General features: G+C 67.7%; 47 protein-coding genes. 23 read left to right on the top strand and 24 right to left on the bottom strand.

Going from position 1 to position 52,906, the window contains the following annotated elements; translation table 11 throughout:
• Positions 1 to 942 (bottom strand): hypothetical protein (locus tag WD271_10935; protein MEX1008345.1); only part of this gene is annotated, 942 nt, incomplete at its 3' end.
• Positions 943 to 960: 18 nt separating this feature from the next.
• Positions 961 to 2,568 (bottom strand): hypothetical protein, encoded by a 1,608-nt coding sequence (locus WD271_10930; GenBank protein MEX1008344.1) that lies wholly within the window; start codon positions 2,566 to 2,568, stop codon positions 961 to 963.
• Positions 2,569 to 2,664: 96 nt separating this feature from the next.
• Between WD271_10930 and WD271_10925 the strand changes: the two genes are divergently transcribed.
• Both WD271_10925 and WD271_10920 read left to right on the top strand, forming a co-directional pair.
• Positions 2,665 to 3,837, top strand: a complete 1,173-nt coding sequence (locus WD271_10925; protein ID MEX1008343.1) for an acyl-CoA dehydrogenase family protein — start codon at positions 2,665 to 2,667, stop codon at positions 3,835 to 3,837.
• Positions 3,838 to 3,842: 5 nt separating this feature from the next.
• Positions 3,843 to 5,150 (top strand): alpha/beta hydrolase domain-containing protein, encoded by a 1,308-nt coding sequence (locus WD271_10920; GenBank protein ID MEX1008342.1) that lies wholly within the window; start codon positions 3,843 to 3,845, stop codon positions 5,148 to 5,150.
• Here the strand turns inward: WD271_10920 and WD271_10915 are convergent.
• From WD271_10915 to WD271_10900, 4 genes are read right to left on the bottom strand one after another with little or no spacing between them, the layout of a single operon-like run.
• Entirely contained in the window at positions 5,143 to 5,922 is a 780-nt protein-coding gene (locus tag WD271_10915; protein MEX1008341.1) for an SDR family oxidoreductase, read from the bottom strand. The genes WD271_10920 and WD271_10915 overlap by 8 nt on opposite strands.
• A gap of 18 nt (positions 5,923 to 5,940) precedes the next feature.
• The gene (locus WD271_10910) at positions 5,941 to 7,179 is read right to left on the bottom strand and encodes a PLP-dependent aminotransferase family protein (protein ID MEX1008340.1); all 1,239 of its coding nucleotides are present in this window, start codon (positions 7,177 to 7,179) and stop codon (positions 5,941 to 5,943) included.
• Positions 7,172 to 8,416, bottom strand: a complete 1,245-nt coding sequence (locus WD271_10905) for a nuclear transport factor 2 family protein (protein MEX1008339.1) — start codon at positions 8,414 to 8,416, stop codon at positions 7,172 to 7,174. Before WD271_10905 ends, WD271_10910 begins: the two co-directional genes overlap by 8 nt.
• Positions 8,417 to 8,423: 7 nt before the next feature.
• Positions 8,424 to 8,819: a RidA family protein gene (locus tag WD271_10900; protein MEX1008338.1), complete on the bottom strand. Its 396-nt coding sequence runs from the start codon at positions 8,817 to 8,819 to the stop codon at positions 8,424 to 8,426.
• Between the two features lie 302 nt (positions 8,820 to 9,121).
• On the opposite strand from WD271_10900, the gene WD271_10895 reads away from it, so the two are divergent.
• From WD271_10895 to WD271_10885, 3 genes are read left to right on the top strand one after another with little or no spacing between them, the layout of a single operon-like run.
• On the top strand, positions 9,122 to 9,544 hold the full coding sequence (locus tag WD271_10895; protein ID MEX1008337.1) for a hypothetical protein: 423 nt from the start codon (positions 9,122 to 9,124) through the stop codon (positions 9,542 to 9,544).
• Entirely contained in the window at positions 9,541 to 13,497 is a 3,957-nt protein-coding gene (locus WD271_10890; protein ID MEX1008336.1) for an ATP-binding cassette domain-containing protein, read from the top strand. Before WD271_10895 ends, WD271_10890 begins: the two co-directional genes overlap by 4 nt.
• Positions 13,494 to 17,273, top strand: coding sequence for an ABC transporter ATP-binding protein (locus tag WD271_10885; protein ID MEX1008335.1), 3,780 nt, complete (start codon positions 13,494 to 13,496; stop codon positions 17,271 to 17,273). The genes WD271_10890 and WD271_10885 overlap by 4 nt, the downstream gene beginning before the upstream one ends.
• A gap of 18 nt (positions 17,274 to 17,291) precedes the next feature.
• Here the strand turns inward: WD271_10885 and WD271_10880 are convergent, their stop codons facing one another.
• Positions 17,292 to 18,407, bottom strand: coding sequence for a nitronate monooxygenase family protein (locus WD271_10880; protein MEX1008334.1), 1,116 nt, complete (start codon positions 18,405 to 18,407; stop codon positions 17,292 to 17,294).
• 91 nt (positions 18,408 to 18,498) lie between these two features.
• Between WD271_10880 and WD271_10875 the strand changes: the two genes are divergently transcribed.
• On the top strand, positions 18,499 to 19,299 hold the full coding sequence (locus tag WD271_10875) for a crotonase/enoyl-CoA hydratase family protein (protein MEX1008333.1): 801 nt from the start codon (positions 18,499 to 18,501) through the stop codon (positions 19,297 to 19,299).
• A 12-nt stretch (positions 19,300 to 19,311) separates the two neighbouring features.
• Positions 19,312 to 20,157, top strand: coding sequence for an SDR family NAD(P)-dependent oxidoreductase (locus WD271_10870; protein MEX1008332.1), 846 nt, complete (start codon positions 19,312 to 19,314; stop codon positions 20,155 to 20,157).
• A gap of 14 nt (positions 20,158 to 20,171) precedes the next feature.
• On the opposite strand, the gene WD271_10865 is transcribed toward WD271_10870, so the two are convergent.
• Entirely contained in the window at positions 20,172 to 21,395 is a 1,224-nt protein-coding gene (locus WD271_10865) for a serine hydrolase domain-containing protein (GenBank protein ID MEX1008331.1), read from the bottom strand.
• Entirely contained in the window at positions 21,392 to 22,684 is a 1,293-nt protein-coding gene (locus WD271_10860) for an amidohydrolase family protein (protein ID MEX1008330.1), read from the bottom strand. The genes WD271_10865 and WD271_10860 overlap by 4 nt, the downstream gene beginning before the upstream one ends.
• A gap of 73 nt (positions 22,685 to 22,757) precedes the next feature.
• On the opposite strand from WD271_10860, the gene WD271_10855 reads away from it, so the two are divergent.
• Positions 22,758 to 23,489 carry a TetR family transcriptional regulator gene (locus tag WD271_10855; GenBank protein ID MEX1008329.1) on the top strand — a complete coding sequence of 244 codons (732 nt, stop codon included), beginning with the start codon at positions 22,758 to 22,760 and terminating at the stop codon, positions 23,487 to 23,489.
• A 13-nt stretch (positions 23,490 to 23,502) separates the two neighbouring features.
• On the opposite strand, the gene WD271_10850 is transcribed toward WD271_10855, so the two are convergent.
• From WD271_10850 to WD271_10840, 3 genes are read right to left on the bottom strand one after another with little or no spacing between them, the layout of a single operon-like run.
• Positions 23,503 to 24,678: an acyl-CoA dehydrogenase family protein gene (locus WD271_10850; GenBank protein MEX1008328.1), complete on the bottom strand. Its 1,176-nt coding sequence runs from the start codon at positions 24,676 to 24,678 to the stop codon at positions 23,503 to 23,505.
• Complete coding sequence (locus WD271_10845; GenBank protein MEX1008327.1) at positions 24,671 to 25,129, bottom strand: VOC family protein; 459 nt, start codon at positions 25,127 to 25,129, stop codon at positions 24,671 to 24,673. The genes WD271_10850 and WD271_10845 overlap by 8 nt, the downstream gene beginning before the upstream one ends.
• A 4-nt stretch (positions 25,130 to 25,133) precedes the next feature.
• A complete protein-coding gene (locus WD271_10840; GenBank protein ID MEX1008326.1) occupies positions 25,134 to 25,655 on the bottom strand; it encodes a VOC family protein in 522 nt (173 codons plus the stop codon).
• Positions 25,656 to 25,706: 51 nt separating this feature from the next.
• Here WD271_10840 and WD271_10835 point away from each other — a divergent pair, with 51 nt between their 5' ends.
• The 4 genes from WD271_10835 to WD271_10820 are packed head-to-tail and all read left to right on the top strand — an operon-like array spanning position 25,707 to position 28,567.
• Positions 25,707 to 26,516, top strand: coding sequence for a hypothetical protein (locus WD271_10835; protein ID MEX1008325.1), 810 nt, complete (start codon positions 25,707 to 25,709; stop codon positions 26,514 to 26,516).
• Between the two features lie 36 nt (positions 26,517 to 26,552).
• Complete coding sequence (locus tag WD271_10830) at positions 26,553 to 27,011, top strand: hypothetical protein (protein ID MEX1008324.1); 459 nt, start codon at positions 26,553 to 26,555, stop codon at positions 27,009 to 27,011.
• Positions 27,008 to 27,556 carry a hypothetical protein gene (locus tag WD271_10825; GenBank protein ID MEX1008323.1) on the top strand — a complete coding sequence of 183 codons (549 nt, stop codon included), beginning with the start codon at positions 27,008 to 27,010 and terminating at the stop codon, positions 27,554 to 27,556. Before WD271_10830 ends, WD271_10825 begins: the two co-directional genes overlap by 4 nt.
• A 39-nt stretch (positions 27,557 to 27,595) precedes the next feature.
• Entirely contained in the window at positions 27,596 to 28,567 is a 972-nt protein-coding gene (locus tag WD271_10820; GenBank protein ID MEX1008322.1) for a glycosyltransferase, read from the top strand.
• 11 nt (positions 28,568 to 28,578) lie between these two features.
• Here WD271_10820 and WD271_10815 read toward each other — a convergent pair whose 3' ends face one another.
• Positions 28,579 to 29,826 carry an amidohydrolase family protein gene (locus tag WD271_10815; GenBank protein MEX1008321.1) on the bottom strand — a complete coding sequence of 416 codons (1,248 nt, stop codon included), beginning with the start codon at positions 29,824 to 29,826 and terminating at the stop codon, positions 28,579 to 28,581.
• Between the two features lie 103 nt (positions 29,827 to 29,929).
• Between WD271_10815 and WD271_10810 the strand changes: the two genes are divergently transcribed.
• The 4 genes from WD271_10810 to WD271_10795 are packed head-to-tail and all read left to right on the top strand — an operon-like array spanning position 29,930 to position 34,090.
• Entirely contained in the window at positions 29,930 to 31,246 is a 1,317-nt protein-coding gene (locus WD271_10810; GenBank protein MEX1008320.1) for an amidohydrolase family protein, read from the top strand.
• Between the two features lie 9 nt (positions 31,247 to 31,255).
• Positions 31,256 to 32,116 carry an SDR family oxidoreductase gene (locus WD271_10805; GenBank protein MEX1008319.1) on the top strand — a complete coding sequence of 287 codons (861 nt, stop codon included), beginning with the start codon at positions 31,256 to 31,258 and terminating at the stop codon, positions 32,114 to 32,116.
• Positions 32,117 to 32,130: 14 nt separating this feature from the next.
• A complete protein-coding gene (locus WD271_10800) occupies positions 32,131 to 33,447 on the top strand; it encodes an amidohydrolase family protein (protein MEX1008318.1) in 1,317 nt (438 codons plus the stop codon).
• Between the two features lies 1 nt (position 33,448).
• Entirely contained in the window at positions 33,449 to 34,090 is a 642-nt protein-coding gene (locus WD271_10795) for a TetR family transcriptional regulator (protein ID MEX1008317.1), read from the top strand.
• On the opposite strand, the gene WD271_10790 is transcribed toward WD271_10795, so the two are convergent.
• Genes WD271_10790 through WD271_10775 form a run of 4 tightly spaced genes read right to left on the bottom strand, consistent with a single transcriptional unit; the run spans position 34,075 to position 37,353 of the window.
• Complete coding sequence (locus tag WD271_10790) at positions 34,075 to 34,833, bottom strand: SDR family oxidoreductase (protein MEX1008316.1); 759 nt, start codon at positions 34,831 to 34,833, stop codon at positions 34,075 to 34,077. The two genes, WD271_10795 and WD271_10790, sit on opposite strands and share 16 nt — an antisense overlap.
• 5 nt (positions 34,834 to 34,838) lie before the next feature.
• Positions 34,839 to 35,636: an SDR family oxidoreductase gene (locus tag WD271_10785; protein MEX1008315.1), complete on the bottom strand. Its 798-nt coding sequence runs from the start codon at positions 35,634 to 35,636 to the stop codon at positions 34,839 to 34,841.
• Positions 35,633 to 36,859 carry an acyl-CoA dehydrogenase family protein gene (locus WD271_10780; GenBank protein ID MEX1008314.1) on the bottom strand — a complete coding sequence of 409 codons (1,227 nt, stop codon included), beginning with the start codon at positions 36,857 to 36,859 and terminating at the stop codon, positions 35,633 to 35,635. Before WD271_10780 ends, WD271_10785 begins: the two co-directional genes overlap by 4 nt.
• Positions 36,860 to 36,873: 14 nt before the next feature.
• Entirely contained in the window at positions 36,874 to 37,353 is a 480-nt protein-coding gene (locus tag WD271_10775) for a nitroreductase/quinone reductase family protein (GenBank protein ID MEX1008313.1), read from the bottom strand.
• A 68-nt stretch (positions 37,354 to 37,421) separates the two neighbouring features.
• On the opposite strand from WD271_10775, the gene WD271_10770 reads away from it, so the two are divergent.
• Positions 37,422 to 38,630, top strand: coding sequence for an amidohydrolase family protein (locus WD271_10770; protein MEX1008312.1), 1,209 nt, complete (start codon positions 37,422 to 37,424; stop codon positions 38,628 to 38,630).
• Position 38,631: 1 nt separating this feature from the next.
• Here the strand turns inward: WD271_10770 and WD271_10765 are convergent, their stop codons facing one another.
• Positions 38,632 to 39,084, bottom strand: a complete 453-nt coding sequence (locus WD271_10765; GenBank protein ID MEX1008311.1) for a pyridoxamine 5'-phosphate oxidase family protein — start codon at positions 39,082 to 39,084, stop codon at positions 38,632 to 38,634.
• Positions 39,081 to 39,719, bottom strand: a complete 639-nt coding sequence (locus tag WD271_10760) for a polysaccharide deacetylase family protein (protein ID MEX1008310.1) — start codon at positions 39,717 to 39,719, stop codon at positions 39,081 to 39,083. The genes WD271_10765 and WD271_10760 overlap by 4 nt, the downstream gene beginning before the upstream one ends.
• A gap of 36 nt (positions 39,720 to 39,755) precedes the next feature.
• On the opposite strand from WD271_10760, the gene WD271_10755 reads away from it, so the two are divergent.
• Together WD271_10755 and WD271_10750 are read left to right on the top strand one after the other, a co-directional pair.
• The gene (locus tag WD271_10755) at positions 39,756 to 40,889 is read left to right on the top strand and encodes a CoA transferase (GenBank protein MEX1008309.1); all 1,134 of its coding nucleotides are present in this window, start codon (positions 39,756 to 39,758) and stop codon (positions 40,887 to 40,889) included.
• A 160-nt stretch (positions 40,890 to 41,049) separates the two neighbouring features.
• Positions 41,050 to 42,324: a Calx-beta domain-containing protein gene (locus WD271_10750; protein ID MEX1008308.1), complete on the top strand. Its 1,275-nt coding sequence runs from the start codon at positions 41,050 to 41,052 to the stop codon at positions 42,322 to 42,324.
• 31 nt (positions 42,325 to 42,355) lie between these two features.
• On the opposite strand, the gene WD271_10745 is transcribed toward WD271_10750, so the two are convergent.
• On the bottom strand, positions 42,356 to 43,594 hold the full coding sequence (locus WD271_10745; protein MEX1008307.1) for a CoA transferase: 1,239 nt from the start codon (positions 43,592 to 43,594) through the stop codon (positions 42,356 to 42,358).
• Between the two features lie 76 nt (positions 43,595 to 43,670).
• Positions 43,671 to 45,143 carry an aldehyde dehydrogenase family protein gene (locus WD271_10740; protein ID MEX1008306.1) on the bottom strand — a complete coding sequence of 491 codons (1,473 nt, stop codon included), beginning with the start codon at positions 45,141 to 45,143 and terminating at the stop codon, positions 43,671 to 43,673.
• Between the two features lie 111 nt (positions 45,144 to 45,254).
• On the opposite strand from WD271_10740, the gene WD271_10735 reads away from it, so the two are divergent.
• From WD271_10735 to WD271_10720, 4 genes are all read left to right on the top strand, one after another.
• A complete protein-coding gene (locus tag WD271_10735; protein MEX1008305.1) occupies positions 45,255 to 46,976 on the top strand; it encodes an amidohydrolase family protein in 1,722 nt (573 codons plus the stop codon).
• Positions 46,977 to 47,030: 54 nt separating this feature from the next.
• Positions 47,031 to 48,680, top strand: coding sequence for an AMP-binding protein (locus WD271_10730; protein ID MEX1008304.1), 1,650 nt, complete (start codon positions 47,031 to 47,033; stop codon positions 48,678 to 48,680).
• A complete protein-coding gene (locus WD271_10725; GenBank protein MEX1008303.1) occupies positions 48,677 to 49,519 on the top strand; it encodes an enoyl-CoA hydratase-related protein in 843 nt (280 codons plus the stop codon). Before WD271_10730 ends, WD271_10725 begins: the two co-directional genes overlap by 4 nt.
• A gap of 113 nt (positions 49,520 to 49,632) precedes the next feature.
• Positions 49,633 to 50,217, top strand: a complete 585-nt coding sequence (locus WD271_10720; protein MEX1008302.1) for a class I SAM-dependent methyltransferase — start codon at positions 49,633 to 49,635, stop codon at positions 50,215 to 50,217.
• A gap of 154 nt (positions 50,218 to 50,371) precedes the next feature.
• Here the strand turns inward: WD271_10720 and WD271_10715 are convergent, their stop codons facing one another.
• From WD271_10715 to WD271_10705, 3 genes are all read right to left on the bottom strand, one after another.
• Entirely contained in the window at positions 50,372 to 51,727 is a 1,356-nt protein-coding gene (locus WD271_10715) for a neutral zinc metallopeptidase (protein ID MEX1008301.1), read from the bottom strand.
• A gap of 10 nt (positions 51,728 to 51,737) precedes the next feature.
• Positions 51,738 to 52,469, bottom strand: coding sequence for a nuclear transport factor 2 family protein (locus WD271_10710; protein ID MEX1008300.1), 732 nt, complete (start codon positions 52,467 to 52,469; stop codon positions 51,738 to 51,740).
• Positions 52,469 to 52,906, bottom strand: a 438-nt coding sequence (locus tag WD271_10705; GenBank protein ID MEX1008299.1) for an LLM class flavin-dependent oxidoreductase, incomplete at its 5' end; no start/stop codon positions are given. The genes WD271_10705 and WD271_10710, both read right to left, overlap by 1 nt.

Genomic DNA, 52,906 nt, shown 5'->3' with positions numbered 1-52,906 from the left:
TCGCGACTCCACGCGCGGAGCCGGGAGTCGCAGGCGGGCGACGGCGGACGGCGATCCCTCGGTGGGCACTGCACCCACGACGCGCTCCCACGCACCTTGAGCGGCAGGGCGCCATGCGGGGAGGCCTGCACTCGCGGTAAAGCGCGCGGCGAACCCGACGACGACGGCGAGCACGACCACGATCACCGACTGCACCACCAGCGGTGTGGTGATCACCCGGTAGGACGCCACCACCGCGTCGGCGAGCCGCCCGTCGGAGATTCGTGAGCGGATCACGGCCCGTGCGACGAGCAGCGCCAGGACCAGCACCGCGCCCGACGCCGCGACGATCCACGCGCCCCGCGCGAGCGCGCGCCACCGTTCGACCGCGATGGCAACGCCGGCCGCGAGGAGCAACACGGACGCGACGGTCACGAGCAGCACGGCGTGCTTCACCTCGTCGATCGTGTCCCATACCGTCGTGAGCTCCGACCGGTGGAGCAGCACGACTTCGAGTTGCTTGCGGCTCGGAAGCTCGTCGGCGAGGTTGGGCGCGACCTGCGCGAGCGGACCCTTGATCTGGTCGTACGCCGCCGTGAGGTTCAGGATGATGGTCTCGGTCCCACGGTCCACGAGCACACGGTGCGCGTTCGAGAGCGCCTCGTCGAACACCGCGCGGAACGCGTCGCTCTCCACCACCTGGCCGACGATGCTCGCGAGGAACGGCTGCGCGATCTGGAGATCGGTGCCGGCCTGATCCGAGAGCTGCCGCACGAGCACGCTCGCCAGTTCCGCTTGCACCTCGTCCTGGTCGAGCAGCTTGTTCGCGGTTCCGGTGAACCTCGACGTGTCGAGGAAGCTCCGCTCGAGCCACCAGCCCGTGCTCGCGACGACGAGCCCGATACCCCCGAGCACGAGCAGGGTCGTCGCGACGATCTCTCGCAACCTGCGCCGATCGCCCACGCCACGCTCCTTCGGGCCCTAACTCGCCGCGGCCGGCGTCTGATTGCCACCCGTGGTCGGGCAGCCGTCGCAGGTGTACGGACCGACGCGGTCCTGCTCGGGGATGGCGTCGAACTGCAGGATCGACCCCTCCTCCTGGAAGAACGGCTGCAGCTTCTTCGGGTACTGGCCGGTCAGATACCGCTTGCCCCCGTTGAGGTACTCGTACTTACCGGTCCCCAAGAGCCCGATCTGGTTCGACCCGCCCATCGCCTTCGGGTTCCACCAACCGAGCGCGGTGCCGCGTACCGGGATTGGCGCCGGAGGAATGCCGGTTTCGAGGTTCGTGATCATGTTCTGGAATGCCCCACCGCTCGCCGGGAAGTCGACGAGCGCAGCGCGGAAGGTCTTCGCCGTGAGGTTGGGCCCCGCCAGCTGGACTCCGTTGTAGAGCCGGTACACGAGCGAGAACACGCCCGGCGAGTGCGTCCCCTGCGTCTTGCCCCAGTACCACTGGAACTCGCTGGTCAGTGCGTCGCTGGCCCCGCCCGCCACGAAGGGCGTGAACCACACCTCACCGAACGCGTGCGCCCACTGCGTCTGGTCGAACGTCCGCGCGAAGAAGTCGAGGTCTTCGTAGGGAACGCCCGACACGAGCCACTCGGGGAACCAGTCTTGGGAGGTGGCTTCCTTCGTGAAGGTGCCGGTCGCGCTGGCGGTGATCCCCGCCGAGGCAAGGTCCACGATGCTGGTGACACCCGCCTGCTTCAGCTTTGCGATCAGGGTCCTGCCTTGCTCCTGGAACGCCGACGCTTGCGCGGTGACGTCGGTGGGCGTGGTGTACGACACCATCGCGTTGGGCGCGATCTTCCCGCCGTACTTGGCGAACTCCTTGGTGAAGACACTGATGTCCATGCCGGTCGAGCCGGAGGGGTAGATCACCCCGAACACACGCTTCTTGGTCTTGACCGCGTCCCCGCCGAACTGCGCCTTGCCGCCGATGAGCTCCTTGCCGACCCACTCGGCCATGTTCACCTCGTACGGCTTCAGCATCTCGGTCGGCGTGACCGGCGGCGGGTTTCCCGGTACTCCCGCCCGGGCGACCGCTTGCTGGAAGACCAAACCGCCGCCGCCGCTCGCGAACACCGCGGTGTCCATCACCGCGAACGGCTGCTTCGCGACCACGGCCACCGCGTCGGCGCGTTGCGCGGTCTCGTCGGTGCCGGTCGCCTCGACGAACTCGTACTCCACCGTGCGGCCCCACGTGTGGTACGAGTGCGCGAGCACCGCGTTCTCGTCGAGCACTGCGTCCTTCGACAGCCCGTTCGCGCCCGTCGCCTGATTCTTGATACCGCCATTGACGGACGACTTGTCTTTGTCCTCCGGTGGGACCAGCACGACGACCTTGATGGAGTCGGCGCTCACGCCCTGCGCGGTAGCACCACCATTGTCCGCGCCGTCCTTCCACGCACGAACACAGGGTGCTGCGCCGTAGAACTGGAACTGGAGACGCCCGGTATTCGGGTCACAGTCCGGTTGCGCCAGCGCCTCCTTCGTGCCGACCCCGGATCCTCCGGCAGCCTTCGCTGCAACCGCGCTCCCGCCGGCTGTGAACACCACCGACGTCGCAAGCGCCGCGACAGACACCCCCAGCAACCACCGACGTACTGCCATCGAATCCCCCCAACGTCACTCGCTCTCCAGACGAGTCTCGCGCAGAGCGATCTCGTACGCTCCTGGCTCATGAGCGATTGGGACGACGAGCTGCTCGATGAGGACCAGCGGCTGATGGCAGAGGCGATCCGCGACCTCTGCTCGGGTTTCGACGACGACTACTGGGCCCGCTGCGACCACGAGCACGAGTTTCCGTGGGACTTCTACGCGCGGATGGCCGAGGGGGGCTGGGTCGGCATCGCGCTCCCCGAGGAGTACGGCGGCGGCGGGCGCGGCATCACCGACGCGGCGGTGATCCTGCACGAGGTGGCCGCGAGCGGCGCGGCCATGAACGGCTGCTCGGCGCTCCACCTCACGATCTTCGGCCTCAATCCCGTTGTCAAGTTCGGCAACGACAAGCTGAAGGCGACGTTCCTCCCGCGTGCGGCCGCCGGTGAGCTCCACGTCGCGTTCGGCGTGACCGAGCCCGACGCGGGAACCGACACTGGCCGGATCGCGACGCGCGCCGAGCCCGACGGCAAGGGTGGATGGCGCATCCACGGACGCAAGATCTGGACGTCGAAAGCACTCGAATCCGAAGTCGTGCTGTTGCTCGCGCGGACCGGCGGCACGGACAGCGGGCTGCGCGGTCTCAGCCTGTTCCTCGCCGACCTCGATCCCGACTACGTCGACATCCGCGCGATCCCCAAGGTCGGCCGCAACGCGGTCGCGTCGTGCGAGGTCGCCTACGACGGGCTGCCGGTGGAGGACTGGCGGCTCGTCGGCACCGAGAACGAAGGGTTCCGGCACATCCTCCACGGCCTCAACCCCGAGCGCGTGCTCCTCGCGTCCGAAGCATGCGGCATCGGCGAGGTCGCGCTCGACCGCGCGACGACGTACGCGAAGCAACGCATCGTGTTCGACCGCCCGATCGGCGCGAACCAGGCGATCAGCCATCCACTCGCGCAGGCGCGCATCCAGCTGAAAGCTGCGTGGATGATGGCGCTGCACGCAGGCCGTCGCTACGACGCCGGGCTCGAATGCGGCGAGGCGGCGAACAGCGCGAAGTACCTCGCGGCGGAGGCGTCGTTCTTCGCGGCCGACCGCGCGATGCAGACGCTCGGTGGCATGGGCTACGCGAACGAGTACCACGTGGAGCGCTACTGGCGCGAGGCGCGCCTGCAACGCATCGCACCGGTCACTCAGGAGATGACGCTCAACTACATCGCGCAGACCATCATGGGCCTCCCGAGGAGCTACTGATCGCGATGACGCAACTCAGCTCGTCGAATGAGGTTTCCGACGGCGCAAAGGGCCGGCCATTCGCGTCGGCAACCTTCGATCTTGCCGAACACGGCTACGTCGAGGAGGAGTGGTTCCTCCGGGGTGATGCGTCGACCTACGGACCCGCGCGGGACAGTTCGCTCGGCGGAGACGGCCACTGGTCGGTGGTTGCCACAGGAAGCGAGGAGTTCTGCACGCGCCTGCTCGTACGGCGACCGACCGATCCCGCGCGCTCCGACGGCACGGTCGTGCTCGAGTGGTTCAACGTGAGCGGTGGGATCGACCTCGATCCCGTGTGGGCGCAGAGCCACGTGGAGATCATGCGCGACGGGAACACCTGGGTGGGCGTGTCGGCACAGCGCGCCGGCGTGAACGGTCCGCCGCTGATGGCGGGCTTCTCGCAACCGTTGGAGCTCTGGGATCCCGGCCGCTACCGCGAGCTCCACATCCCGAACGACGACCTCTCGTACGGGATCTTCACGGCGGCAGCGCGCATGGCTCGCGACGGCGCGCTCACCGCGCAGGCTCCGGTCGACGTCGTGGTCGCGGCCGGAGCGTCACAGTCTGCGAACCGACTCGTCACCTATGTCAACGCAGTACACCCACTCGTTGGCGCGATCGACGGCTTCCTCGTGCACGGCCGCGTCGGTACCTCGTCCCCTCCGCTCGCCGCTGACGTCGTAATGCCCGATCCGCTGACGTTCCGCACCGACTCCTCCGCGCCGGTCGTCGTGCTCGAGTCGGAGTTCGACACCCTCCGGTCCTGGCTCGCGCGCCAACCCGATTCGGAGCGCTTCCGGCTCTGGGAGGTCGCGGGCTCTACGCACCAGGACGAGTACGTCGAGCGCACGCTGAAGGCCCAGTTCGCGCGCGATCTCGGCCACGAGATGCCCGGATGCGACTGCGCGGTCAACGACATGCCGTTCCATTACGTCGAGAACGCCGCACTCGCGCACCTACGCGGCTGGGCACGCGGCGGCGGCGCAGCGCCGCAGCTTCCCCGCATCTCGATGAACGCAGACGGCGAGATCGATCGCGACGAGCACGGCAACGCACTCGGCGGCATCCGGCTCCCCCACATCGTCGTGCCCACCGCGCAGTACGGACCGGTCGGCACACCGCAGTCATGCGCGCTGCGCGGTTTTGTGAAGCCGTTCCCGCCCGAGAAGTTTGCCGCGCTCTACCCGACACGCGACGACTACCTCGCATGCTTCGACGCTGCGGCCGACGAAGCGGTCGCCGGGGGCTTCCTGCTCGAACCCGACGCGCGCGAGGCGCGCGAGCTCAATTGAGCATTCGGCCGCCGTTCACGCTCCACACCTGACCGTTCACCCAGGCGCCGTCGTCGGAGAGCAGGTAGGCGGCGATCGCGGCGATGTCGTCGGGGCGGCCGGCACGCGGCGACCGGGGCTCACCGCGGTGCGTCGCTTGCATCGCCTCGGCGATCTCGTCGTTCCGGGCGATGATTCCTGGTGAGATCGAGTTACACCGGATGCCGTCACGGCCCCAGCGTGTCGCGATGTGGCGTGTCACCGCCGTGAGCGCCGACTTCGTGGCTGCATACGCCACCCGCACGCGTTCTCCTGCGTAGATCGCGTCCGACACCGTGTTCGTGATCCCTCCCCCACCGCGTTCGAGCAGGTGCGGGATCACCGCGCGTGCCATCAGCAGAAAGCCGGTGAGGTTCACGTCGAGGGTGCGCTGCCACACGTCGAGCGGGATGGTCAGCAGGTCGGTCTCCCCGTCGACACCGAGCACCTCGGGTGAGATGTCGGCCGCGTTGACGTGCAAACCGTCGACGCCGCCGTAGTGCTCCAGCGCGCATGACATGAGCGCGCGGACCGACTTGTCCTCGGCGATGTCGAACTCGAGCGGCACCGCCCGTCCGCCGCGCGCGTGGATGGACGCGACGGTGGCGTTCGCCGCGTCACCGCTGAGGTCGCCCACCACCACGAACGCACCTTCGTCGGCGAGACGGATCGCGGTGGCCGCGCCGTTGCCCGGACCCGCGTCGGCGGTCCCTCCACCGGCGACGACGATGATCTTGCTGTCGAGCCCTCGCATGGCGGCGCGTCCGCCGACTCAGCGCGCGCTGTCGGCGATGGCCTTGCCGAGCGCAGTGATCCCCCGCTCGAGCTCGTCCTTCGGCACCATGATGAACGCGAGGCGGAACCACTGCTTGTGCGCGTCGGCGTCGGTCTCGCCGAAGAACCGCTCACCCGGTCGGCACATCACACCCTCCGCGAACGCCTTCTGCATCACCTGCTCACCGTCGACGTCGGACGACAGCTCGATCCAGATGAAGAAGCCGCCCTCGGGAACGTCGAAATTCACCCACGGCCCGCACTCATCGCGCAGTGCTCGCACGGCGATGTCGCGCTTCTCCCGGTAGAGCTCGTTCACCATTGCAACGTGCGGGTCGAGCTTGCCTTCGTCCATGAACCGAACCACGACACGGGCGAGCCACTGGCTCACGCCGAGATCGCCCTTCACCGCGCCGATCGCGCGCATCACCTCGGGATCGCCGGTGACCCAGCCCAACCGCAGCGCGGGAGCGAGGATCTTGCTGAAGCTGTCGATCTTGACGACGAGTCCCGACTCGTCGAGCGCGAAGAGCGTGGGGATCGTCTCGCCTTCGTACCGCAGCTCGCCGTACACGTTGTCCTCGAGCACGATGAACCCGTATCGGTTGGCGAGCTCGAGCAGCTTCCGCCGACGCGGCAACGACAGGCTCCACCCGGTCGGCGTATTGAACGTCGCGATGGTGTAGATCATCTTGAGGCGCTTGCCCTCACCCTCGAGTCGAGCGAGCTCCTGGGAGAGCACGTCGACCTGCATGCCCTCGGCGTCCATGGGGATCGCCAACGCCTCGGCGCCGGACTGGCGCGCCGCACCGAGCGCAGCTCCCCACGTGGGCGCTTCGACCGCGAGGAGGTCGCCCTCGTCGAGGAAGGCGCGGCACGCGAGCGTGATCGCCTGCACCCCGCCGAGTGTGAGCATCACCGAACGACGGTCGACCTCGCGACCTTCGATCCGGAGCGTGCGCTCCGCAATTCGGTCGCGCAGGATCTCGTAGCCCCAGCCGATGCCGTTGCTCCCGGGCGAGCCGTACTGCAGCGCGTCCGCGGCATCGTCGTGGAGCACGTCGGCCGTGAGCCGTTCGAGGTCGTCGAGGGGGAACGTCGCCGGGTCGGGCAACCCCGCTTCGAAAGCCCACCTGATCTTGAGGTCGGCAGGAAACTCGAAGTCACCACCTCGTCTCGAAACCCGCTTCACGCTCTCCGACACGAGCCCTTCGATGCGTTCGCTCACGTCAACCATCACGACTCCTCCTGCTCCCTGCGCGCGTCGCAGCCTCGTCGGCGGTGATCAACAGCTCCTCCGCCACGCGGTTGCTCAGTTCCTGTCGTTCCTCCAGCACCCAGCGGCGGTCGACGCGCCGGAAGCGGTCGAGCCAACGCCGGGCGCCCTTGCTCCACGGCGACGGGCGCCCGTCGTCCTGCTGCTCTGTGACATACATGTAGGTCTCCGCCGTGGCCTCGTCGCCCTCGATCGCGACCAGCTCGTTGTTGAGGAAGTGTCGCGTCCGCCCGTTCTCACGGTCCATTGCGAGCGCCGAAGAGACGATCACGTCGTGAATCGCGCCGCGGTCGAGGAGCTGCTGTACGCGCGGGTCGTCGGTAGTAGGCGCGACCGGCGGTTCTGGTCGAGTGCTCCGGGCCGACGAGCCGCGCTCCGCGATTCGCCACCGCCCGTGCTCGCGCAGCAGGCGGTCGACGTACTGGCCAGCCGCCACCCAGTCCGCCGAGGGATCATCCTCGTTCGGACGGTGAGTGATCAGCGAGTACGTCTGCATCCACGCGTCGTCGCCATCGACGTCGACGAGCTGCGTGCCGAGGAAGTGCGTCGTCGACGGGAAGTGCTCGACACCGGAGATGAACTCGATCAGCTCGTCGGCATCCGTAAACTCGCGCGAGCCGTACGACGCTCGGAACGACGACGCAAAGCAGTTCCGGATGCGGTCGTAATCGCGCAGATCGACGCCGAGCGCGTACTGCATCATCAGATCGTGGATCTCGGCACGATCGAGGAGCCACTGCGTCGCGGGAACGTCGGTCGTCGCCTTCGTCACACCCGTCGGCGCCCAGACCGGATCGCCCCCGCGGCGCGTAATGACCCACCGCCCGTCGCGACGGGTGAGATCCTCGACGTAGCGTCCGCGGCTGACGTTGAGCTCGTGCGTCACACCGTTGGCATCGTCGCTGTGGTGGGTGAGCATCGCGTAGGTGTCGACGTGCGCGGTGTCGCCGTCGACCTCGATGTACTGGTTTCCGAACATGTGCATCGTCGTGTGGAAGATCGCGACACCGGAGATGTAGGTGAGCATCGAGTCGCGGTCGGTGAACCCTCCACCCCATCCGACGACCTCGAGGTCGGGCGCGAAGCACGAGCCCACGAGTTTCATGTCGCGGCGATCGACGCCTGCCGCGTAACGCATCACGATGTCGTGGATCTCGTCGCGGTCGGCGAGAAGCTGCACGGCGTCGTGCGCGCTCATCAGGTGTTCAAGTTCGTGCGACGCACTTGATCTCGATCATGAGATCGGGTGAACCGAGCGCCTGCACACCGATCACAGTGCTCGCAACGTCGAACGTTCCGCCGTACGCTTCGCCGCGCACCTCCTTCGCGCATGTCACTGCTGCCGTCATGTCGGTGACGAACAACGTTTCCTCCACCACGTCGCTCAACCCGGCGCCGAACATGGCGAGAACGCGGCCGATCGCGGCGTACGCCTCCCGCATCTGGGCTGCCATGTCGTTCCCGCCGATCGCGGTGAAGTCATCGCCCATCGCGGTCTGGCCGGAGACATAGATGGTGTCGCCGACCTTCACCGCCTGGCTGAAGCCGTAGGCCTCTTCCATCATGTTCCCGAACGACCGGGCGTCCTTCGTTGCTCCCACGGGTGCCTCCTCCGGTCCGATGAGTTTTCTAGTCGAATCGGAGATTCGATGCACGAGTGCGAAAACGCGCTCGGCTTTACATGCCCCCCGACGCGCGAGAAACTGGCGGTCGGACTGCCGATTCGGTCGGCGGCCCGCGCATGGCTGCGTACTGACCATGGTCGCACCCTGCGTCGAAACGCCTTGGTCTCTGGAGGACGCTCGTGAGGCGACGAGGGGGGACGCGTCGAGTCGCGATCATTGCCGCTCTGACGGTCGCGCTTGCGGCGGTCGCAGCCGCATGCGGGAACCCCAAACAGTCCGTGCAGCACTGTATCGGCGCGCCCGACGAAGCGATCAGCGCCATCCAGGGGAAGATCGAGCCCGACGCCAAGGCGAAGCTCCGCAACGGGAAGATGGTGCACTTGAAGGGCGCCGACTACACGTTCGTGAGCGCGGAATTGCACCTCGACGACGACGCCCCGCACGACAAAGGCGAGATTGGCACCTGGGCTACGACGGACATCAAGAGCAGCGACGGTTTCCTTTCCGTCGACGTCCACGCCCGCGAAGACTCGACCTGGCCGCACGCGCCGTTCAAGGTCACCGAAGACGGCGCGATCGAGTCACGAGCGTGTACCAGCCTGAACACGGGTAAGACGCGGGCGCAGCTCGAGTGTGAGCAGCAACAGAGCTCGGGCGAGAACGTCGTGCTCCCCGAGGGCAAGGACTGCAGCGATCTATGAGCGTGACCACCGGAGTACGCAACGTCGGCGAGAATCGCACGCTCCGGTTCATCGCCATCACGGTCGCGGTCGCCGCGTTCGGTTACTTCGTCCCACAATTGGTATGGGGCTGGGACATGCCCGCGGGCGAGCTCGTCTACGGCTTCATCATCGGGTCGCTCACCGCGCTCATGGCCTTCGGCCTCGCCCTGATCTACCGGGCCAACAAGGTCATCAACTTCGCGCAGGCCGACCTCGGCGCGGTTCCCGCGAGCCTCGCGGTGGCCCTGATCACGCTGCCGACGATCGGATGGTCGTTCTGGGTGGCAGTACCGCTCTCGTTGATCGTCGCGGTCGTGCTCGGCGTGCTCATCGAGTTCGTGATCATCCGGCGCTTCAGCAAGGCGCCACGGCTGATCCTGATGGTCGTCACGATCGGGCTCGCGCAATTGCTCGCCGGCCTCGGCGTTGCGCTCCCGTACTTGCTCCAGCTGATCACTGGCGGCACCGACCTTGCCCAGCAGCAGTACACCCCGCCATTCGACTTCAGCTTCGAGATCAACCCCGTCATCTTCCATGCCAACGAGCTCATCGCGGTGATCACCACGATCCTCGCGGTGTTGGGTCTGTTCGCGTTCCTGCGCTTCACGAGCATGGGAATCGCGCTGCGAGCAAGTTCGGAGAGCTCCGACCGCGCGTCGCTCCTCGGCGTGAACGTCGGCTTCACGCACAACATCGCGTGGGTCATCGCCACGCTCCTCGCGACGATCTCGTTGATCCTCAGAGCCGGGATCATCGGTCTGCCACTCGGATCCGCGTTCGGACCAACGATCTTGCTGCGAGCGCTCACGGCTGCGGTGATCGGCCGCATGGAGAACTTCGTCACGATCTTCCTCGCCTCGTGCGGACTCGGCGCGGTCGAAGCGATCGTGGTGTGGAACAAGGGTTCGGGCGAGCTCGTCGATCCCATCATGTTCGTGATCGTGATCGGGGCGCTGCTGCTCCAGCGGCGTCACCGCGAGTCGCGCGTCGAGGACCAGGCGATCTCGAGCTGGCAGAACGCGGCGAACATCCGGCCGATCCCGCGCGAGCTGCTACGGCTTCCCGAGGTCAAGTGGACGCTGCGTGGGCTGCGCGTGCTCTTCGTCGGCTTCCTCGTCTACTTACCCTTCCTGCTCAGCGAGAAAGACACCAACCTCGCGGCCGCGGTGATGATCTACGCGATCGTCGCGATCTCCCTGGTGCTCCTCACCGGGTGGGCCGGCGAGATCAGCCTCGGCCAAGTCGCGTTCGTCGCCATCGGTTCGGCGGCGGCCGGCGCGGCCAACGTGCACTGGCATCTCGATCCGTTCGTCAGCTTCTTGCTCGCGGGCGCGGTCGGAGCGGTCGCGTCCATCATCATCGGCTTGCCGGCACTCCGCATCAAAGGATTGATGCTCGCCGTCACCACTCTGGCGTTTGCGGTGGCGACGTCGTCGTTCCTGTTGAACCGCGAGCAGAGCCTCCTGGGCATCAAGTTCGACTTCTTGCCCGACGACCTCTTCGATCGCGTCACGCGCTTCCCGCAATGGACGCCGTTCGGTCATATCGGGATCGGCGCCGACGGCGCGCATCCCGAACGCGACTTCTACTTCGTGTGCGTCTTCGCGCTTCTGCTCGTTATCGTGGCCGTGCGCGGGTTGCAACGATCGCGGACCGTCCGCGACCTCATCGCGACGCGCGAGAACGAACGAAATGCGCAGGCGTTCGGGCTGAGCCCCACGCGTGCGAAGCTGCTCGCGTTCGCACTGTCCGGCTTCATCGCGTCCTTCGCCGGTGGAGTCCTCGTGCTCCACCAGCAGGCGCTCGGCAAGGACATCTTCGCTCCCATCGAGAGCATCCGCGTGCTCACGATGGTGGTGGTCGGCGGGCTGGGGTCGGTGCCGGGCGCGATCCTCGGAGCCGTTTTCATCAAGAGCACGGAGTGGTTCAACGTCATCGTGCCCCAGCGCTTCCGGTTCCTCTTCACATTCGCCGGGAGCGGCATCGGCCTCATCCTCGTGCTCTGGCTTCTGCCCGGCGGCCTCGGGTCGGTGCTCTACCGGGTGCGCGACATGTGGCTCCGCGCGGTGGCGCGTCGACGCAACCTTGTCGTCCCGTCGCTGATCGCCGATAGCGGTGACGACCCGACACTGCTCACGGGCAAGGAGAAACCCGCGGTCGCCGTGGCGATGAACGGCGAGGGGCCGTCGCGCCACGGTCCGAACTTCTTGAAGCGCTTCCCCGCGAGGCCGATGCCCGACGTCGACTACTTCAGCTACCCCGACCTTCGTCTGAGCGGCGGCAGGCCGAACCTACTCAGCCTGCGGTCGGTCGACGTCTCGTACGGCCAGGTCCAGGTGCTCTTCGGCGTCAGCTTCGAGCTGCGCCGTGGTGAAACCATCGCACTCCTCGGCACGAACGGCGCCGGAAAGTCCACAGTGCTGCGAGCGATCTCGGGCCTCGTCGCACCCAAGCGCGGCAGCATCAGCCATGAAGGCACCGACATCAGCGGGATGGGCCCGCACCACATCGCGCTCAAGGGCGTCATCCAGGTTCCTGGCGGCAAGGGTGTGTTCCCTTCGCTCTCGGTGGCCGAGAACCTGAAGGTCGCACTCTGGATGCATCGCCGCGACCGCGCGTACGCGAAGACCGCGACCGGGGAAGCGCTCAACCTCTTCCCCGCGCTGCGGAGCAGGCTGAACGACCCCGCGGCTCAACTCTCGGGCGGGCAGCAGCAGATGCTCGCGCTCGCGATGGCGTTCCTCGCCAAGCCCGACGTGCTCATGATCGACGAGCTGTCGCTCGGTCTCGCGCCACTCGTCGTCGAGCAACTCCTCGCCGTCGTCCAGCAGTTCAAAGAGCAGGGCGTCACGGTGATCCTCGTCGAGCAGTCGGTGAATGTCGCATTGCAAACCGCCGACAAGGCGTTCTTCATGGAGAAGGGGGCGATCCGTTTCCACGGGCTCACCGCGGAGCTGTTGGAGCGCCCAGACCTGCTGCGTTCGATCTTCCTCGAGGGCGCCGCGTCAGCCGAGGGGACTGCCGGGGAGGGCGCGCGACCGATGCCACTTGCCAAGATCGCCGATCGCGCGCCCGACAAGGAGGTGAGTGCCAACCGCGGCGAGCGCCCCGTGATTCTCGAGACCCGCGGCATCACCCGACGTTTCGCGGGGATCACCGCGGTCGACGAAATGTCGATCCAACTCCACCACGGCGAGATCCTCGGCATCGTCGGACCGAACGGCGCCGGCAAGACCACGCTGTTCGACCTCATCTCGGGATTCCTCGTGCCGGATTCGGGCCAGGTCATCCTCGAGGGTCACGACATCACCCGGCGGCGGCCGCAGCGGCGCGCCCAGCTCGGCCTCGCCCGGTCGTTCCAGGACGCCCGCCTGTTCGGAGGGCTCACCGTGCATCACGCCATCTGTGTCGCGCTCGACCGCCCCCTCCGCTACTGGGACCCCGTCCCCTCGATGCTCTACTTCCCGAACGTCGTGCTCGCCGAGCGAAAGCTCGGGCGGCGGGCCGACGACCTCATCGCGATGATGGGTCTCGACGACTATCGTGACAAGTTCGTGTCGGATCTCTCGACCGGGAGCCGCCGAATTGTCGACCTGGCCTGCCAGATCGGGATCGAGCCCAAGGTGATTCTCTTCGACGAGCCGTCGTCGGGCATCGCCCAACGCGAGACCGAGGCGCTCGGTCCGCTGCTTCTCCGCATCCGCGACATCACCGGCGCGAGCATCCTGCTCATCGAGCACGACATGCCCCTGGTCAGCTCCGTCTCCGACCGCATCATCGCCTGCGACCTCGGTCGCGTCGTCGTCGACGGCAGCTGGGAGCTGGTGCGGAACCACCCACACGTCGTCGCCTCGTATCTCGGGTCGACACGCGAAGTCATCGAACGTTCCGGGCCGACTACGACCGGGGTCGTCGGGGGGGCACGTCCGTGACGCAGACCGAAGACATCCACACGCCGGAGTTCCAGGCTGCCGACCGCGGTCCGCAAGAGGACCTCGGCTGGTTCCGCAGGTTCCTCGGCAAGTACACGAACTCCTTCAGCGTCGCGCGCTCCTCGCTCTTCTGGGCGCTGCTTCGCCGCCAGAAGCGGGTCCTGAAGTGGTTCTTCTTCGTCATGGTCGTCTACACCATCGGCTTGCTCCAGGTCGCGAACCTCACACGCGGCATGGTCGACAACGGCATCGTCAACCAGGTCGCGCCGCTCTGGGACTACGTCCGCTACATCACGTTCTGGGCGCTCTGGGCACTGGCCTTCTCCTTCACCCAGCAGCAGCTCGCCGACCGGCTCGCGTACCAGATCGAGTTCGACATGCGTGTGTGGCTCTACACGCACATCCAATCGGCCGAGCTCCGCCGCCTCGACGCGGTCGCGACCGGCCAGCTCGTCACTCGCTCGCTCACCGACATCCAGCTCGTCGACGTTCTCCTCCGCGTCTTCCCCACCCTCCTCGGCTACACGCCGATCCTGCTCTCCGTCGCGATCATCGTCTGCATCATCAGCCCGCTCATGGGCATCGTGTCGCTCCTCGCGCTCCCGATCAACGTCTGGCTGGTCAACAAGTTCCGCGGGAGACTGCGGGCACTGAGCTGGGCGGAGCTCAACGAGCGCGCCGAGGTCACCAGCGCGATCGACGAGCCGGTGCGCGGCATCCGCGTCGTCAAGGCGTTCCGCCGCGAGGAGCAAGAGCGCGCACGCGTCGCCGACGTCACCGAGCGCGCGTTCCGCTTCTCGATGACCCGCACCCGGCTGCTCGCCGGCTACGACATCTACCTCAAGATGATGCCCTTGCTCGTACAAGCGGGCTTGCTGGCCATCGGCGCGTACCTGATGAGCACCGGTCATCTGACCATCGGCACATTCCTGCTCGCGTTCCAGATCGGCTCGGGGTTGAACCAGTTCTCCAGCGCCTTCGGTGAGATCGCGAGCGCCTGGCAATACCTCCGCAGCGCGCAGGATCGCCTCGCCGAGATGCTCGCACTCAGCGCGCGACCGGTCACCGACGGCCGCATGATCCCGCTCCCCTCCACCGGACTCGAGCTCCACGGCGTCGAGGTCACCTACGGGAACCGGCGCTTCCTGCACGGCCTCGATCTCCAGGTTCGTCCCGGTGAGCTGGTCGTGGTGAGCGGTCCTCCCGGTTGCGGCAAGACGACGCTCGCCGGGATCGCCTCCGGGCTCGTCGAACCCGACGAGGGTCACGCATCGCTCGACGGCATCGCGCTCGCCGATCTCGATCCCGGTCAGCTCCGCCAGACGATCAGGGTCGTGTCCGAAGAGCCGCTCCTCCTCGCGGCGACGCTGCGCGACAACCTGCTCCTCGGGGCATGGGGCGAGATCGACGACGAGGCGATGATCGACGCGATGCGCACCGCGGGGGCAGGGGAGGTGATCGACGAGCTCGGCGGCCTCGACGGCATCGTCGGCGATCGCGGCCTCACGGTGTCCGGAGGCCAGCGCCAGCGCGTCTCGCTCGCCCGCGCGCTCGTCGCCCATCCGCGGGTGCTCATCCTCGACGACGCGCTCTCGGCGGTGAACCCGTCGCTCGAGATCGAGATCATGCGGCGGGTGCGCCAGTACCTGCCCCAGACCGCCATCCTCTACATCACCCGGCGAACCGGCCTCGCCGAGATGGCCGATCGATCGCTCCACCTCGATCCGGCAGACACGGTGGAGCCGTTCGCGGACGTTGCCCGCAGCGAGCTGCTCGACGGAACTGCCGAAACTCTCGTGACCGCCGAAACCGCCGAGGCGGTCGTCGGTGGTGACCCGATCGAGGCGCTCGACACCATCGAACAGGTCGGCATGGAAGCCGAAGTCGCCGAGGGCGCGATACAGGTCCAGGCCGGAGCTACGGCCGGTCTCGCCGCCATCGACCCGATCCTCGCCAAGCTCGTCGACCAGCTCCAAGTCACCAAAGAGAGCCTGACCATTCCCGACGGCGTGACCGACGACGACACACGGCCACGCTTCCGGAAGATCGCGATGTTGTTCAAAGGCACCATGTACGTCGCGGTGTTCCTGGTGTTACTCCTGGCACTCGGCGAATTGGCGCCGAGCCTCCTCTTCGGCCGGGTCACCGACATCATCCAAGACAGCAACGGCGCGGACACGGGCGCGGCGTACTTCTGGGCCGGGATGCTCGTGTTCATCGCGGTGGGCGTGGGCTTCCTGTCGAAGTACTTCCGGATCTTCGCGCAGCGGTTCAACCAGAGCGTGATCATCGTGCTGCGCCGTCGCGTCTTCTACCGCCTGAGCAAGCTCGGGGTGAACTACTACGACCGTGAGCTCCCGGGCGACGTGGCCACGCGAGTGGTGGCCGACCTCGACAAGATCCTCGGTTTCGTCCAGGAGTCCGCCTTCCGGTTCGCGAGCTTCACCGCGATCTTCATCGTCGCCATGGGTGCGATCGTGATCCTGGCTCCGGGTGTGATCCCGGTGGTGCTGGCGCTCGCGGTCATCATCCTGGTCCTCACGCTCATCCAGCTCCCGTTCGCGAACCGGGCACTGAAGTGGTCGCGCGAGGAGCTCGGCGTCGTCACCCGCAAGTTCCAGGAAGACTTCGGCGCGCGCCACGAGATCCGCCACCTCGGGGCCCACGCCATCCAGACGCAGAAGTTCGTGGAGGCGAGCTGGGAGCGTCGACGTGCCCGCTGGTGGAGCATCACGCTGCAGAACTCCCACACCGCGGTGGTGCAGTTCATGGGAACGATGACCACCGCGCTCGTCCTCTACAAAGCGGGCACGCTGGTGCTGGACCAGACCCTGAGTATCGGCACGGCCGTCACCGTGCAACTCCTTGCCACGTCCGCAACCCGACCGCTGCAGGCACTCGGGCCGCTCTACAACCAGTTCCTCGACGTGCGCGTGTCGTGGCGTCGCCTGTGCGAGCCCTTCGACGAGCCCATCCTGCCCGAAGAGAGCGTCGCCGCACGCGACTGCCCACCGCTCGACGGTCCCGTCACGTTCGACGGCGTCTGCTTCACCTACCCCGAGACGACACGGCCGGTGCTGCGCGACGTGTCGTTCACGATGGAGCCGGGCAAGGTCACGGCCCTCGTGGGGTACACCGGTGCCGGGAAGTCGAGCATCGCCAAACTCCTCGGCCGCACCTACGACCCCGACGCGGGATCGGTAACGGTCAACGGGATCGACCTCCGCGAGCTCCATCTCGACAGCTACGGGCCGCGGCTCGGCATCGTGCCGCAGGACCCGTTCGTGTTCAAGGGAACGATCGCCTCGAACATCCGCTACGCGAAGCCCGGAGCAACCGACGAAGAGGTCGAGGGCGCGATCCGCGCGGTCGGTGCCTGGGATCTGCTGTCGGTGCTCCCCGGCGGCTTCGAACATGTCGTCGAAGAAGAAGGCCACAACCTCACCGCCGCGCAGCGCCAGCTCGTCGCACTCGCACGCGCCTGGATAGCGGAGCCCGACATCCTCGTGCTCGACGAATCAACGTCGCTGCTCGATGCCGGGGTCGAGGACATCATCGTCGAGTCAATCCACGCGCTTCGTTGCACGACGCTGATGATCACCCACCGCGAGAGCGTTGCGGTGAAGTCCGACAACATCGTGGTGCTCGACGCAGGTCGCGTCGTCGACGCAGGCCCCGAAGAGCAGGTTGCGCGTCCGGGCGGGCCGTACGACCGGCTGTGGCGCGTACAAGACGAAGAGCTTGCCACCGAGAAAGACAAGGAGCTCACGACATAATTCGTCGCTCACTGGGTGTTACTCGGCGATCTGCTTGAGGCGCTCGGTCGTCTCGATCCACTCCTCGACCATCTCGAAGATCACGTCGCGCGTCGGCCGTACCTGGTTCATCCGGCCCACGATCTGACCGACGGGTGAACCCGCGAGCTCGGGTTTCTGCGCGCGGCTGAACCTTCGCGCCGCGCCCGCGTAGACGATCCCCTGCAACGGCATCGGCAACGGCTCAGGAGTGTCGGTCCTCTCCCACGCGTCCGTCCAGCCGGTACGCAGCTGACGCGCGGGTTTGCCCGTCATCGCGCGCGAACGCACCGTGTCGCGCGACGTGGCCGCGAGCAGGTTGTCGAGCGTGACGCCCGAGGTGTTGCTCTCGGCGACCGTGAGCCAGATCGAGCCCGTCCACACGCCCTGCGCGCCGAGCGCGAGCGCGGCCGCCATCTGCCGTCCGCACCCGATGCCACCCGCGGCGAGGACGGGAACGTCGGGACCGACGGCGTCGACCACCTCCGGCACGAGCACCATCGTGGAGATCTCGCCGCAGTGCCCACCGGCTTCGGTGCCCTGCGCGACGAGCACGTCGACGCCCTGCATCACCTGACGCTCCGCGTGCGCACGCGCGCCGACGAGCGCGCCGACGAGGATGCCGTGGTCGTGTGCTTGCTGGGCCACCTCCGGCGGCACCGGGCCGAGCGCGTTCACGAGCATCGACACCGGGTGCTGCAGCGACACCTCCACCTGTCCGGGCCCCTCCTCGTCGACGTTGAGGCCTGCGGCCTTCACGACGCCGCCCCGGAGCTCATCGGGAAGCGGTGGGATGTCGTACTCGTCGAGCAGCTCCTCGACGAACTGACGGTGCTCCTCGGGAATGAGCGCGTCGAGGCTGGTGATGCTCGCCTCCGCGCCGCCACCCTTCCCCACGTACTTCGCCGGCATCACGATGTCGACGCCGTAGGGCTTGCCGTCGACGTGCTCGTCGATCCAGTTCAGCTCGATCTCGAGTTGGTCGGGGCTGTAGGCGAGCGCGCCGAGCACGCCGTAGCCGCCCGCCTTGCTCACGGCGGCGACGACGTCGCGGCAGTGCGAGAAGGCAAAGATCGGAAACTCGATATCCAGGCGCTCACAGATCGGTGTCCGCACGACAGGACCTCCTTGGGTAGTGAGCAGACTCGACGGCGAAGTTGGCGTCAGGCAGGATAACGCCGCCCCAGCCTCTGTTCCGAGGAGCACGATGCCCGACGCGATCGTCGAACGCGACGAGAGGACCATGGTGATCACGATGAACCGCCCCCAGCGCTACAACGCGCTGTCCGGGGCGATGCTCGTGCGGATGTACGACGCGATGGTCGAGGCCGACGAGGACCCGGAGATCCGTTGTGTGATCCTCACCGGCGCGGGCGGCAATTTCTCGTCGGGCGCCGACCTCCGGGCGATGTCGGGAGACGCCGGCGACGCCGATACGGAGATCGACGTGCAGGCCCGCATGGCCGCCGATCCCGACCTTCCGTACAAAGGCATCCTGCGCCTCTACCGCCCGTCCAAGCCGTTCATCGCCGCGGTGGAAGGCGTCGCGATCGCCGGTGGCACGGAAATCCTCCAGCAGACCGACATCCGGATCGCCGGAGAGTCGGCCCGTTTCGGTGTGAGCGAGGTGCGCTGGTCGCTCTACCCAATGGGCGGCTCCGCGGTGCGGCTCCGGCGCCAGATCCCGTATACCCATGCCGCGGAGATCCTGCTCACGGGCAAGCACCTCACCGCGGAAGAGGCGGCCCGCATCGGACTGATCGGTCGCGTCGTGCCCGACGGCCAGGCGTTGACGAAGGCCAGAGAGATCGCGGCGACGATCGCCGAGAACGGGCCGATCGCAGTGGAAGCCGTGCTCCGTACCCTGCGCGAGACCGACGGCATGACCGAGGCCGAAGCCCTCGCGCACGAGTGGGAATACGGCCAGGCAGTGTTCCAGACGAACGACGGCAAAGAGGGGCCGCTCGCGTTCGCAGAGAAGCGCACGCCGAACTACACGAGGACATGAACCAAGGAAGAGATGGACGAGGACAGCATGGACGATCTTGCCGGACACACGGCCGTCGTCACCGGCGGTGGAAGCGGAATCGGGCGCGCGATCGTGCTCGAGCTCGCGAGCACAGGAATGAACGTCGTGATCGCCGACATCGAGGACGACGCCGGGGGCGCCGTCGCGTCCGAGGCGGAAGCCCTCGGCGCGCGGGCGATCGCGGTCCACACCGACGTATCCGACTTCGCGTCGGTCCAGGCTCTCGCCGACGCCGCGTATGCGGAGTTCGGCGCCGTCCATGTGCTGTGCAACAACGCGGGGGTCCTGGTCTTCGGCGACATGCAAGACCTCAAGATCGAAGACTGGAACTGGCTCCTCGGTGTCAACGTGTTCGGCGTGCTCAACGGCATCTACGCGTTTCTGCCGCGCATGCTCGCGGCGGGCGAGCCCGGTCACATCGTGAACACCGCGTCGATTGCCGCGCTGTCGGGTCGCGGCATCTACGGCGTGTCGAAGTCGACCATCTTGAACATCACCGAGACCTTGCGCACGAACCTGGATGACACGCCGATCGGCGTGTCGGTCTTGTGCCCCGGCATGCTCAACACCAAGATCGTGGCCGCGCAGCGCAACCGCCCTGCGAGCATGGGTCCGAAGGCGCACGAGCCGTTCGGGGCCGAGCCGGTGTCGTTCGGCGTTGATCCCGCGCACTGCGGGCGTCGAGTCCGCGAGGCGATCATGTCGAACGAGCTCTACGTGTTCGCCGGGATCCCGAAGGGACACGAAGCCGGTCTGAAGGACGGCCCGGTCCCGCACGCGCAGGCCCTCGTCGACGCCATCGACGCCGGAGTCGTCGACGAGAAACCCATCGCCTAGACCGTTTTAGGGTGCTACACGAAGGCGATCGGGGCGCCGACGGCGTCGTAGCTGGCCTTGATGAGCCCGCGGGAACGGGGGTCGCCGGCGAGGCCTTGCATCATCCGGTTCATCACGTAGCCGCCGGCGATGCCTGCCTCCGGGTCGACGAACCCGACCGACCCGCCCGCGCCCGAGTGGCCGAAGCCGCGCTCGCCGCCGTACGGGGCGAACAGGGACGAGGTCCAGAAGCCGAGCCCGATCGTGGTGGGCAGCTCGATGCCGGGGAACGAGAGCACGCGGTCGGCACCCTCGGTCTGGCACGTGCGCGCCGCTTCCATCTGCTCGACCGTGAGCAGGGATTCGCTCGGTCCGCCGTCGACCGTGCCCACGAGCGCGGCGTAAAAGCGCGCCAATGACCGCGCGTTGGTGATCCCGTTCGCCGCAGGCATCTCCGCCGCGTGCAGCGCGGGCGTGTTGAAGCCGTCGTCGAGGAACCCGAGCGCGCCGTTGAGCGTCATGGCGCGGCCGACCAGGGTGTCGGGGCCCATGACCGCGGCCGCGAACTGCGCGGTCTCGTCGTCGAGATCGCCGGTGGTCCGGCCGGTACCGACGAGCGGCGCGACTCGATGCTCCTGCTCCGCAGGCAGCCCGATCCAGAATTCGATCCCGAGCGGCTCCGCGATCTCCTCCTGCCAGAACGTGCCGAGGCTCTTGCCGCTGATCCGGCGGACCACCTCACCCACGAGGTAGCCGTAAGTGACCGCGTGGTAGCCGTGCGCGGTACCGGGCTCCCAGAACGGCTCCTGCACCTCGAGCGCGTGGATCACGGGATCCCACGCGAACACGTCGTCGGGTGTGAGCGTCGCGTCGAAGGCGGGGAGGCCCGCCTTGTGACAGAGGAGCCACCGCACCGGGATCTCCTCCTTGCCGGCCTGCGCGAACTCGGGCCAGTACTTGGCAACCGGCGCATCGATGTCGAGCTCGCCGCGCTGCGCGAGCAGATTGGCGCATGCCGCGGTGGCACCCTTCGTGGTGGAGAACACGAGCTGCAGCGAGTCGTCTGTATAGGGTGCGCCGGTCTTGACGTCGGCGGTACCGCCCCAGATGTCGACGACCTTCTTTCCGTCGACGTAGAGCGAATATCCCGCGCCGATCTCGCCGTGCTCCTCGAAGTTCTGCGCGAACACGTCGCGCACTCCTTCGAAGCCAGGCTCGACCGCCCCGCCAATGTTCGGAATATTGGTTTCGACACTCATGACACCAGCTCCCTCTGGTTCTCCGCGTGCAGACCCGGACACTCCTTGGCCTCTTCCGGCACCTCGCTCCACGGGAAGGGCTCGTTGACCTCGGCCTTCGTGGGACACACCCGCTCCGCGATCGGCGCGAGCGCGTCGAGGTCGAACTTGTAGAGCTTCGCCGCGTTCAGCGTGACCAGCTGCTCGACCTCGGCAGGCGGCACACCGGCGAACGTTCGCCGGAGGTGCACACGGGTGTAGGGCTGCGACCCTTCGTTGTGCGGGTAGTCGACGCCCCACATGATGTTCTCGATGCCGACGTCGTGACGGAGGTCGCACTCCTTCGGCCGCAAGAAGCTCGCGCCCACGTGACACTGGCGTCGCCAGTACTCGCTCGGCCGCAGCGACATGTCTTTCGTGGCCGCACGACCGAAGAACACCTCCGACCCGTGGCCGTACTTCATGCGCTCGTAGAAGCTGTCGAGCTCCGGCAGTGTCTCGAGGATCCACTTCGTGCCACTCTCGGTGTTGCAGAAGTGCAGGTTCGGGTGGCGTTCGAACACGCCGGAGAAGATGAGCTGCCAGAGCGGCCGGTGCGCCCACCAGGTGACCTCGAGCATGAACATGGCAGTAGAGGCCGGCGGGTGCATGCCGTAGTCGGGAGAGCCGCCACCGCTGTGGTGGTTGACCGGCATCTCGTTCGCCTCGCAGGCTGCCCAGATGGGCTCGTACTCGGCGGCATACAGCGGGAGGAGCGCGGAGCCGGGTGGCGCGCCCGGCAGCACGATCCCGCCGCGTAGGTTGTGCTCCGCCGCCCATTCGATCTCGTTCACCGAACCCGCGACGTCGGCGAGGAAGATCTGCGCGCACCCGGCGCGACGCTCGGGCGCGAGCGACACGTAGTCGGCGAGCCAACGGTTGTGGGCCTTGAGGCCCGCCCAGCGGTGCTCGTTGTCGTCGCCGACCGGCGGCGCCTCGAGTTGGCTCCGCGCCATCGGCGCGAACGGCGGCTGCGTGTTCGGAAAGATCACCTCGGCGACCCACCCGTCGGCCTCCTGTTCGCGGAGGCGACGCTCGCTGTTCCAGTTGCGATCGGCGTCGACCTCGGGGTCGCCGTCGACGCCCACCGACTTCTTCATGCCGAGGCTCTTCATCATCTCTCGCATCATGCGCGAGCCCTCTTCCATCGATGCCGCCCACTGCTCGAAGTCGTCGTGGTACTTCGACTCCAGGTACTGCTTGTAGTCGCGGAGGTCGGCGCCGGCGTGGGCGTCCGCGGAAATCAGGATGTACCGGTCGGACTCCGTCATGGTGCGCACCTCATGCAGTGAACTTGGGTGAGGGATATCTCATGCTGCTGGGCGTCGCGTATCCTACGGGACGATGACAGCCGAGAGCACTGACGCACTGGCGGGCGCGGCGGCGCGCCGCCGGCCCGGACGCCCTGCTCGTATCGACCGCGAGAGCATCGTGCGCGCTGCCGCGGAACTGGCGGGCGAAGCCGGTGCCGAACAGGTCACCATGACCTCGGTCGCCGAACGACTCGGTGTCGCGATGCCCGCGCTCTACTACCACGTGTCGAGCCGCGACGAGCTCCTCGGCCTCGTCGGTACTTCGGTGTTCGAACGCATCGACGTCCCGGACATCGCGGCCTGGGACGAATGGCTCCTCGCGTTCGCCCGCACGTTGCGCGCCCGCGCCCAGCAGAACCCGCGCCTGGTGAACACCACGCCGATCACGGCGCACGGGCTCGTCAACGTCCCGCTCGTCGAAGGGGCGCTCCAACGACTCGTCGCGGCCGGGTTCTCGCCCAAGGAGGCGCTGCTCGCCTTCGACGACGTCGTCGCCACCACCATCGATTCCGTGCGCCGCGACTACTGCATCAACCACGAGGCTGCCAACGGCAACACCCAACTCTCGCTGTTCCGGGCTGCGCTCCGCGACATCTCCCGCAGCGAGGCGCCGTTGATGTGGCAACTGGCCGACCGCTTCGCGGAGATGCCCGACACCGTCGAGATCAGCCGCGACGCCTGGTTCGAGCGGCACATCCACGTGCTCGTCGCCGGGCTGCGCGCCTCGCTCGAGGGACGCACGACCCTCCCGGGCATCTCCTGATCCTCGAGCCGCGCTAGATCGGCTCGCGCGGCAGTCCCAGCACGCGCTCTCCCAGCACGTTGTGCTGGATCTCGTTCGACCCGCCGTAGATCGTGTCGGCCCGGCTGAACAGGAAGAGCTTCTGCGCGAGGGTGAGCTCGTACGGCAGCGTCTCACCGATGAGTCCCTCGGCTCCGAGCACGTCGATGCCGAGGTTGCCGAGATCGCGGTGCCAGGTGCCCCAGAACAACTTTGAGATCGACGCCTCCGGGCCCGGTACGCCGCGCGCGGACATGCTGCGCAGCGCGTTCCACCGCATCAACCGCAGTCCGATCCACGAACCCACGAGACGCTGGCGAACCACCGGGTCCCGGTCGAGGCCCCGCGCCCGCGCGTGCGCGAACACGTGGTCGAGCTCGCGTTCGAAGCCGACCTGTTGCGCGAGCGTGGACACGCCGCGCTCGAAACCGAGCAAAGCCATCGCGACGCGCCAGCCCTCGCCCACCTCACCGAGCACGAGGTCGGCTTGGGTGCGCGCGCCGTCGAAGAAGACCTCGTTGAACTCGCCGCCGCCGGTGATCTGCACGATCGGCCGCACCTCGACTCCGGGCTGCTCCATCGGCACGAGCAGGAACGACAACCCGGCGTGACGTGACGACGAAGGGTCGGTACGCGCCACCACGAAACACCAATGCGACACGTGCGCGAGCGAGGTCCAGACCTTCTGGCCTGTGAGCACCCACTCGTCTCCGTCGAGCACTGCGCGTGTCTGCACGTTGGCGAGATCAGATCCCGCGTTCGGCTCGCTGTACCCCTGGCACCAGCGCTCCTCGCCACCCAGGATCGGAGGGAGGAAGCGCTCGTGCTGCTCACGCGTTCCGAACTCGATCAGGGTAGGTGCGAGCAGGTTCTCACCCATGTGGTTCACCCGCGCCGGCGCGTCGGCGCGGGCGTACTCCTCCGCCCAGATGATCTGTTGCGCGAGGGTCGCACCGCGACCACCATGTTCGACTGGCCACCCGAGCCCCACGAAGCCCGCGCGTCCGAGCTCGCGTTCCCAGGCGACGCGTTCGTCGAACCCGAAGTCTTCGTCGCCCGGCCCGCCGCGTCCACGGAGCGCGGCGTAGTCCTCCACCACGTGATCCGCGAGCCACGCCGCAACGTCCCGCCGGAAGCCATCGTCGCCGCCGGCGAGGTCTACGTCAGGCATCCGTGGCGCGAGGCGGGACACCGCGCATGAGCTCGATGCGCACGCCGTCGGGATCCATGAGGAACACGATGTCGGTCCCGAGGTTGCCACGCGTTTGGTCGAGGACGAAACCGCCGTGCTCGAGCATCTGCTCCGCGGCTTCGTCGACGTTGTCGACGTAGAAGCACAGGTGGGTGAGGCCGAGCTGGTTCCGACGCGTCGAGGGCGAACCGACAACGCCGGGCTCGTGGAACTTCAGCAGTTCGATGCGCAGCCCGTCGCGCTCGATGAGCTGCGAGGTGAGGACGACGTCGGCGCGCACCTCGAGGCTGCGCTCGAGGCCGGGAAGCTTCGTGCTGTCGAGCTCGTAGCGTTGGGCGACCTCGAACCCCAGCCCTTCGCAGTAGAAGCGCATGGAACGATCGAGATCACTCACGCAGATCCCGATGTGTGACGGCGTGTAGTCGGCCATGGCGTCAGAAGAGCGGACGGACGGGGTCGGTGCCGTCCCAGTGGTTCGCCGCGTCGCGAATCTGGTCGTTCATGGCCCGGGTTCCCGTGTTGAGCTCCATGATCTCGACGATCGTCCCTCCGATGCCCATGTCCAGGTACGCGAAGCGCGTCGCGCCGCCGCCGTCACCCGATTGCACGACCGCCCAGCCCGTCTCGGCGGCGCGCGCCATCACGGCGTCGAAGTCGTCCGTCCAGAACGCGACGTGGTGGATGCCTTGGTGCCCCGCGTCGAGAAACTCGTGGTAGACGCTGGGAACGTCGCCGTGCGGCTGGATGAGCTCGATCTGGAGATCGCCGGAGTTCGACCACGCGATCGAGAGGGTGGGGTCCGATCGCTCGCCGTGGAAGAACATCGCCGACTGCTCGGCGTTCCGCATCGTGAACCAGGGTCCGACACCAGCGGCGACCCACTGCTCGATCGCGTGGTCGAGATCGCGCACGACGTAGCCGTTCTGGCGTACCGCGCCCGGGAGAATGCCGTCCACTCAGACGGGAGAGTAGCGTCGGCGCCCGCACCGGACGCGAGGAGGTCTGTCATGCCGCTCCCGGCCAAGCGCGAGTACCCGATCAAGCTCGGCACGCTGCTCTTCACGATGGTCGAGCCCACGCGCGGTCACGAGCTCGAGTACAACCGGTGGTACGAGCACGACCACTTCTACGCGGGCTGCATGATCGGCCCGTGGCAGTTCGCCGGCGATCGCTTCGTCGCCACCCGTGGCCTGAAGGACCTCCGCTACCCGGCCGAGACCGACATGACGCCCAACCCGCTCACCGGGTCGTACCTCGCGATCTACTGGGTGCTCGAAGGCCACCACGACGAGTGGAACCGTTGGGCAGTCGACCAGGTGAACTGGCTGCACGCAAACGGACGCATGTTCGAAGAGCGCCAGCACATACACACGCTGCTGTACGAGAACCGGTGGAGCAAGCGACGCGATCCGAACGGCTGCACGATCGAGCTCGCGCTCGATCACGAGTACCCCGGGCTCGTCGTCGTCGCCGGCGACGTCAAGGTTGGGCACACGCACGACGAGGTCGACGCGTGGTTCCAGGAGACGTACCTGCCGGATGCGATGTCGCGACCGTGGGGACCCGAACTGGTCTCGAGCTCGACGACGCTGCCGCTGCTCGACGACCGGCCCGCCGATGTGGCGGCCCCCGCCGCCGGCCCCGATCGCTTCCTGCAGCTCCACTTCCTCGACCACGACCCCGCCGAGGACTGGGCCGACGGCTACGCCACCATCGGCGACGCCATCGAGGAGAGCGGTCTCGCTACCCACGTGTGGACCGGGCCGTTCATCAACACCGTCTGGGGCACCGATACCTACACCGACCAGCTCTGGTAACAGCAAACCGCTTGCATAGTGGGTAAGCTACCCACTATGGCGTTCGTCGTCGGGCGGCCGGGGGGGCGGTTCGAGGTGCGGGAGTCTCGCGCGACCCCACGTGGCCCACGCGCCCGCACGCTCGCCACGTTCACCACCCTCGACGACGCGGTCGTCGCGCACGTGATCGAACGCGCCGAGGTGCTCGTCGACGTGCACGCGCTCGTCCACTCGGCGCGGCGTGCCGGTGCACCGGTGCGCGTCGGCGCGTCTCCCGTCGACATCGCGGCGCGCGCCCTGCTCGCCGAGCTCCGGGTGGGTCATCGCCCGTCCCCGGCGCTCGCCGCCGCGCTCTCGGAAGCCGTCGAACCCGAGGTCGAAGTGTCCGACTCCGTGCGCGCCGCTGCGGCCTGGAGCGGTGCAACGCTCGAGGAACGCGGCGAGGCCTTGCGCGATCTGCTGCTGCTCGCTGACCGGTTACCCGTTCCGCGCCGCGCCAGTAGCAGAAGGCTATGAAGGAACCGTCGCTTCCCGACAAGGTCGTGGCGCTCCACCGCGCGCTCGAGCACGCGGGCATCGCACACGCGTTCGGGGGCGCGCTCGCCCTTGCGTACTACGCGGAGCCGCGCACCACGGTCGACGTCGACCTCAACGTGTTCGTCACTGCCGAGCACGCGGGCGAGATCGCGGCCGTGCTCGGTCCGCTCGGCGTCGACACCTCACCGCTCGACGGAACAACGTTCGCACGTGACGGGCAGGTCCGCTGTCGCTGGGGCCGCACCCCGATCGACCTCTTCTTCGCCTACGACGCGCTCCACGACGCAATGCGTGCGCAAGCATCTCCAGTGCCATTCGGTCCTGACACGATCCCGATCATCGGCGCCGAACATCTCGTCGTCTGCAAGGCAGTCTTCAACCGTCCAAAGGACTGGCTCGACATCGAGCAGGTGCTCGCCACGGTCGACGGTTTCGACACGGCCGACGCGCTCCGCGAGCTCGAACGGCTGGTAGGTGCCGACGACCCGCGCGCCGCGCAGACGATCCACCAGCCTCTCGGCTGACTACGTCACGCGCACCGCTCGCGCGGCATAATCGGGGCGATGCCCGGATCCGACGTGACGATCGTGGTCGTACCGCGGGAGAGCTTCAGCCAGTCGGAGGCGTCGCTCGAGAGCGTCCTGAGCTGCACTCGGGTTCCGTTCAACCTCGTCTATGTCGATGGCAACTCGCCGAGGCGGATCCGTCGATATCTCGATGCACGGGCCCGCCAGGCCGGGTTTACGCTCGCGCGCACCGACCGCTACGTCTCACCAAATAAAGCGAGGAACCTCGGTTTCGCTCACGTCGGCACTCCGTACGTCGCCTTTGTCGACAACAACACCATCGTGACCGAGGGGTGGCTCGACTCGCTGCTGCGGTGCGCACGCGAGACGAACGCGGCGTTCGTGGCGCCCGTCTACTGCGTCGGGAGCTTGAACTCGCCGGTCATACACACGGCAGGGGGTGAGGGGCATATCGAGATCATCGATGGTCGCCGTCAGCTCGTCGACGTGCACCATTACTGCGACCGTCCGCTCGCCGAGGTGCGCAACGAGTTCCGCCGCGCTCCCTGCGAAGTTGCCGAGTTCCACTGCGTGCTCACCCGAACCGATGTGGTCGCCGCCATGGCAGGTTTCGACATCGGGCTGCCCGCCGCGCTCGAGCACATCGACTTCGGTCTGCAGGCTGCCGCGAGCCACGATGGCGGCTGGTTCGAACCCGAGGCGGTCGTCACCTACCTCCCCCCTCCGCCGCTGGCAATCTCCGACGCGCCCTACTTCGCACTGCGCTGGAGCAAGGACTGGATCGACACAAGCTTCGAGCACTTCGCCGGCAAATGGCAGCTCCGTCTCGACGATCCCGGACTCCGCGGAAACCGCGAGTGGCTCGAGAAGTACCGGTGGAAGTACCTCCGCTATCTCCGCGGCGGCCTCCGCCGAACTCTTGGCCCGCGCGCGGTGCACACCGCCGAGCGAGTCATCGACCGCGCCGTGTCGTCCACTCTCGTGCGCGCCAACAGTTCGGGCTCGTGACGCGTCAGTCCCTAGAACGGGCGGCGTTCGACCTTCTCGAACCACACGGTGCTGGAGTGCTCCGGGATCTCGTCTGCCGGAAGCGGACGTGCAACCTCTTCGACCGTCGGCCCGATGCCCTCGGCGAGCGCGTCGAGTTGCGCGAGGTCGAGGTCGTAGACCATCGCCGCAGTCGTGCCGAGCATCTTCCGCACCTCGTCGGGGTCGACTCCCGCGAACGTGTAGCGCAGCGCCTCGCGCGAGTACGGCGTGGTGCCCTCGTTGTGCGGGTAGTCACTCCCCCACATGATGTTGTCCACACCGATCTCGTGGCGCAGCTTGCACTCCTGCGGCCGCAGGAAGCTCGACCCCATGAACACGTTGCGGTGGAAGTACTCGCTCGGCTTCATCGACAGGGTGCGCGCCTGCTCGCCCGCGAACATCACCTCCATGTTGTCCTTGCCGGACGTGAACCGCGCGTGGAAGTCGTCGAGCATCATGAGCGTGCCCGGCACCCATCCGGTGCCCTGCTCGGTGAGCGCGAGCTTCAACGTTGGGTACCGCTCGAAGATCCCGCTGAAGATGAACTGCCAGAGCGTGCGGTGCGAGAACCACGACGTCTCGATCAAGAACAGCGCGCCCGACGCGGGGTGCTTCCCCGTGCCGATCTGCTCGGGACCCGAAGTACCGCCGTGGTTGTTGATCGGCACGTCGTACTCCGCGCACGCGGCCCAGATCGGCTCGTACTCCGTCGCGTGGTACGGCTCGATCGGTGAGCCGGGCGGAACGCCGGGCAGCAGGATCCCGCCCTTCAATCCCGATTCCTTCACCCAGCGGATCTCCTCCACCGCGGCGTCGACGTCGTTGAGCAGGATCTGAGCGACGCCGGCACGCCGACCCGGCGCCTCGGCACAGAAGTCGACCATCCACCGGTTGTGCGCCCGCAACCCCGCGGCCCGCAGCTCGTACTCCTCCGCGGTGGGCGGCATCGCAACCAGGCTGCCGCTCGGGAAGAACGGCGGGATCGTGTTCGGGAACAGGACCTCGGCCACGATGCCGTCGGCGTCGAGCTCGCGCAACCGCCGGTCGCTGTCCCAGTTGCGGGTGCGCTCGGGCCGATCCAGATCGGCCCACGGGTTCACGTACGCGGCGCGCCACCGTTCCCAGTCGTCGTGGTAGCGCCGCTCGAGGTACGGCCGGTAGTCATCGAGGTCGGCGCCCGCGTGGCCGTCCGACGAGACGATCGTGAAGTGGTCGGTGGCGGTCAGGGTGGCAGTCATGGCGAACTCCCCTTGGGCTCGACGCGGCGGCGCGTTCGTGGTATTTAATCTTGTCGCATCAGATCCTCGATGACAAGCTGCCGGTGATCCCAGGGGGAGCCCCATGAAGCACTACGTGGTCATCTCGTCCGACTGCCACGCGGGTCCCAACTCGCCCGTCTACCGCGACTTCCTCGACTCGCAGTACCGGGACGACTTCGACGAGGAGCTCGTGGAACGCCAGGCCTTGATCGACGAGCGCCGGGAGGCCGCGGGCATGTCGCCGTTCATGGGCGACGAGGAGTTCAAGGAAGAGTGGTTCGGCGAGGACGACGAGGGCAACAGCCTCCACGAGATCGGTATGCGCGGCGCGTGGGATGCAGCCAAGCGCGACCACGAGCTCGACAACGACGGCGTCACCGGCGAGGTCGTGTTCCCCGGTCCCGACGCCGCCACCGGCAGCATGGGCGCGCCCTTCGGTGCCGGCTTCAACCCGGTGGCCACGCGCGATCCCGACCACCTCCTCGCGGGGGCACGCGCGTACAACCGCTGGGCCGCCGAGCTGTGCCAAGCGAGCCCCGAGCGACGCGCCGGACTGATCGTGGCACCGATCCTCGGCGACCTCGACGGCGCGATCGGCGAGATTCAGCGCGCGCATGCCGATGGCCTGCGGGGCGGCATCATCATCCCGCCGCAGTGGGGAACCTACGAGTCGTACACGAGCTACCGGTACGACGCCGTCTGGGCCGTCGCGCAAGACCTCGACCTCCCGGTGCACTGCCACTCGGGTCCCGGCGCACACCAGGACTACGGCGAGGTCCCCGGCTGGCTGAGCGTCTACGGCTACGAGACGATCTTCTTCACCGCGCGCCCGATGTGGTTCATGCTCCTCACGGGCGTGTTCGAGCGTTTCCCGCGCCTGCGGATGGCGATCACCGAGGCCGGCAGCTTCTGGGCCGCCGACATGCTGTGGCGCCTCGACATGATGGCCACGCGCGACCACGGCGCGCGCAAGCTGGCCGCCCCGCGCGGGATCCTCACGATGCTCCCGAGCGAGTACTTCGACCGCAATTGCGGGATCGGCTCGTCGAACACGCGCCGTCGCGAGCTCGCGCGGCGCTACGAGATCGGCGTCGGCAACATCATGTGGGGCAACGACTTCCCGCACCCCGAAGGAACCTGGCCGTACACGCGCGAGTTCCTGAAGGACCGCTTCTGGGACATGCCGCAAGACGAGACCGCGCAGATCCTCGGCCTCAACGCCGCGGAGTTCTACAACTTCGACCTCGCGAAGATGCAGCCGATCGCCGAACGCATCGGGCCCACGCCCGAAGAGCTCGGCCAGACCGACGAATCGGTCATCATGAAGTGGGACGACCTGAAGAAGGCAGGCCGCCCCTGGCTTTCCGGCGTCGAAGCCGTTCCGCTCCCGGTCGGCTGACGGCGCGCCATGCCTCGTGACAAACAGCCGCTCACCGGTCAAGCCGCGCTCGTCACGGGAGGCGGTGGCGGCATCGGAGGCGCGTCCGCGGCATGGCTCGCACGCGACGGCGCCGCGGTCGTCATCATGGGCCGCACCGAATCCACACTCGCTGCCACGAAGGAGCACATCCTCGAGTTCGCGGGTGACGACGCGAGGGTCGACTGCTTCGTCGGCGACGCGCTCGACGAATCGACGCTCCGCGACGCGATGTCCACCGCGGCCGGCATGGCAGACCGCTTCGGCATCGTCGTCTCGGTGATCGGCGGCGGCACGATGAAGCCGCTGCTCATGTTCGACGGCGCCGAGGTGCTCGACGACCTCAACCGAAACATCGTGTCGGCGTTCCTCGTGATCCGGAACGCGACGCCGTTGATGGCGAAGAGCGGAGGCGGTTCGATCGTGTGCATCTCGTCGGACGCGGCCACGATCCCATGGCCGTTCCTCGCGATCTACAACACCTCGAAGTCGGGCGTCGAAGGGCTCGTGCGCGGCGCCGCGCTCGAGCTCGCGCCGCTCAACATCCGCGTGAACGCGGTGCGTCCGGGTCTCGTGAAGACCGACACCACCAAGGACGGCTTGTTCAAGAACGCGCCGGTGATCGCGCAGTTCCTCGAACAGAAGCCGCTCGGTCGCACCGGTGTACCCGACGACATCGCGGCCGGCGTGCGGTACCTCGCGGGCCCCGAGTCGTCGTGGGTCACCGGCCAGAGCATCGGCATCGAGGGCGGCGCCGAGCTGACGCGCGCGCCCTACCTCGAGTCGCTCGTACGAAGCCGGTTCGGTGACGACGCGATCGACGCCGCCCTTGCCGGCACCATTCCTGAATAGCGGGAGACAATCACATGGACCATTACCTCGTCATCTCGTCCGACTGTCACGCCGGGCCCGAGACGCCCGACTACAAGCCGTACATCGACCCGCAGTACCACGACGCGTTCGACCGGTCGCTCGTGGAGCGCGAGGCAATGCTCGCGGCGATGCGCGAACAGCGCGGCTCGTTGATGATGGGCGGTGACGACGAGTTCCAGGAAGAGTGGTTCGGCCACGAAGAAGGCGAGGAGAGCCTCCACGAGGGCGGGCTGCGCTGCGGGTGGGACGCACCGAAGCGCGACAAGGAGCTCGACAACGACGGCGTGGCGGGCGAGGTGATCTTCCCCGGTCCCGACGCCGCCACCGGCAGCATGGGCGCACCCTTCGGTGCGGGGCTCGTGATCGGTGCGGAGCTCGACCCCGAGCTTCTGCTCGCCGGTGCCCGCGCGTACAACCGCTGGTGCGCGGAGCTCTGCGCGCACTCCCCCGACCGGCGAAAGGGGCTCGCGGTCGCGCCGATCCTCGGCGACATCGACGGCGCGGTCACGGAGATCCGTCGCGCGCACGAGTCGGGACTGCACGGCGGCGTCCTGATCCCCGCGCAGTGGGGGCCGTACCCGTCGTACGCGCACGACATCTACGACCCGGTGTGGGCGGTGTGCGAGGAACTGCACATGCCGGTCCACACTCACTCCGGTCCGGGCGCGCACCAGGACTACGGCACCGGCGACGGGTTCTACGGTCTCTACGTCGCCGAGACGCGGTGGTGGACGGCGCGACCGCTCTGGTTCCTGCTCTGCTCCGGGGTATTCGAGCGCTTCCCGGGCCTGAAGTTCGCGGTGACCGAAGCGGGAAGCTTCTGGGCGGCCGACCTCCTGTGGACGATGGACGACGTCTACAACCGCAACCACGGCGCACGGAAGACCGCGAACCGCTTCAAGAACCTCTCGATGAGGCCGAGCGACTACTTCGACCGCAACATCAAGATCGGTTCGTCGAACACGCGCCGGCGCGAGATCGGCCGTCGTTACGAGATCGGCGTCGACAACATCATGTGGGGCAACGACTTCCCCCACCCCGAAGGCACCTGGCCGTACACACGCGAGTTCCTGAAGGACCGCTTCTGGGACGTCCCCGTCGACGAGACCGAGAAGATGCTCGGCCTCAACCAGGCCGACTTCTACGGCTTCGACGTCGAAGCGCTCCGACCACTCGCCGACCGCATCGGGCCCACGCCCTCGGAGCTCGGACAGACCGACCCGTCGGTGTTCGCGAAGTGGGACGAGCTCCGCGAGGTCGGCCGCCCCTGGCTCACCGGCAGGGAAGTCGCCGGCGCCGGCATGCACTGAGATGCCGCGTGACGCGTCCGACACCCGCGACCGGCTCGTCCGGGCGGCCGAGTACCTGTTCGCGCGGAGCGGGATCGACGTCCCGATCCGGGAGATCCACGAGCGGGCCGGTCAGCGGAACGCGTCGGCGATCCAGTACCACTTCGGTTCGAAGCAGGACCTCATCAAGGCCGTCATCGACCGGCATGCGCTGTCCGATGCCGAGGTTGCCGCCATCCGCGCCGACCTCCGGTCGCGCCGCGACGAACCTCGCAGCCTGGTCGAGGCGATCGTGCGGCGCATCGCGGGCTACCTCGCGACCGAGGAGTCCCGCGACTACGTGCGGATCGCGTTCCAACTCCTCTTCCGCGCCCCGCTGCGTCCGGATCTCGACGCCGAGGTCGACCGGCCCGACCTCATCAGCTTCGAGGCGGAGACCGACGTGATCCGCTCGGCGGTCCCTCACCTGCCGAAGCGCGTCCTGCACGAGCGCGCGCTCGCGGGGCTCACGTTCATCACGCTGCAGGTGGCGGAACGGGCCCGAATCATCGACGACGAACCCGGTGCGCCACTGCTCGACGAGGAAGAGTTCATCGACAACCTCGTCGACATGACCACCGCGTTGCTCACCGCGCCAGCGTTCGCGACTCAGAGCGCGGTGTAACCGCCGTCCACCGAGAGCGCGGTACCGAGCACGAACGACGCCGCGTCGGTGCACAGCCACACCGCAGCCTCGGCGATCTCCGAGGGCTCGGCGATGCGCCCGATCGGGTGCCGGCTCACGAGTTGCTCTCCGATCTCGGGGAAGCGGTCGAGCGCGCCCGCGACCATCGGCGTGCGTGCGGTGCCCGGGCAGATCGCGTTCACCCGGATTCCTTGCGCGCCGTACTCGAGCGCAACGGTACGGGTGAGACCGATCACGCCGTGCTTCGCCGCGATGTAGCCCGATTGGCCGGGATACCCGGTAAGGCCGGCGACCGACGACGTGTTCACGATCGCGCCACCGCCCCGCGCGAGCATCGCCGGGATCTCGTACTTCATGCCGAGGAACACGCCGGTGAGCATCACGCCGATCGCGCGATCCCACTCGGACAGCGGATAGTCGGCAATCGGCGCACCACCGGTACCCATGCCCGCGTTGTTGAACGCGCAGTCGAGGGCGCCGAACGTCGAGACGGCGTGCTGCACCATGGCCTCCACCTCGTCGGCCTGACTCACGTCGGCGTGCACGAACGTCGCCTCACCAGCGCTGCTCTCGATCAGACCGACGGTCTCGTCGCCACCGGTGTCGTCCATGTCGGCGACTACGACCCGCGCACCCTCGCGGGCGAAGATCAACGCCGCCGCACGGCCGATCCCCGCACCGGCACCGGTGATCAGTGCGACCCGACCGTCGAGGGCGCCCATCGCGGCTACGGGACGGGCTGCCAGGGCGGAGGGATCTCGTCGGCCCGCAAGAGCGCGTCGGTGCCGCCGTCGCAAAACACGACGGAGCCGCAGAAGAACCGGGCGTCGGGACCGAGGAGAAACTCGATGAGCGCCGCGATCTCCTCGGGCTTGCCGCGGCGGCCGATCGGGACGACGAAACCCTCGATGAGCGGGCCCACGATCGGGTCGTCGAGACCTTCCTGGAGGAGCGGTGTTTGCGTGGCGCCGGGCGCGACGGCGTTGAGCCGGATGTTCGCTCCTGCCCACTCCTCGGTTGGCGCGTGGCGGCGGATCCAGCGCGCGACCGCGAGCTTCGTGACGCCGTACGTGAGGAGCGAATCGCCGTCACCCGCGAGCGCACGCGCCGCAGCTTCGTCACCGCCGAGGCACGCGTCGACGAGCGCGAGCGAGATCGCGGGCTGCGTGGTGGTCGCGTTCGAGCTGATCGCGACCGCGGCGGGCTCGGTGCCCGCGGCGAGTGCGTCGCGCAGCCCCGCGAGGAGCTCGACCGTGCCGAAGTAGTTCACGGATATCAGCAGGGACGCGGGCCGGTTGGGCAGGCCGGTGAGACCCGCGCAGGTAACGAGCCCGTCGAGTGCGCCGTCACACAGGTCGGTGATGCGCGCGATCGCCTGCTGCCGCCCGTCGGCAGAGCCGAGGTCAGCCTCGACATCGGCGTTGCGCAGGTCGACACCGATCACGCGGCTTCCGTGCTCGGTGAGCCGTGCCGCCGTCGCCGCGCCGATTCCCGATGCGGCTCCCGTGATGGCGACCGTGGTCATAAGCGGGCCAGATCCTTCCAGGGCACGTCGCGGTCGGAACTCGGGTCGCGCGGCAGCCCCAGCGAACGTTCCGCGATGCCGTTCTTCTGCACCTCGTCCGTGCCGCCACCGATCCGCACGTTGAACTGGTTCAGGAAGTAGTCCTGCCAGCGCGCCTGGTCGAGCGCGTCGTCGCCGTACAGCGTGGCCTCCGGGCCGAGGATCTTCATGACGAGGTCGCCCGTGCGCGCCGCGTGCTGCGAGAACGCGAGCTTGAGCACCGATGCCTCCGCCCCGGGCTGGCGACCCTGGCTCATCGCACTGCGGAGCCGCAGCCCCATGTACCGGAGCGTTGCCGTGCGGATGTAGGCCTGCACGATCTCCTGGCGGAACCGCGGGTCGTCGTTGACACCGCGGCTGCGAGCGAGCGCGATGACATCGTCGGCGTTGCGCCCTCCCCCGCCGACGCCGATGACCGCGCGCTCGTTGCCGAGCGTGGTGTGCGTAACCGCCCATCCACCGTTCACCTCGCCGATGACGTTCTCGGCGGGAATACGCACACCGGAGAGGAACACCTCGTTGAAGTGGGCGATGCCGGTGATCTGGCGCAGCGGCCGCACGTCGATGCCGGGTGTCTTCATGTCGACGACGAAGTACGTGATGCCGCGGTGCTTCGGCGCGTCGGGATCGGTGCGGGTGAGCAGGATCCCCCAATCGGCATACTGCGCGTACGAGTTCCATACTTTCTGGCCGTCGACCACCCACTCGTCGCCGTCGCGCACCGCGCGTGTTCCGAGCGTGGCGAGGTCGGAACCTGCGCCCGGCTCGCTGAACAGCTGGCACCACAGTTCGTCGCCTCGCAGCATCGGGTCGAGGTAGCGCTGCTGCTGCTCGGGCGTGGCGTGCACCATGAGCGTGGGCGCGACCATGCCGATCCCGATGGTGAACGTTCCGCTCACCACGTCGAACTGCGACTCTTCTTCGGCGTAGATCGCCTGTTGGATGCCCGTGCCGCCGCGGCCGCCGAACTCCTTCGGCCAGGTGATGCCGGCCCATCCGTTGTCGTACAGCACGTGCTGCCATTCGCGGCAGCGCTCGATGTGCTCGAACATCCAGTTCGGGTCGTGGCGGTTCAGCTCGTCGACGTTGCTGACACCCGGCGTCTTCGGCTCCGCGTGCCACTCGAGAAACGCGCGCGCTTCGGCGCGGAACGCCGCTTCCTCGGGAGAGTCACCGATGTCCACGAGAACCCTCCTCCTCAGACCGGGCGTAGCTCGACCAGGCGCACCAGCGGCAACTTGCGGTCGGTGCGGGTCTGATAGTTCGCGTAGTACGCACGATCCTCAGTGATTGCTGCCCAGATCTCCTCGTAGTCCGCACCGTCGAGGATCTGCGCGTCGGCCCAGAACTCGTGATCCTGCGCCTTCACCCGCACCTCCGGGTTCGCGTTCCTGTCAGCCAGGTTGAGGTACCAGTGCGGGTGCATTTCGTTGCCGGCGTACGACGCCACCACGATGCGATGGCCGTCGTCGTCGTACCAGACCGGCACCGCCACCTTGTGCTCGTTTCCGCTCTTGCGACCGACCGTGTAGATGATCACCTGGTGCATGCCGGCGCCGATCCACACCATGTCGTCGTCCATCGTCTCCATCGCCTGCACGTGCATGCGGCTGATACCGGAGATCTGATCGAACGGCGGTTCGTCGAACGGCTCGTTCGGCTGAGGTTCGCGCGGCATGCGGTGTACTCCGTCGGTTGGATGTCCGAACGGGAACCTACCTCGCAACGGTCGTACGATGTCAGGCCATGGCCCACATCCCGCTGATCATCTCCGTCGACGACCACGTCGTCGAACCACCCGACCTCTGGACCTCCCGGCTCCCCGAGAAGTACCTCGACCGCGGACCTCGCGTCGAGCGCGACAGCGCGATCTTCCATTTCGAAGGCGGCAACTTCACGTTCGAGAAGGGCGTCGACGGTGGCGAGCCCTGCGACTGGTGGCTCTACGACGACCTCGTGTACCCGTTCCCGAAGCTGTCGGCCGCGGTGGGCTTCCCCGAGCTCGACGTCACGCCCACCACGTTCGACGAGATCCGGGCCGGTTGCTGGAAGCAGCCCGAGCGGCTCGCCGACATGGACGCCAACCACACCGAGGCGTCGATCTGCTTCCCCAACACGCTCCCCCGCTTCTGCGGGCAGACGTTCTACGAGCGCGCCGACCACGACCTCGCGCTGCTGTGCGTGCAGGCCTACAACGACTGGCTGATCGACGAGTGGTGCGCGGGTGACGGCAAGCGCCGGCTCATCCCGCTGTCGTTGCTGCCGCTCTGGGACGTCGACCTCTGCGTGAAGGAAATCCAGCGTTGCGCGAACAAGGGCAGCTTCGCCGTCACCTTCCCGGAGAACCCGTTCCCGCTCGGCCTGCCTTCGATCCACGACAAGAACCGGCACTGGGATCCGGTGTTCGCCGCGTGCCAAGACAGCGGCACCGTCGTGTGCATGCACATCGGCTCGAGCTCGAAGATGCCCACCACGTCACCCGACGCGCCGTTCATCGTGAGCTCCACGCTCACGTTCTCGAACGCAATGGGTTCGATGGTCGACTACATCTTCTCCGGCACGCTGGAGCGCTTCCCGGAGCTCACCCTCGCGTACAGCGAGGGGCAGGTCGGTTGGATGCCCTACGTGATGGAGCGAATGGACAAGCTGTGGGAGGAGCGCAGCGCGAACTCCTTCGGCACCGCACTCCCGGAGCGGCCGACGAGCTACGTCAAGCGGATCTACGGCTGCATCTTCGACGACGAGATCGGCCTCGCCAACCGCAGTGTGATCGGCATGGACCAGATCTGCTTCGAGACCGACTACCCACACGCCGACTCCACGTTCCCGCACTCCAAGGAGACCGCCGAGAAGATCTGCTCCGAGGCCGGGCTGAACGAGGAAGAGACCTACAAGTTCATCCGTGGCAACGCGATCCGCGCCTTCGGTCTCGAACGCTTCGGCATTACGAAGTAGGTCACGTGAGACCCAGCTTCCGGTTGTCCCAGGAGAGGATCCGCTCGTCGGGCACCAGCCGCAGATATGTGCGCCCGGCGTAGTGGTCGCGTGTGGCCTGCGACATCTCGGTGGGCGCAGTTCGGAACGCCGCGTACTTCACGTCGAGGGCATCGGCGATCCGCGTCATCTCCGCCTCGTCGGTCACCGTCTCGATCCGGCCGGTGAGATGGACCGCTTCGAGCTCGGCCCACCGCTCCCCAGATTCCACCAGGAACGACGCGCGCGGGTCCTTCCGCACGCGGGAGAGCTTCTTCGTGCGCGAGGGCGCGCTGATGCAGATCGTGCGGTCGATCGCGACGAACCACATCGGTAACGAGATCGGCATCCCGTCGCGCCGCAACGTCGTGAGGATTCCCGTGTGTGCGCGTGCGAGCACGTCCCACGCCTCCTCCGGAGTCAACCGAACGCTCATGTCGGCGCGTCCCATGCGTCGCGGGGAAGGTCGGTTACGGCCACGAGCTCGTCGTCGCGCGTGCGCGCGTAGTCGAGCAGGATGCGGACGGTCGCGGGAGTTGGATCAGGCCAGCTGTGCAGGAGCACGATCGCGCACTCCTCGCCGGCGGTGCGTCGCGCCTCCACATCCCGGATCGCGTTGGCGGCGACGCGTACGGGCTCGTCGCGCAACGCGGTCTCCCAGTCGTACGCGATCGCGTGGCAGTCGACGTGTCGCCAGCCGAGTGCTCGGACCGTCTCGAGGACGAACACGTCGGTGTTCCCCGCGAGATACGGGAAGCGGAACAACGGTCGGACGGGCGTGATCCCGCGGTCCGTGAGCGCCGCCTCCGAGCTCGCGAGCTCGACGCCGATCTCGTCGGCCGACAGCTCCGTGAACGCCCGGTGCGTGTGCCCGTGCAGGCCAACCACCATGCCGTCAGCCTGGAGCGCGGCAAGCTCGTCGTCGGTGGCCCGCTCCTCCACCCAGCCGCCTTGCACGAACAAGGTGGCCGGTGCGCCCGCGTCCAGGAGCGCGTCGACCATCGCCCGGAAATTGCCGTCGACACACGGATGGGGCCGAGCTTCGACGTCGACGGTGAGTGCCAGCTGCATCGAACACGAGGTTACCGAGCGCGCCAGAATGACGGGATGAACGACACACGGCGTGGCCCACTAGCGGGAACGAAAGTCGTCGAGACCGCCATCTACATGGCGGGCCCTTACGCGGGAATGATGCTGGCCGACCTCGGCGCCGACGTGATCAAGGTCGAGGGCGAGAAGGGCGATCCGTTCCGCAGGTACGGGCGGCCCACCACTCCCTTCAGCGCGGTCTTCGCCAACTGCAACCGGTCGAAGCGCGGCGTCGTGCTCGACCTCAAGGATCCGTCGGGACGCAGCGCGCTGCTCGAGTTGCTCGCGGAGAGCGACGTGTTCCTCGTGAACTGGCGCGCGGGCGTGGCCGAGTCTCTCGGACTGTCCGACGACGTGCTCGAAGCGACGAATCCCCGCCTCGTGCGATGCTTCGTCACCGGGTTCGGTCCCGACGGACCGCTCGCCTCCGAGCCCGCGTTCGACACGGTGCTCCAGGGCCTGAGCGGCCTCACGGACGCCATCAAGGGCAGCGACGGACAGCCCGCGCTGATCCCCGGATATCCGGTCGACAAGCTCGTCGCGATGATGGCAACCCAGGCGATCCTGGCAAGCCTGTTCGAACGCGAGCACACCGGCACGGGCAATCGCATCGAGGTTCCGATGCTCGACGTCGCCGCCTACATCAACTTCGCCGACCTGTTCACCAACCGGGTCTTCCTCGACCATCAACCCGACGTCGCGCAGAACCTCCAGGCCACCGCGATCCGTCCTGTCCGCGCGCTCGACGGTTGGATCGTGTGCGCGCCGGTCACGTCACCGCAGATCGCCGCGACGTTCCGTGCCCTCGGCCACCCCGAATGGACCGATCACGTTCTCGGCCAACCGAACCAGCCGGCGCTTGTTGCCGCGATGTTCGACACCGTCGAACGGGCCACGCGCGAGCTCACCGTCGATGATGCGCTCGCGTGCTTCCGCGAGGCCGACGTCCCCGCCGCGCGGTGCATCACGATGGACGAGCACCTCGTCGAACCCCAGGTAGAACACGCGCAGCTCTACCGCGTGGACGACTGGCCCGGTTTCGGCCGTGTCCGCACGGTCCGTTACCCGGCGACCTTTGGCACCTGGGGCCATGTCGCCGCCGACGGCGTCGCTCCCGCGCTCGGCGAGCACACCGACGCCGTCCTGGCCTAGATGTGGTCGAGGTCGGAATTTGCGGCCGCCACGGAACCCTCGATCGCGGACGGTTCCGCGGAACCATCGACGGTGATCAATGAGTTTTTCCTCGAGCCGAGCCTCCATTCTGCCGATTGATGACAAGATCGGGCTGCACCGGATCGAGGGTGAGGGACGCATGAGGCGGCGGCGAACTGTGTGGGCGGCAAGCGCCGGGCTGCTCGCGGTGTCAGTCGGCCTTTGGGTCGTCCCGGCGTCGGGCGCGACCAACGCCACGCTGGCGATCTCCGACGTCGCCGCGAACGAGGGACAGGCCGGCACCTCGACCTTCAGCTTCACGGTGGCCTTGTCGGGTTCGGCTCGGGGCACGATCAGCGTCACATACGCGACCTCCTCGGGTTCAGCGACCTCGCCCGGCGACTTCACCGACCGGAGCGGGACACTGGTGCTGTCGAAGCGTCAGCGCACCGCGCGGGTGAACGTCTCGGTGGTGGGCGATACGACGGTCGAAGCCGACGAGCAGTTCTCCGTGCGGTTGTCGAACGCAGCCGGGGCGACCATCGCACGAGCCGTCGGCGTCGGCACCATTCTCAACGACGATGTCACGCCGCTCCCGGGCGACCCGGTTATCGCGGCAGCCGGCGATATCGCGTGCGATCCCACCTCCAGCGCGTACAACGGCGGGCAGGGCACGGCGACCGAGTGTCGCCAGCTCGCCACCTCCGACCTGCTCGTCAACGGAACCGACGCGGCAGTGCTGCTCCTCGGCGACAACCAGTACGAGAACGGCGCGCTCGTCAAGTACCAGCAGTCGTACGAGACATCGTGGGGACGCGTGAAGGCGAACACGCGCCCGGTTCCGGGCAACCACGACTACGGCACCACGGGCGCCGCCGGTTACTACGACTACTTCGGCACGGCGGCCGGCGATCGCACGAAGGGCTATTACAGCTTCGACGTCGGCGCGTGGCACCTCGTCGCGTTGAACTCGAACTGCGCCGCGATCGGTGGCTGCGCCGCGGGCTCCGCCCAGGAGCAGTGGCTGCGTGCCGACCTGAGCGCGCATCCTGCAGCCTGCACCCTCGCCTTCTGGCACCACCCCCGGTTCTCGTCCGGTCTGCACGGCAGCGATGCCAGTACCGCCGCGCTGTGGCAAGCCCTCTATGACGCGAATGCCGACGTCGTGCTCAACGGCCACGACCACGACTACGAGCGCTTTGCGCCCCAGAACCCGAGTGGCGTTGCGGACGGCGCTCGCGGCGTCCGCCAGTTCGTAGTCGGCAGCGGCGGTCGCTCCCATTACGCCACCGGCACCCCGAAGCCGAACAGCGAGGTTCGTGACTCGACGAGCTTCGGCATCTTGCGGTTGACCTTGCGCGCGAACGGCTATGAGTGGGCGTTCCGGCCGGCGGTCGGCACGTTCACCGACAACGGCACGGGCGCCTGCCACTGAGGCGGGTTGATCGACTTCGGTCAGCCGGCGGCTACCCCAGCGCGCCGGTCGCCCTCACCTTCGCGAGCCGGTCGGCGTCGTAGCCGAGCACGCGGGTGAGGACCTCGTCGGTGTGCTCGCCCACGGTCGGTGCCATCATCGGGACCGGGAGCTCTTCGCCTTCGACGTGTAACGGGAAGAGAAGTTCCTCCGCGCTGGTCTGCTCGCGCGTCGTCCACCGAAAGCGGTCCTGGAACTGCGGGTCGTCGCGCACGGTTCGCGGTGTGTTCGCCGGCGCGATCGTCGTGTTGTGCTTGTCGGCAAACGCGATCCACTCGTTGATCGTGCGCGTCTTGAAGATGTCGCGCAGGATGACCTGGAGCTCCTTGTTGCCGCGAGCGTGATCGGCGATGCGTTTGCCGGGCCACCTCTCGAAGAGATCCATCCGGTCGACGCCTTCGCAGAAGTTCTTCCAAAACGCCTGCTCTGATGCCATGAACAGGATGTGCCCGTCGGCCGCCTCGTAGTACTGGTAGCGCACGCCCTCCCACATGCCGCCGAGGCCCGGGGCCCGCCGCTCGTAGTCGTCCGACGGGTTACCGGTGACCTCGGTGTCGGGACGCTCGTCGTAGCCCTTCCACGTCTCGATGCGGTACCAGTCGAAGTACGCGGCGGCGTCGGACTGCGCGATCTCCATGTTGCCGCCTTCGCCGGTCTTCTCCGCGCGCACGAGTGCGGCGAGGATGCCGATCGCGCCGAAGGCGGGGCCCGCGGTGATGCCGATGTTCGCCTGGTCGGGGATGTGGCAGAAGCCCTCGTCGTCGACGACCGGTTGCAGCGTGCCCGCCCACGCGTCGAACGCGATGCCGTGGCTGGGAAGGTCGCGGTACGGGCCGGTGGCGCCATAGCCGGAGATCGTGCACATCACGATTGCGGGGTTGAGCTCGCGCAGGCGCGCGTAGCCGAGCCCGCGCTTCTCGAGAAACCCGGGACGCATCGCCTCGATGACGACGTGCGACTCGCGCACCAGCGCCTCGAACACCTGGATCGCCTCCGGCACCTTCAGGTCGAGCACCAACGACTGCTTGCCCCGGTTGAGGTGCAGGTGCATGAGCGAGATGTCGTTGACCATCGGCCACGTCATCTGCCGCACGTAGTCGCCCGACGGCGCCTCGACCTTGATCACTTCAGCACCGAAGTCGACGAGGTGCGACGTGATCGCCGCCGGACCGAGCAACGAACACTCGATCACGCGAATCCCATCGAGCATGGGTGCCTTCTGGTCAGCCATCGTCACTCCAAGATCGAACCGGCGTCACCTGTGGTCGCTCTACGACCTTGAACGACGCAGGTTGCGTGCGGGGTGGTCATCCGGGCCACATGACAGACTGCATCTCGGTGTAGGCGAGCAGTCCGAAGTCGCCGCCGTCGCGGCCGATGCCGCTCATCTTGAACCCGCCGAACGGCGCTTCCATGTTGCGCTGCGCGGTGTTGATGCCGACGTTCCCGGAGCGCAGGCGGCCGGCGGTGCGGAAGCCCTTCTCGCTGTCCGCGGTGAACACGTAGTCGTAGAGCCCGAAGTCGGTGCTGTTCGCGATCGCGACGGCTTCGTCGTCGTCGTCGAACGGAACGACCACCACGACCGGACCGAAGATCTCTTCGCGCACCGGCTTCATCTCCGCGGTGCACGACGCGAGCAGCGTGGGCGCCACGTAGAAGCCGCGCTCGACGTTGGCGGGATTGCGTCCGTCGACGACGATCTCAGCACCTTCGTCGGCACCCGCGCCGACGTAGGCCTCCACGCGGTCGCGCTGCGCCGCCGAGATCAGCGGACCCACGATCGTGTCCTCCGACAGCGGATCGCCAACCGGGAGCGCGCCAGCCATCGCCGCGAGCCGGTCGACCAGCTCCTGGTAGCGGCTGCGGTGAACGATCGCTCGCGTCGGCGCGGTGCAGATCTGCCCGCTGTGGAACGCGTACACGCTCCCGATCGCGGTGACGGCAAGGTCCATGTTGGCATCGTCGAACACCACCGCCGCGCCCTTACCGCCGAGCTCGAGCAACATCCGCTTCATCGTGGCGCCACCCGCCTGGTAGATCGCCTTCCCCGCGGCGGTGGAGCCGGTGAACGACACCATGTCGATGTCGTGCGTCTCGGTGAGGGCCACCGCGGGTGCCACGGCGGCCGACGTGACCACGTTCACGACACCCGGCGGGAACCCCACGTCGCGCATGATCTCCCCGAGCACGAGGATCGCCAGAGGGTCCTGCGGCGCGGGCTTCACCACGACGGTGCAACCCACCGCGAGCGCGGGTGCGATCTTCCCGGCGATGTTGGTGAGCGGGAAGTTGTAGGGCGAGATGCACGCGACCGCTCCCACCGGTTGGCGGTTCACGTACGCGCCCATGAGCGCACCCGGCGCGAGCGGCGTGGACGCCACCGGCGACGGCGGGAGGGCGATTCCGAGGTTCTTGCCGGCGTCACGCGCGTAGCGCTCGAATCGCTCGATCGCGACCGGCACCTGCATCCGCGAGCCGACGGTGGCCGTGGCACCGGTCTCGGCGATGATCAAGGGCACGAGGTCGGCTTGCAGCTTCATGAGACGCTCGGTGACCGCGCGCAGCAGCGCGGCGCGCTCGGCAACAGGAGTAGCGGCCCATGCCGGGAACGCCTCCTGCGCGGCGCGGGCCGCGTCGAGCGCCTGGTCGACGGATGCCTCGGGCGCGAGTCCCACGACCGCTTCGGTGGCCGGGTTCACGATCGCGGACGTTCCGTTCCCACCGTCGACGAGTTCGCCGCCGATCAGCAGCTTCCATTCGTGGTCGGACCAGTCGGCCATGACGTCCCCTTCGCGTCGTACTTGGCGATGCCCGCCCCAGGGCGATTGTTCGGGGGCCAAGGCTACAGTTCTGGCGCCTCGTCAGTTCTCGTCGTACGCGGGGGTCTTGCGTTGCTCGATGAAGTCATCAGAGGCGGCACCGTCGTCGACGGCACGGGCGCGCCGGGCGTCGTCGCCGACGTCGGGATCCGAGACGGCCGCGTCGTCGCGATCGGGAAGATCCACGAGGAAGCGGCACGCGAGATCGACGCCACCGGGTGCATCGTCGCTCCCGGTTTCGTCGACCCCCATACGCACTACGACGCCCAACTCATGTGGGACCCCACCGCGAGCCCGTCGAGCTTGCACGGCGTCACCACCGTCGTCGGCGGCAACTGCGGGTTCGCGCTCGCACCGCTCCGCGCGGGCGACGACGACTACCTCCGCCGCATGATGGCGAAGGTCGAGGGCATGCCCCTCCCGGCGCTCGAACACGGCTCCGACTGGCAGTGGGAGACCTTCGCCCAGTTCCTCGACCGCTTCGAAGGCGGCATCGCGGTGAACGCGGGCTTCCTCGCCGGCCATTGCGCGATCCGTCGCTACGTGATGGGCACCGACGCGATCGGCAACGAAGCCTCGCCCGAGCAGATCGCGGCGATGCGCGCTGAGCTCGCGCAGGCCCTCGAAGCCGGCGCGCTCGGTTTCTCGTTCACGCAGTCGTCCTCGCACAGCGACGGCGACGGCCAACCGGTCGCGAGCCGCTGGTCCACATCCGAAGAACTGGTCGCGATGTGCGAGGAGACGGGCGCGCACCCCGGCACCACGCTCGAGGGCATCGTGCAGGGCTGCCTCGACCAGTTCTCCGACGACGAGATCGAACTGCTCGGCACGCTCAGCGCGGCGGCCGACCGTCCGCTCAACTGGAACGTGCTCACCATCGACTCGCGTGAGCCCGACCGCGTTCCGCGCCAACTCGGCGCCGGCGACCGCGCCGTAGAGCTCGGCGGTCGCCTCGTCGCGCTCACCATGCCGGTCGGCGTGCCGATGAACATGAGCTTCCTCACCTTCTGCGCGATCTGGCTCCTGCCCGGCTGGCAGGAGGTCATGGGAAATCCGGTGCCCGAGCGGATCAAGCGACTGTCCGACCCCGACACGCGGGTGTGGCTGCTCGAGCGGTCGTTGTCGCAGGAAGCGGGAGTGTTCCGGCGCCTCGCCGACTGGGGCGACTACCGCCTCGGCGACGTGTACTCCCCCGAGAACGAACCCCTGCGCGGGCGAGTGGTGGGCGAGATCGCAGCCGAGCGCGGCAAGTCGAATTTCGGCACGCTGCTCGACATCGTGATCGCCGACGACCTGCGCACCGTGTTGTGGCCGGTCCCGAAGGACGACGACGGCGCGTCGTGGGAAATGCGCCGCCAGGTGTGGAACGACCCGCGCGCGATGATCGGCGGCTCTGACGCCGGCGCGCACCTCGACCGCATGTGTGGCGCGCCCTACACGACGCGCTTTCTCGCCGACTGTCTGCGCGGCCGCCAGCTCGTCAGCCTCGAGCGCGCGGTGCAGCTCATCACCAGCGCGCCCGCCTCGCTGTTCGGCTTGCGCGACCGTGGCGTGCTCCGCGAGGGGGCAATCGCCGACATCGTGGTGTTCGACCCGGCAACGGTCGACTCCGAGGAAGCCACCCTCGTGCGCGACCTGCCCGGCGAATCCGCGCGCCTCACCGCGGGATCCGTCGGCATCGCGCGCGTGCTGGTGAACGGCACCGCGATCGTCGAAGACGGCAAGCCCACCGGCGCCACCCCCGGAACGGTGCTCCGTTCGGGGCGCGACACCGAAACCGTTACTGCACGGTAGATGGCGGGAGCGAGCGCGAGCGAGGCGGGTATCCCGCCGAGTAGCGAGCGACCCATGAAGGGGGTCTTCGCCGACCACGTCAAGGCGCGCGCGGGCGATCCCAACGTCGCCCTCCTCTTCGAGGACGAGTCCTGGACCTACGCCGAATGGGTGCGCGCGTGCTCCGCGCGCGCCGCGCTCTTCGTTGCGATGCGGATCGACGGTGCGCCGCACATCGGTCTGATGCTCGACAACGTGCCCGACTTCTCGATGTGGTCGGGTGCGGCCGCGATGTGCGGCGCAACCATTGTCGGCATCAACCCCACGCGCCGCGGCGCGGGTCTCGAACGCGACATCGACCACACCGAATGCCAGCTCATCGTTACCGAGACGCGCTACCTCGAGTTGCTCGACGGTCTCGACCTCGGCGCCGCCGACGGACGCGTGCTCGTCATCGACGAGCCGTCGTACGACGATGTCGTCGAGCCGTTCACCGACGCTCCCCTACCGACCGCCACGGTGAAGCCGTCAGACCAGATCTTCCTGCTGTTCACATCGGGCACGACTGGCGCGCCGAAGGCGGTCGTGTGCTCGCAAGAGCGACTCGATCGCATCGCCACCACCATGGCGACCACGCTGAAACTCCAGCCCACCGATGTCACCTACGCATCGATGCCGCTGTTCCACTCCAACGCGCTGTTCACCGCCTGGTCGCCGACGATCGTCGCGGGCGCAGCCATGGCGCTGCGGCGGCGCTTCTCCGCTTCCGCGTTCCTTTCCGATGTCCGCAAGTACGGCGCCACCTACTTCAACTACGTCGGCAAGCCGCTCGCGTACATCCTCGACACGCCCGAGCACACCGACGACGCGGACAACCCGCTGGTTCGCGGGTTTGGCAACGAGGGGAACGAAGCCGACATGCGCCGCTTCGAGGCCCGCTTCGCCTGCCCGCTCACCGACGGATACGGGCAGACCGAGACCGGCGCGACGATCAGCCGCGTCCCCGGCACGCCGGTCGGCTCGCTCGGGAAGGGCTCCGACGCGGTCAAGGTGATCAACCCGGAGACGGGCGAGGAGTGCCCGCCCGCGCGCTTCGACACGAACGGCAGGCTGCTCAACGCGGAGGAGGCAACGGGCGAGATCGTCAACCTCGCCGCGCAGGGATTCGAGGGCTACTGGAAGAACGCGGAGGCGATGCGCGAGCGGTACCGAGACGGCGCCTACTGGACCGGCGACCTCGCCTACCGCGACGACGAGGGCTTCTTCTACTTCGCCGGGCGCACCGCCGACTGGATCCGCGTCGACGGCGAGAACTTCGCGGCGGCACCGGTCGAGCGCATCCTGCTGCGTTGGGAGCCCGTAGTCCTCCCCGCGGTCTACGGCGTGCCCGACGCCGAAGTCGGGGATCGGGTGATGGCCGCGATCCAACTCGCTCCGGGTGTGGCCTTCGATCCGGACGCGTTCGTCGACTTCCTCGCAGAGCAGCACGACCTCGGCACCAAGTGGGCGCCCACGTTCGTACGGATCGTCGGGCGACTGCCCGTCACCGAGACCAACAAGATCCTCAAGCGTCAACTCGTGCACGAACGCTGGTCCGTCGGCGATCCGATCTGGTGGCGCCCGGGCCGCGAGCTGGCGTACGTTCCGTTCACACCCGACGACGCCTCGGCGTTGCGGGAACAGTTCGCGGCCGCCGGCCGCAGCCATGTACTGGAGGCGACGTGAGCTACTCCGTGATCCTGGTCGACGATCCCGCGCCGATGGTGCGGCGAATCACACTGAACCGCCCCGAGAAGCGCAACGCGCTCAACACGCCTCTGCGCCGCGAGATCATCCTTGCGCTGCGCGAGGCCGACGCCGACCCCGACGTGCGGGTGTCGATCATCCGCGGCGCGGGCAAGTGCTTCTCGGCCGGCTACGACCTCGGCGGCGACCCGCCCGATGCCGGCGCGCCCGCCGACTGGTTCACCTCGGGTGAAGGTCAGTTCCAGCGCCAGGTCACCGGCTACTGGACGAGCATCTGGGACCTCGCCAAGCCCGTCATCGCCCAAGTGCACAGCTACTGCCTCGCGGGCGGGAGCGAGCTCGCGACCGGCTGCGACCTCGTGTACGTGGCCGAGGACGCAAAGATCGGGTATCCCGCCGTGCGCTTCGGCACACCCGACATGCAGTACCACGCGTGGATGTGTGGCATGCGCAAGGGCATGGAGATGATGCTCACGGGCGACCCGCTGAGCGGCGTCGAAGCGGTCGAATGCGGCTACGCGACGCGCGCGTTCCCGGCAGCGGAGCTCGAGGAGCGCACACTCGAGATGGCATCGCGCGTTGCCAACATCCCCACCGACATCGCGCAGATCAACAAGCGCACCGTGCACCAGGCCATGGAGATCATGGGCTTCCGCGACTCGATCAAGGCGGGCATCCCCCTCTGCACCCAGGCCACGCGGACCGCCACGTTCCAGGCGTTCATGGCAGACCGCGCCGAGGGGCTCACCCACGCGCTGCAGAAGCGCGACGAACGGTTCGGCGACTACCGCACCGCGGAAGAGCGCGCGGCCAAGTAGACATCCACCATGCCAACCACCAAGCGCTTCCGCGCGGTCGTCGAGCCGGGACCGCGTGGCTCCGCGACTCCGCGAAGAAGCCCGAGACGCGGGCCCGGCGTATCAGCGAGACCATGAGCGCGCTGGAGGCCGAGCTCTTCGGCTTCCCGGACGACGAGCACACCGACTTCGAGGTTGCCGCGCTGCGCACGCTGCTCCCCGATCCACCGGCCCGCGTGCTCGACGCGGCATGTGGCGTCGGGCGGCACTCCGTCCGCCTGGCCGCGGCGGGATACGACGTCGTCGGTCTGGACTCGTCCGAGTTCTTCCTCGAGCGCGCGGCCGAAACGGCCGACGACGTCGGCGTCTCCGTCCAATTCGTGCACGGTGACATTCGCGAGATCCCGTACGAGCGCGCGTTCGATGTGGCCCTCAACCTGTTGACGGCGTGGGGGTACTACGACGACGAAGAGAACCAGCGAGCGTTGCAATCGATTGCCGATGCGCTACGCCCCGGTGGTCGGTTCGTGTTGGAGCTTGCCCACCGCGACAGCCTCGTGGCTCGTTACGCGTCGCGCGACTGGTCCGAGCTCAGTGACGGCACGCTGGTCACCCAATTGCGCGAGTTCGACGCCGTCACCGGTGTCAACGCGGTGACGCACCAATGGGTGGACCGGGAGGGATCCCGGCACGAACGTACCCACCGTGTTCGCCTCTAAACCGCGACCGACGTCGATCGCATGCTGCGCGCCGCCGGTCTCGTGCCCGAGGCGTGGTACGGCGGCTTCTCGCTGCTGCCGTTCACCTTCGAGTCCCGCCGCCTCCTGGTCGTCGCCCAGCGCAGCTGAAAGTGACAGCGGCCGGAGATCCGCCTCAGATGTTGGCAACGGCGGCGGCGATGTCGTCGTAGTTGCAGGCGTTGTAGCCCTCGAGGAAGCCGACTCGGAAGAACTCCACCCGCAAGAACGTGATCGGCACGTTCGCCTCCACGCCGCGGGCGCGGCTGTACACGAGGAAGGCCTCCACGAACTCGTCGAGGTCACCGGGCGACAGGCTCCCACCCTCCAAGGCACCGTTGAACAACGCAGCGGCCCAGCCCCCGCTGTAACAGTCGGATTGGAAGACCACTTCGAGACCGTTGCCGGCCACGCCGGGGATGTCCTGGATGGTCTGCACGTACGTAGCCCACGGGTTCGCGATGAGTGACGCCACGCCGAAGTCGCCGATCTCGTCGTAGATGCGCTGCAGGAATGGGTCGTCGAACGCGATGTAGCCATCGTCGATGCAATAGAAGACGCGGTTCTGCACCTGCTTGAGCGTGAGCGTGGTCCGGCCGCACTTCGGGATGGTGCTGCGCTTCGAGCTGTCGAACGACGTGATGTCGCGGAGTGAGAGTGGTTCGTAGTTCGGTTCGACCTGCGAGTAGAAGGCGTTCAGCAGCTTCACCGCGAGAGGGATCACGTCTTCGGCGCTGACCTCGCCCTGGCTCTGCGCCTCTTCCTCGCTCGAGAACGGGATCTCCACGAGGACCGGCGGATCGTCGAAGTACGTCGCACACTTCTCGGCGCCCGATTCGAAGCCGTCCTGGAACGCGCCGATCCGGTCGAAGGCGCTGCCGTGCGCCGACGGGTCCGCCGCCGACCGTCCGGGCGCGTCGCGCAGCATGAGCATCGCGCCCAGTGACGCCTCGAGGTCGCCAAGTTTGAGCGTCAACGAGTTGCCGTTCTCCGCGACGTGGTGGAGGAACGCACCCGCGAAACAGTCCGCCTGCTGCTCCATGTAGACGGTCTGCTGGTCGCCGTTGCCGGCACGGTCCTGGACTGCGTGCCCCCACTCGTGCGCGAGCACGAGCGCCACCGAGAACGTTCCGAACGTGTCGGCAAGATCCGGCATGAGCTGCACATCGTCGTAGGCGATGAAGTTGCTCTCCAAGCAATAGAACGCGTTCCCCCTGACGTCCGCGTAGACCGTCTTGTGACCCTGGCACGCCGGCATCTTCACGCCGGGTCGCGCCGCGATGATGCGCGCGCGAGGAATCGGCTGGTACCGCTCGCCGTAGAGATCGGGATACTCGCGGGCCCAATAGCGCTGGAGCTCGGCGATGGCGCCGGTCAACACACTCTGGTACCCCGGTGTCGTCGTATTGGTTGCCGCGCGCGCAACGGGAATGGCCGCGAGCACCGACATGATGAGCACGACCACGAGAAACGCTGCCCGGAGACGCACCATCCGGTTGATCCTACGCGACGATCTCCGTGGAATAGACGACCTCGATCTCGACCAGTTCGCCCTCGTACACGCGGAACCGCTCACCGATCTTGCATACAACAGTGCCGGCATCACCGGCGTCGACGAACAGCGTGTAGTACGCGGCCGCGCTTCCCGCGCCCGCGTACCAGTGCAAGTCCTCGATCCTGCTGATGATGCTCATGCCACCATCTTCGAGGGCAGCACGGATCTCCGCTCCCGTGCTCCCCATGTACACGCCGTTCTCGATGCGGTACGCCCGTTCGGCGAGCGGAACCTCGGACGCGTCGTGGCTCTGCAACGCGGCGACGTACGCCTGCGCGATGCCGAGCACCACGTCGCGCGCGTCGTTGCCATCGGGATATCGCACCGGCCGTTCCGGACGGGACCGCTTCGCCGGATCCCCGACGAAGACGATGTCGAGTTCCTGGATCAGCCCGTCGCGGACGACGAAGTGCTCGGCGACGTACGCGGGCCAGATCTCGGCGCCCACTGTGGCCTCGAGGTCGTAGAACGCGATGGCGTGTTCGCCGTCGACCACCCAGCGACGCCCGCCCATGTCGGTGAGCGGCTCGTGACGGATGATCTCGCGGATGGCATCCGCACCCTCGACCGCCAACACGCCATTGTTGGTCCGTCGGACGGAAGGCGCGAGCAGCGCACTGTCGGCGTCTCGCGACACGAGCGCGTCGAGGTACGTCGAAGCGACGACGACGACGTCCATCACGTCCGCACCTTCGCGATGACGTCGTCGGCGTAGCGGCGCAGGTTGTCGATCTTCTCCTTCAGCGTCTCCGGGTCCGCTTCGATGCCGTAGGGGTTGAAGCGTCCGAATCCACCCGAAGTGTGCGTCACACCGAGATCCTCGAGCCGTTTGATGCCGTCGACGCTGAACGAGTCGAAACTCGTGGCGTACATGTCGAACGGCTCACCCTCACGCCCGTACTCGCGCCGGAGCACCTGGATGCGGCCGATCCACTGGGTGAGATCCTCCGGCGAACCGCCGGCCGCCATCCAGCCGTCGGCGATGCGAGCGGCGCGCCGCAGGTTGGCATCGGAGTGTCCGCCGATGAGGATCGGGACCGGGCGTGACGGGATCGGGTTGAGCTTGATCGCGGGGAAGTCGTAGGCGGTGAACCAGGCCGAGGGGTCGCCTTCCGG

This window comes from Acidimicrobiia bacterium, assembly GCA_040880805.1.
Lineage (GTDB): Bacteria > Actinomycetota > Acidimicrobiia > IMCC26256 > DASPTH01 > DASPTH01.
The sequence above is the reverse complement of the archived record's forward strand: the minus strand, read 5'-3'. Positions and strand labels throughout refer to the sequence as shown.

Excerpts from the sequence above, each read along its gene's own strand:
- WD271_10905 (MEX1008339.1), bottom strand. The coding sequence starts at position 8,416 with ATGAGCGCGCACGACGCCGTGCAGCTTCTCGCCGACCGCGACGAGATC.
- WD271_10800 (MEX1008318.1), top strand. The coding sequence starts at position 32,131 with ATGGACCATTACCTCGTCATCTCGTCCGACTGTCACGCCGGGCCCGAG.
- WD271_10860 (MEX1008330.1), bottom strand. The coding sequence starts at position 22,684 with ATGACGGAGTCCGACCGGTACATCCTGATTTCCGCGGACGCCCACGCC.
- WD271_10910 (MEX1008340.1), bottom strand. The coding sequence starts at position 7,179 with ATGGTTGACGTGAGCGAACGCATCGAAGGGCTCGTGTCGGAGAGCGTG.
- WD271_10720 (MEX1008302.1), top strand. The coding sequence starts at position 49,633 with ATGAGCGCGCTGGAGGCCGAGCTCTTCGGCTTCCCGGACGACGAGCAC.
- WD271_10775 (MEX1008313.1), bottom strand. The coding sequence starts at position 37,353 with ATGCCGCGCGAACCTCAGCCGAACGAGCCGTTCGACGAACCGCCGTTC.
- WD271_10755 (MEX1008309.1), top strand. The coding sequence starts at position 39,756 with ATGAACGACACACGGCGTGGCCCACTAGCGGGAACGAAAGTCGTCGAG.
- WD271_10740 (MEX1008306.1), bottom strand. The coding sequence starts at position 45,143 with ATGGCCGACTGGTCCGACCACGAATGGAAGCTGCTGATCGGCGGCGAA.
- WD271_10795 (MEX1008317.1), top strand. The coding sequence starts at position 33,449 with ATGCCGCGTGACGCGTCCGACACCCGCGACCGGCTCGTCCGGGCGGCC.
- WD271_10890 (MEX1008336.1), top strand. The coding sequence starts at position 9,541 with ATGAGCGTGACCACCGGAGTACGCAACGTCGGCGAGAATCGCACGCTC.
- WD271_10850 (MEX1008328.1), bottom strand. The coding sequence starts at position 24,678 with ATGCCTGACGTAGACCTCGCCGGCGGCGACGATGGCTTCCGGCGGGAC.
- WD271_10710 (MEX1008300.1), bottom strand. The coding sequence starts at position 52,469 with ATGGACGTCGTCGTCGTCGCTTCGACGTACCTCGACGCGCTCGTGTCG.
- WD271_10815 (MEX1008321.1), bottom strand. The coding sequence starts at position 29,826 with ATGACTGCCACCCTGACCGCCACCGACCACTTCACGATCGTCTCGTCG.
- WD271_10770 (MEX1008312.1), top strand. The coding sequence starts at position 37,422 with ATGGCCCACATCCCGCTGATCATCTCCGTCGACGACCACGTCGTCGAA.
- WD271_10785 (MEX1008315.1), bottom strand. The coding sequence starts at position 35,636 with ATGACCACGGTCGCCATCACGGGAGCCGCATCGGGAATCGGCGCGGCG.
- WD271_10765 (MEX1008311.1), bottom strand. The coding sequence starts at position 39,084 with ATGAGCGTTCGGTTGACTCCGGAGGAGGCGTGGGACGTGCTCGCACGC.
- WD271_10925 (MEX1008343.1), top strand. The coding sequence starts at position 2,665 with ATGAGCGATTGGGACGACGAGCTGCTCGATGAGGACCAGCGGCTGATG.
- WD271_10875 (MEX1008333.1), top strand. The coding sequence starts at position 18,499 with ATGCCCGACGCGATCGTCGAACGCGACGAGAGGACCATGGTGATCACG.
- WD271_10805 (MEX1008319.1), top strand. The coding sequence starts at position 31,256 with ATGCCTCGTGACAAACAGCCGCTCACCGGTCAAGCCGCGCTCGTCACG.
- WD271_10750 (MEX1008308.1), top strand. The coding sequence starts at position 41,050 with ATGAGGCGGCGGCGAACTGTGTGGGCGGCAAGCGCCGGGCTGCTCGCG.
- WD271_10730 (MEX1008304.1), top strand. The coding sequence starts at position 47,031 with ATGAAGGGGGTCTTCGCCGACCACGTCAAGGCGCGCGCGGGCGATCCC.
- WD271_10920 (MEX1008342.1), top strand. The coding sequence starts at position 3,843 with ATGACGCAACTCAGCTCGTCGAATGAGGTTTCCGACGGCGCAAAGGGC.
- WD271_10870 (MEX1008332.1), top strand. The coding sequence starts at position 19,312 with ATGGACGAGGACAGCATGGACGATCTTGCCGGACACACGGCCGTCGTC.
- WD271_10830 (MEX1008324.1), top strand. The coding sequence starts at position 26,553 with ATGGCGTTCGTCGTCGGGCGGCCGGGGGGGCGGTTCGAGGTGCGGGAG.
- WD271_10790 (MEX1008316.1), bottom strand. The coding sequence starts at position 34,833 with ATGGGCGCCCTCGACGGTCGGGTCGCACTGATCACCGGTGCCGGTGCG.
- WD271_10915 (MEX1008341.1), bottom strand. The coding sequence starts at position 5,922 with ATGCGAGGGCTCGACAGCAAGATCATCGTCGTCGCCGGTGGAGGGACC.
- WD271_10835 (MEX1008325.1), top strand. The coding sequence starts at position 25,707 with ATGCCGCTCCCGGCCAAGCGCGAGTACCCGATCAAGCTCGGCACGCTG.
- WD271_10855 (MEX1008329.1), top strand. The coding sequence starts at position 22,758 with ATGACAGCCGAGAGCACTGACGCACTGGCGGGCGCGGCGGCGCGCCGC.
- WD271_10820 (MEX1008322.1), top strand. The coding sequence starts at position 27,596 with ATGCCCGGATCCGACGTGACGATCGTGGTCGTACCGCGGGAGAGCTTC.
- WD271_10715 (MEX1008301.1), bottom strand. The coding sequence starts at position 51,727 with ATGGTGCGTCTCCGGGCAGCGTTTCTCGTGGTCGTGCTCATCATGTCG.
- WD271_10810 (MEX1008320.1), top strand. The coding sequence starts at position 29,930 with ATGAAGCACTACGTGGTCATCTCGTCCGACTGCCACGCGGGTCCCAAC.
- WD271_10845 (MEX1008327.1), bottom strand. The coding sequence starts at position 25,129 with ATGGCCGACTACACGCCGTCACACATCGGGATCTGCGTGAGTGATCTC.
- WD271_10865 (MEX1008331.1), bottom strand. The coding sequence starts at position 21,395 with ATGAGTGTCGAAACCAATATTCCGAACATTGGCGGGGCGGTCGAGCCT.
- WD271_10745 (MEX1008307.1), bottom strand. The coding sequence starts at position 43,594 with ATGGCTGACCAGAAGGCACCCATGCTCGATGGGATTCGCGTGATCGAG.
- WD271_10825 (MEX1008323.1), top strand. The coding sequence starts at position 27,008 with ATGAAGGAACCGTCGCTTCCCGACAAGGTCGTGGCGCTCCACCGCGCG.
- WD271_10760 (MEX1008310.1), bottom strand. The coding sequence starts at position 39,719 with ATGCAGCTGGCACTCACCGTCGACGTCGAAGCTCGGCCCCATCCGTGT.